Consider the following 57671-nt stretch of genomic DNA (forward strand, 5'->3'; position numbering starts at 1 on the left):
CAATTAACCCCACTCCAATTCGTACTTCTGGAAGAAAGTCTGGCTTTAAGTTGATAGGGAAAAGCTGATTTTTCATATTCTTCTTTAAAAATGATTTCAATACTCCCGTATTGCCCGGAATAAATTTGGGTAGTGAAAATATCTATTCCTTCTTGCTTGAGTAGAAAATTCTCAAAATCCTGCATAATAGTATTCATCTGCTCCAGCGTATTGCCATAAGGTAATTTTCCATTGATATAAAGCCGTGTTTTTTCATTTTGCCTGTAGCTGGAGCGCTCATAGACATTGCGGACAAAAAGTCGCAAACTACCCCCCAGCCATTTATCGGAAATCGGTCGGATATCATCCTGATAAATATCAGAACCAATGACTTTATTGTACCATTCGTGATCCTCCCATTTTGCTGGGAGCATAAAAACAGGCAAACCAAAAGCCAGTAAAAGCAAAATGAAAAAGGTCTTTCGGTATTTGGCCGACCAATGAATGGCATTGGAATATCGGTTAAACCAGCGCACTTTTCTGCGCAATTGCTTCATGGAATTACCCTTTCTGAATTGATTTTGAGCGGTAAACAGCAATGTATAAAGTGATGGAGTAAAAAATAAAGCAACCAATAAAGATACGCCCAATAACAAAGCCACTACTTTGGAAAAATCCACCAGATTCATTTTCTGTTCTTCCGGCAAAAGGAAAACCAATAATAAAGCAGCAATAGTCGTTAAAGAAGCCGCCAAAAGTGCCAAGAACAGATGTCTGTTTTTGTATTTATGGATATGGTCGATCATCACAATGGCATTATCGACTATTAAGCCAAAGGAAATGGTCAAACCTGCCAGTGAATAGAGGTGAATTTCAATATCCAAGGCCCAAACGCCAATGATGGATAAGGAAACATTAACCAAGATCCCAGCAAAAAGCACCAATAAATAGCGCCAATTTCGGTTGATCAGAAATATGAAAAGAATAAGAATGCTTATGGAGAGAATGGAGCGCTCGTAGAGTTTATCCAGTTCTTTTTCCAGATATTCGGTATCATCGTAAACTAAACGGAGCGCCACGCCTTCCGCCAAATTATCTTCGATTTGATTTAATCGAGATTTTACTTCTCTGGCTAAATTGATGCGGTTTACTCCCTTCCGAGCCTCCACTACAAGCGTTACAAAGTTTTTGCCATTGATTCTGTAGTACCTATTGGCTTCCTGCTCCTCTAAATTAATATTCGTCAAATCTTTCAGCCTATAACTCTTACCTGATTCTTTTAGGTTAATTTTCAATTCGCCTATTTGCTGAATATCATCAAACCTTTGATCTAGCACCAAAACATATTTTTCATTGCCCGCACTTTGTGCCAAACCGGGATAACGCAACTGACCGCTTTGTTGTAAAACCCTTCTTAAATCGCTGGGATTTAATCCATAGGCTTCCAGTTTATCGGGATGAAAATTGATACTGATTTGTAAATTATTGGCACCATAAACGGGCAAAGCTTCAATGCCTGCAATATTTTGCAAAGGCTTTACAATGGATTCCTGCGCAATTTCTTTAATTCTATAGGATGCGAAAGGCCCTCGAACCGTATATCGTAAAATGGTTTTGCTTTCTTCATCCTCCTCATCTCCCCCACTGCTTTGCAAAATGGGATAGCTCACTTTCTCATCCAATTGCGGATAAACCTGCCGAATTAAAGTGGCCACTTCAAAACGTTTATAGGCTAAATCTGCATTTTTAGAGAATCTAAGAGTGATATTTCCACTTCCATAGCGAGATTGGGAATTAAGCTCATCTAAATCCCTCAGCTGAGAAAGAATATTTTCCAATGGAGCGGTAGCAAGTTTCTCCACCTGCGTAGGGTCTGCATTTCGCACTCTAAATTGCAGACTGATCTCAGGCGTCTGATAAGTAGGGTTCAGGTTGACTGACAGTTTTGGAATAAGCGCCAATCCCATTAAACTGACGACTAAAAACGCAATTATAATTCGAAATGGGGTCATGCGGTAAAGATAGGAAATATTGGGGGATGAGGAAGAATAAAACTATATTTTTAGGTTGGTTATTGAAAATCCACCTCCCATTTTTCTGAAATTTTAAAACTACCTCATCCAAAAAATAAAGTGAATCAGATTATAATATTATTTGAAGAATTTATAATTAAGAATATGTTATCAACCTAGACAATAGGAATAAAATGTTTATAGTTCTTTCAATGCTTTCTTCAATGCTAATGGCAAATTATAAACCCCATAATAATGGTAAATAATCTTATTTTGATCATTATCGACCAGATAGATTGCAGGTTCAGAGATAAGCTTTCCTATCTGGAATTTTGCGAGTTCTCTTGAACGAACGGATGAAATAAAACTCCAATTGAAATTGGTTTCCTCTTTGAAGGAAGTCAATTCGTTTTCCGGTTCACTGAACATGCAAACAAACTGCACATTTTTATATTCATTTTTCAAACTATTCAGACTTTCAATCTGCCCCCTATCGATTAAGTCTTTTCTCCCAGTAAAATAAATAAGAGAATATTTCTTATCCGTATCGTCAGAAGATATTTTTTGGTCATCTAAAGTTTTATAAGAAAATGATTCAATAAATTTAATTTTATTTGGGTTGTAAGCTTTATAAATCACATAGAGTAGTTCTTTTGATTTACCCGCTGAGTTCTCAGCACTAATTTTAAAATCATAGGCTCCAACATCTTCAACATTGAACTCATAATGATTTTGTTTCTTTACCAGATCAATCTCCGATGGAGCATTTTTTAAATTAATATTACCACCAAAATTTAGACCCCCGGCAGGAAACAGCCAATATTTGCCTTCCACCAAAAAAACCTTAACATTTCTATCATTGTGATTAAAGGAAGAATGATGAAAATCCATGGAATACAAACCCATTACACTCTTATACTCAGATTCATCAAAATCCTTTACCTGAACAGATTGACTAAAAGAATAAAAACTAAATTTGATAATGCATAAAAGAACTAAAATACTAAAATTCATAATTCGGGTAATTCAAACTTTACAAAATTTCCATTTTCATCATCGGCTAAGGCATAGATTAAGCCTTCTTTTTCATTCACATGAGAATACCTTATAGGTACATCTAATTCCAGTTTTGCAATATGTTCTCCCTCCCATGAAATTACGTGGATTTCTTGAGCGTATTGAGTAGCATTAGGGTCACTATTTGCAAATTCCCCAATATAACTGGCATAAATGTAATCTTCAGTTGTTTGAGTCCATCTATAGGCTAAAAATTCATCCTTATTATCCCTGTAAGAAATTTTATCCGGGCCTTGAACTATGATAGTTTCTCCTGTCTCCCCGTCCACTATCTGAATAATATCATAACTAAAATAAGAAGCGACAAATCTATTTTGTGAGGGATGTTTGTTATTGATATAATAATATTGTTGAAATTTATCAAATAAAATGATAGGATCTTTATTATCAAACCATTTGCCTAACGTATCTAAGACTTTATTCTGATTAAATGTCACTAATAAATCATCCGTTTGATCCAACTGCCTTGTAATAAAAGTGCTGTCATTTAGGGGTTGAAAGAAAACTACTGACAAATCTTGAGGGTGATTAATGATAGCGGGTTTGTAAGCATCATTTTTCAAGGCTTTGTTTACTTCAAACTCTTTCAGATTAAGACTAACATAATCCGGAATAATAATTCTATTAGAATTCTTTTTCCAATAAAATGGGCCGGGCGAGCCAACTTGAAAAGGTGCATCACCAATATTTCCAAATTTACCGATTATCTTATTAGTTTTTAAGTCGTAAACATGAAACAAGGTATCGATTGCATATCCATCTAATATAATTAAAGTATCACTTGAAATATCAAATTGATATCCCTTACCGTAAAAATGGGGATTCAAGCTTATAATTTCACTTTTAAGCTTAGTTTTTATCGACCCACCTTGTTCATTTAGATTAGGGTTAGAGCATCCAAAGACTGCAAAATATATAAATATGATAAATAAATATTTCCTATTATAAACCATTGTATAGACCATTAAATATGCTGTACCAATAGACCATAACCTGCTAGTGGTTTAATGATACAGCAATAAAACATATTTATCCCTCTAATTCTTTTACTGGATCAGAGCTGGTAGAACATAAAGTAACTTGTTTGTGATTAAACAGATTTCCATTACACAATCTGCAAAAATACCCATCCCATTGATAACAAGTGCCACCCGTTTGTGCATATGATTTACTATAATCTGCACTGCTCACTGCTATTAAGGATAGCAGTGACAATCCGAAATAAAATACTTTCTTTTTCATAATAAATAAGTTTTAGTGTTTAAAATAAATTAAAAATCAAACTCAGCTATTACTAAATCATGGAAACAAACCTTCCTTGAACTACCAAAGGCCTAATAAGGTGGGACAAGTCAAATTTCTTCACTCTGTATGTTTTCCTCAAAACAGCTTGTGCTAGCGGGGGCTGTTCTGAATCAGTCACTACATTTTATAGTTTTACTGAGTTGATATTACAATGGTAATCATAAAAAGAAAAAAAAAACCAAACTTATTACATTAATTTTTTAGTTAAACTATTAATTTATTAAGAAGTTTATATTGACATTAAAATATTACAACTATAGTTCTATAAAATCATAAACACCTTATATTCATTAATTTACAAGTTAATAAGGTGACTTCTAGAAATATAAAGACCTTCTTTTCCTATAAAAATATTGTTTGGGATGTCAATAATTATCAAATATGACTTCATTCATTACATCCATAATCGCAAAGATTCTAATTATTAATAGAATAATGAAATGACTTAAACTCAAGCAAAATTTTTACTAGTTTTAATCTAATTTCTTTTGATATTAAACTACCAAAGTAGTAGTTTTATGTTTGAACCAAAATTAATATGTCAAAAAAAATATTTTTGCTCTTTATATCTATTGTTTACTGGGCTTGTAATAGCGGAGAAAAAATAGATGAAAAAACCGCAACTGAGAACATTAAAAACACGCCACCCAATACGATGGTGAAGGTGGATACAGCTGTTACAGCTCCCTTCTATTTATTGATTGAAAGCTCCGGAAAGGTAAAAGCCCATAAGGATGTACAAGTTTTAGCTGAAACTTCCGGTACTATTCAACATGCCAATGTCAAATCAGGACAGAAAGTTAAAGAGGGTGAAGTTTTGGTTCGCTTAAATCCTGAGGAAGCACAACTGCAATTGCAGTCTGCGGAAATCAACTATGAAAAAGCCAAACTTGAATTTGAAAATAGTTTAATAGGCTTTCCGAAATTATTGGCTCAGGAAAATCCTGAAAAAGATAGTCTTTATCAGAAACTGAAAATAGGGAGCGGTTTGCAAGAAAGCAATATTCAGCTGAAAGAAGCCAAAATAGCATTGCAAAAAACCATGATTCGAGCGCCTTTCTCAGGTACTTTATATGATGTAAAAGCTTTTAGAGGAAAACATATTAATTCAGGAGATGAATTATTTTCCGAGTTTAACCATCGCCTTCTGGTAGAAGTCAATTTATTGGAATCTGAAGCCTTAAACCTAAAAGAAGGCATGCCAGCCGAGATTCGCAACCCAGCTATGGACAGTAATTTTCAAGGGGAGGTTTTCAGTGTAAATCCCAATGTAGATGAAAACGGATTAGTGCAAACTCATATACTAATCAAAGGCGAACACGCCCTTTGGCCTGGCATGAACGTGGAAGTGGAAATCAAAATTCCAAAAGGGGAAAGATTGCAAGTGCCCAAAAGTAGTTTGGTATTACGATCAGGCAAACCTGTAGTTTTTTCCATAGAAAAAGATCTAGCCAAATGGAATTATGTGGAATTCGGATATGATAATGGCAAAATGGTGGAAATCACAGATGGCTTGAAAGCCGGAATGCTAGTGATTACCAATAACAATTTGCAATTGGCGCATGATGCCCCTATCAGTATTCAAAATTCGGATAACTAATGACCCGCTATTTCATCCAAAGGCCCATAGCTGTCATCATGACCTTTGTTGCGCTCATTGGATTGAGCGTATTGGCCTGGTTGAACCGACCTGTTTCCCTCCTACCGGATATCGATGTACCAGAAATGGCCATTCGAGTGGATTATGCCAATGCCTCACCCGAAGCCATAGAAAACAATATTCTCAAACCCATGCGAGAATCTTTGGCTACTATGCAAGGATTGTCTAATTTACAATCTACCGCTTCTAACGAAAATGGATTGTTGCGCTTGCGATTTAACTATGGACAAAGAATGGATTTGGCTTTTGTGGAAGTCAATGAGAAAATTGATAGGCTAACTGACCAATTTCCTGAAGATATGTCACGCCCGAGAGTGATAAGAGTGAATTATACTGATATTCCGATTGCAAAAATTCAGTTGATTCCCAAGGATGCTTCCAATATTGTGGAAAGCTCTCGATTGGCAGAAAATGTAATTAAAAAGCGAATCGAGCAAATAGAAGGCATTTCACTAGTCGATTTAAATGGGACCGTGGATGAACAAATCAAAATCATCCCAGACTTAAAAGCCTTAGAAAGAGCAGGACTTGAAATTGAAGCCATTTCTAAAGCGATTCAATCTGCCAATCAGGAATTAGGCGGAGTGGAAGTAAAAGATGGACAATATCAATATTATATGCGCATGGCGGGAAGGTTGAATAATGCAGAAGACATTGCGCAAATTCCTGTTAAAATTAATGAAGAAAAGTATATTCCGATTCATGATTTGGCAGAAGTAAAAACTGCTGAGGAAAAAGTGAGCGGTTTTCATTTTTTCAATCAGAATAGAGGCATAGTGATGAATATCCATAAGCAACCGCAAGCGGTGATGACTGAACTGATGCCTGAAATTGAAAAATCCATAGCACAATTTAAAAAAGATTACCCGACTTTGGATATCGCTATTACGCAGGATCAATCCATTTTCCTGAAAGCAGGAATTAACAATTTGCAAGGCAGTTTGCTTTTCGGTGGACTCTTTGCTTTTGCAGTGCTCTTCCTTTTTATGGGTTCTTTCCGTTTGCCCGTCATTATGGGAATTAGTTTGCCCCTATCGCTTATTTTATCTTTTCTTTTCTTTGAAATATTTGATTTAAGCATCAATATCATTTCTTTAAGTGGTTTGGCTTTAGGTTTAGGAATGTTGATAGACAATGCCATTATCGTTCTGGAAAACATCAGCCGAAAACGCATGGAAGGCCTTAATTTGATGGATGCTTGTGTGGCTGGAGTAACTGAAGTGCAGGGAGCTTTAATCAGTTCGGTTTTGACTACCTTGGCTGTATTTGTCCCTTTAATTTTCTTAAATGGCGTAAGTGGAGTGCTATTTTTCGACCAAGCCGTTTCGGTAGGCATTATTTTGTCAGTTTCTTTAGGGGTTTCTTTTGTACTGCTCCCCCTACTCTATCGTCTTTTCTTTGAAAAGAAAAAAGATTTTAAAAAAGAGGATAGTCGGTTTTTCAAAAGTATAGTGAGAGGTTTTGAAAAATCACATCATTGGTCCTTTAGGAATAAAGGCTTAAGCCTTTTCTTGATTATTATGATCATCCCTTTAGGCTTATGGGCTTTCTGGAATATGGAACAAAAAGGTTTGCCCAAAATCACCAGAACTGATGCAGTGGTCAAAATCAATTGGAATGAACCGATAGATGTTATAGAAAATGCAAATCGAATTCAGGAATTATTAGAAAATTTGAATTCGCAACTTCAATTTAGCGAAACCGATGCAGGTATTCCACAATATCTATTGAGTTTAGAAAATGCAGAGTTGCAAGAAAGCTTGATTTATCTGCAATTTAAAAATGAAGAAGCTATAGGAGAACAATTGAATTTTCTGGAGAATCTAGTGAGACAATCTTATCCAAAAGCTTCTTATGAAAAAGAAAATGCAAAAAATGCTTTTGATATGTTGTTTGCCAGCGAAGAGCCTTATTTCAGAGTGCAATGGCAAGACCCTAATTTGAAAAATGCTAGTCCAGCAGCTATAAAGCCAGTATTAGAATCATTTCCTGCTGAAAATTTTCAAGTAGCAACCATCTTTGGAGGAAGAAAGCAGCATGATTTTAACCATCAAGCAGCAAGAATTATTACGATATGGGATTAGTCCTTCTCAAATTATCAGTCAACTGGAAAGAGTATTAGGTAATTATAAGATTTCCGAATTAAAGCAATTTGCCATCATCACACCTATAGTTTTAGAAACCGACCAAAAAGCTTTTGCCGAATTGTTGAAAACGGCCAAAGTGCGAAACAGTGAAGGTAAAAGTTATGCTTTGCGAAATTTTGTAGAATATGAATGGGGCAATAGATTGAAAAAAATATCGGCTGATGTATCAGGTTCTTACTTCTCCATCAACCTAACAGAAGATGTAGTTCAGCCTAATTCTGAGGAATTGATTTCGGATATTGATCAGTGGGCAAATCAAAACAGTCTGATTCAGAAAATATCAGGAAGATATTTTTCAGACCAAGAAAATCTAAAAGAATTGGTCTTTATTCTGTTTATATCTGTAGTATTATTGTATTTCATCCTTTCCGCACAGTTTGAAAGCTTTTGGCAACCCTTAATTGTGATTTTCACCCTTCCATTCGGGATTATGGGCGCTATGATTGTGCTTTGGATTGGTGGAAGCAGTATCAATATCATGTCAGCAATTGGAATGGTCGTCATGCTGGGAATCATGGTAAATGATGCCATTTTAAAAGTGGATACCATGAACCGTAATTTAAAAGCCTTGGAAAAGAAAGATAAAGAAAGTGTTTATGAAGCCGTTTTTTCCGCTGGAAAAATCAGATTAAAGCCTATTCTGATGACTTCCATTACTACCCTTTTGGCATTAAGTCCAGTCTTGCTCTCTGGTGGCTTGGGAGCAGAATTGCAGAAGCCATTAGTATTAGCTGTAATGGGTGGTTTGACTATAGGGACTTTTACGGCTTTGTATTTTGTGCCTTTGGTATATTTTCAAGTGCAGAAGTTTTGAGGTTTTCAAGTGTTTAAGTGTTGATGAATTGGATACTGGAAAGTAGCAATTAGGTCAGTACCGAAGGTCAGACCGGGAATTACTATGAAAAGTCAGAAGCCTAAAGTTGGGAGTAGGAAATCAGCATAGTTAAGCTAGAGAAAAATAAATGAGTCTTTTGTTATTGAATGTGTATGAACAAAAGACTCATTAATTTTATACTTTAAAACTTATACTTTCCTTCATCAATAAGCTTTTGCGCCACTCTCCTTCTTACTTCCTTCAAGTTGAAAGATTCGATTTTAGTAAAACGTTTTAATGCCATTTGCATCATTTTTAATTCATCACCTTCTGAAAAAGACCATAAGGATTCTTCAGCTGAATTTTTGACTTCTTTTACGGCATCCAGCATAAATAATTGACAGATATCAATCTGAACAGCACTAGCTTCTTCACCTAGTGTATCTTGAATCCTTTTGGTTTTCACAATCACTGATTCTAGCATATAAATCTGAATCAACATATCGGCTACATTCATCAAAATCTCTTGCTCATCCTTTAATTTCATCATTAGCTTTTGGGCTGCTGCACCAGCTACTATTAAACTTATTTTCTTAAGATTTTCTAAAACCTCAGTTGCCTTTTCTATGGTGTCGGTATTTTCATTTGGTGTTAATGAAGGAATATTAGTTAATTCTTTCTGAACTGCTGTGGCGGCATTCATTAAATCCAACTCGCCATTCATCGCTTTTTTCAGAAGCATATCCACAATCAACATGCGGTTGATTTCATTGGTACCTTCAAATATTCTACTGATTCTTGAATCACGATACAATCTTGCCATCGGTGCTTCTTCAGAAAAACCCATTCCACCGTAAATCTGCAAGCCTTCATCCACTACAAAATCTTGTGCCTCTGTACCAAAAACTTTAATGATAGCGCATTCAATTCCATAGGCAGTAACTGCTTTTGGTTTAGTCTCTTCTAAAGACATTCCTGATTTCAGGTATTCCTCTTCTTTTTGGTCGATTAGTTCACCAGTTCGGTAAGCAGCCGCTTGAAGTGCATAAGTTTTGACCACCATCTTAGCCAATTTTTGCTGTATAGCGCCAAATGAGCTGATGGATTGTCCAAATTGCTTGCGGTTTACAGCATATTCAACAGCATAATCAATTGCTTTTTTAGAAACGCCTAATCCTCCGATTCCAAGTTTTATCCTGCCCGTACTCAATACATTTAGAGCCATTTTAAAGCCATCCCCTCTTTTGCCTAAAAGATTTTCTTCAGGTACTCTCACATCATTTAAAAATACTTGTCGAGTAGAAGAAGCTCTAATTCCCATTTTATCTTCCTCTTCTCCTAGAGTAAGCCCTTCATAACCTTTTTCCACTATAAATGCGGAAAGATTCTTATCATCTTCAATTTTGGCGAAGACCGTAAACACATCTGCAATACCTGCATTGGTAATCCACATTTTTTGTCCAGTCAGATAATAAGCTTTTTCCGTTTCATTATAAACCGCTTTGGTTTTTCCTGAATTGGCATCAGAACCCGCATCAGGTTCCGTCAAGCAATAGCAACCTTTCGATTTGCCAGAAACCATATCAGGGATATATTGAGCTTTCTGCTTTTCGTTTCCATATAATAAAATTGGAGCGATTCCAATACTGGTTTGTACACCAATAGCTGGTGAAAACTCAGTAGTTTTCGCCATTTCCTCAATTACACGAAGTGTAGTATTAAAACTCACTTCTATCCCACCGTATTTTTCAGAAACACCCAAACCTAAAAGCCCTAAATCACCTGCTTTATGCAGTAACTCAATAGTTTGAGATAAATCCTTTTTCTTCTCTAATTCATCTGCTAGAGGTAACACTTGCTGTTCTACAAAATCTTTGGCAGAAGCTACCATCATATTTTGCTCTTCTGAAAAATCAGATTCTATAAAAATTCTTTCTGGGATCTTATTGATTAAAAATGAACCACCAGTCTGTGAAGGGATTTGCTTTTCTTTAGTTTCCATAGTTTTTATTTAATGTGTAATTGGTTTCTTTCTGAAATTTGAGATTCTAGATGCGGGTAATTTTTAATCAATTCGTCTATAAAAAATTCATAAGGAATATCCTCAAAATGTCCGTATTGATGCAAATACTCCATGAACAAACCTCCATTTTGGTCAAATTGCTGAAAAACAGAATCGCCATCTGGATTAAATTCCAATGGATTTACATTCAATTTTTCACAAAGCTCTTTGTTGAAGACAGGCGTTACTTTAATCCATTTTCCAATGAGATAAATCTCCGCATATCCATGAAAAACCAATACATCGGTTTGCAGTACAGCTTCTAATTTAGCGGTGCCGATGTGGTTTCTGACATTAGCAAAACCCAAGCGGGATGGAACTCCAATCACTCTGCAAGCAGCAGCAAAAAGACAGCTTTTTTCTATACAGTAACCATAGTCTCTTTTCAGCAAACTGCTTGCCTTCATAGCTTCTTTGGAAAAATCTAATCTGTAGGGATCATAGCGAAATCCATCACGAACAGCGTAATATAATCGTTTCACCTTCTCAGTTAAGTCTGTAGCATCCATAATTGCATGCTGTGCAAATTCTTGAACTGAGGGATGATCAGCATTTATAAACTCATTTGATTTTAAATAAATAGCTAGATTTTCGTTCTTCATTTTTGAATATTAGGCATTAATGCCTAACAAATGTAATAAAGAAATTTAATAAATAGGCAATTTTGCCTAATATTTAATTTAGGAACTAAAAATGCTTAATATTGTGGAAGATTTCTATTCAATGAAGACGAAAGAAAAGATATTAGAAACCGCTCGCATATTGTTCAATACTCATGGGATTTCGGCTATTTCCAGCAAATCAATAGCCGAAGAAATGGGAATTAGCTATGGGAATTTATGCTATCATTACCCTAAGAAAGATGATATCATTCTGCAACTCTATCTTAATATGCAAAAGAATGTGGAGCAGCAGTTTAAAAACATCAAAGAGGAAGTCATCAACTTGGAATTTATGTTAAGCAGGTTGAAAATTCTATTTGAGGAAATTTACAAGTACAAATTCATCTATTTAGGCATCACCAAAGTAGTCCGTCATTTCGACCACATCAAGAAACATGCTCAAGACCAATTTGACCAAAGATGGAATATTTTGGATACCATTTCAGGATTCTTGATTGCTAATGGCTATATGAAAGCCTTTAAAGATAACGGTCAAAAAGATATGCTAATTCATGCGCTACTGATGGTAAGCAATTCATGGATTTCCGATGCTGAGGTTTTTTATAAAGGCAAAGACAGTGAGAAAATTGACTATTATATGCAAGTCTTCTTTAATCTGGTAAGACCCACTTTAACAGAAAAGGGTCTGGAAGGATTTAAGACGGTTTATGAGAAAAGTATTTCTTAATATTTTCTAATCAACAAAACACCCAGGACTAAAAATACAACTCCTAAAACACGCTGCCAATTAATTTCCTTAATCGAAAAACCCAACAATCCGAAATGATCTAAAATCAAGGAAATAATCATCTGACCACCTACAATTAATGAAAAGGTTAAAGCAGTTCCTAACTTGGGTGCTATAATAATTACCGAAGCTACATAAAATGCACCTAGAATTCCTGCCGTCCAGAATATTGGAGATACTGATTGAGTAGCTGAAATAGTATTAAAATTAAATTTTATTGCCACCAAATAAATAAAAAGTGCTATTGTACCTATCAAAAAAGAAGCAAAGGCCGCAAAAACAGGCTGCTGAACTGTTTTTCCTATTTGGATATTAAAGCCTGCCTGAATTGGTAAAATTGCCCCTGCTAAAAATACTAAGAGCATGAAGAATACAGTAGATTTTGCCATTGTTTTAACGGAAATTGAAAAGAATTTAAATCAAGTTTAATACATCTTATTTGGGTTTGCAGATTTTTCAGGAATCTGCTGAATACTATCCCAATGCTCTACAATTTTTCCGTTGTCATCGAAACGAAAGAAATCCATGGTAACATATTCAGCATCACCTTGCCATGTTTGATGGGTATGAAGCCCCACTAGATCATTTTCAGCAACTGCTCTCACAAATTCTACATTTTTATTAGGATACTCTTTTTGCATCCGTTCAAAATAATCTATAAATCCTTGAGTTCCATTAGCTACCACAGGATTATGTTGAATATACTCTTGTCCCACGTATAACTCCACAGCTTTTGCAGGATTCCCTTCAAAAGCTGTTTTGTAAAATTCGATGGCATTTTCTTTATTTTGCTCTAGTCTATTCATTGGAATTATTTCTCATAATCCATTAAACCCGCTTCAATTTTAGCTCTATGTGGTTCCTGCCAATCTGGTAATTTTAATGAGCTCCCTAATTCTTCATTAGTTTCATCTATCAAAAAGCCTGGACCTTCAGTTGCCACTTCAAAGAGAACACCACCTGGAATTCTGAAATAGATAGATTCAAAGTATTTTCTATCTTTCACTTCGGTTACTTTTAAACCTAACTCATTCACTAAGTAATCCCTTATTTTTAAGGAATCTTCCAGTTTCTCAACTCTGTGTGCAACATGATGCACTGTTCCAATGCCGTTTTTTCCTTTCGGTAACTCACCTGCATCCATTACAACTAATGAATTACCTGCCCCACCAATGCTGGTGTTCAACTGAACGAAATTTTCTTCTCTGGCTGTTTCTTCATATCCAAATACTTGAAGGAAATTTAAAGTCTCTTTCACATCCGCAATGGCTAAAACCACATGATGAATACCGATGATGTTTTCTTTTTCCGAAATATCATCTGTTTTCCAAACAGAACTTCTTTTATCATCAGCGTCTTCAATAATGGCCATATTTAAACCTGAAGGATCTTTAAATTGAAGCTTTTTTTTTCCAAAGATTTGAACCTTCGAAAAGTCTATTTCATGATCTTGTAATCTCTTTTCCCAAAAAGATAAGCTGTTTTCAGGTGCTGAAAATACGGTTTCAAAGACCTGACCAGCTCCGATTACTCCGTCTCTCACCCCTTGTCCTTTGTATGGAAAAGTTGTAAAAATGGTAGATGGAGATCCAATTTCATTTCCATAGTAAAAATGATAAACATTTTCATTATCGAAATTAACCGTCTCCTTAATCAAACGTTGACCTAATATTTTGGTATAAAAATCATAATCCTCCTGTGCATCGTTAACCGTTGCCGTGATATGATGTAATCCTTTTATAATTCCCTTAAAGTTCATTTTCTGATATTTTATAATGAGGTTAACATTTCATTGACTTTCTGAATTTCATCCTCGCAAATAATATGGTCCGATCCCCTTATAAACCCTTTTATCTACTTTAGCACCCATTGGGGCTACCACCTCTTCCGACTCATGTAGTCGGTGTTCTGGAATATGATGGTCAATGTTGCTACAGCCTATAAAAATCTCCGTGCCTTGAAAATCTCCGCTGTAGTTGCTTTTTTCAATATGCGGACCAATCAAACCTCCACTCAAAACCGCAATACCTGCATATTTTTGAGCATTTCTAGTTGTATATTCTAAATTGAGGCAGGCTCCTTGCGAAAATCCTAAAATAAATATTTTATCATTCGAAATACCATATTCATTCAAATGCTTGATAATAGTATCTAGGTTTTCCAAAGCAGAATCCAACCACGGTTGATTTTCGCTCCAATCTTCCATAAATCCTTTTGGATACCAGGTATTATTAGTGGCGATAGGATAAATTATAGCAGTATCATCTGCTATGTTCAGGCTCTTTACTATTTCCTGCATTTTTGAAGAATCATCTCCCCTACCATGCGTCATAATGATAGCACTTCTGGCAGCATCTAAAGAAGCTCCCTCATAAATAGTATTTTGAAAAAGGTGTAAATTCTCAGACATCATTCAATATTTAATACAACAACAATATATGTATATACAACTATTTTTACAAGGTAAGGTTTTGAATAATTAAAAAACTACTTGCAGAATATTAAAAAGAAAAAAGTTTCTTTTTGAATAAAATTAGTCAAGATATTCTTCTATTGATTTAATTAAATCAGTAACAGGTTGAAAATAAGGTGTTACTTTTTCTTCAGTAAAATCGAATAAATCAGAATAATCTCCCTTTTGTCTCCAAGTAAATAATTGAGAATATATTCTACCTATTTCAGTTGTGAATAGTCCCGTTTTAATGAAATGTTCCGAAAATTTACTTTTAGCTCCATTATGAGTAGTAGAATAATGATTATCTTTTAATAATAAAGCTGTGACTGCATAATAAGCTGAATAATAAAGCCTGTTAATAGCAGAATTCCATCTATTATTGCGAGCTAATAACCTCGCATCCTCTAGAGTTTCCTTAGCACGTTCCAGACGATATTTTATCAAATCTTGGTTTGAGCTACTCATTTAATTCTAATACCTTCATTTAAAATACTGTTGTAGAGAGGAGTGATTTTATATTTATCTTCCCATTCTCTTTTTGAATAAATTAAAGGGGAAATTATTTGACCGGTTTCTAATTCTATATCATAGAATTCATCCATCATCTTTGTTTCAGTGGTAAAAGGTACTTTATCAGAATTCATCAAAACTAGCAAATCCCAATCAGAGGAAATAGAAGCATTTCCTCTTGCTTGCGAACCAAACAAATAGATTTCTGCATCAGGATACTTCTTATCTGAAAGACGTTGAATTTTATTAATTATACTTTCCTTCTGAGTCATATTCTAATATACGATATTTTAACAATTAAATCTATATCATAAATCACCCTATTAACCAAATAAAAAAAAAAGGATGGTGAAGAATGTAAGAACACCTGTAAAGAAATTTCTAGGGATTACACTTTCATTTTTTTCATCCTTCAAATAAAACTGGTAACTCCTTTTAAATCCAAAAAGACTACAGCGAATCAAAGTACCTAGCATTTCTAATAAATGTATTCCTGCCATTTCTTCAAATACTTTTAAGATTGAATAGTGTTATAAAAGGCTCGAAATTTTTATGATTTTGCAATAGGCTAATATTATTTTCGATACAAAAGGTAGCAATAAAAACATCTACTGTTTTTCTAATAGTCACTCCCTTTTTTCGTAGAATTCTGTAGTTATTAGCAGAAGATAAGGCTATTTCCTTTCCACCTATATTTTTAAAAGGAAATACATTTAAGAGTTCTTTTGCTTTTATGTACGATTTATCATCAGAAAAGCCCTGTAAAACTTCAGCATAGATTAAATCACCAATAACAAACTCTTCTCTTCCTAAATTGGAATAAAGAAAATCTGTTTTCTGATTATAAACACCATTAAAATAATCAATCCAAACAGATGAGTCAATTAAAATCATTTATCAGTTCTCATTTGGTCTAAATCACCTTCCCACTTCAATTTACCTCTAAATGATTTTAATTTTTCCTGTTCCTTGAGACGTATCATTAGTTCCAAAGCCGCTTCAACTGTGGATTTTTTTGTAGTACAACCCGACAATTTCATGGCTCTCTGCATTATCTCATCATCTATTACAATATTTGTCCTCATAATGTGTATTATTTATTTAAATTTACACATTAATTTTAATAATAGTTCTAATTAAATAGAATTAACCTTCCAAACTCCCTTCATAAGCATGATGTAGCATATCTATTAATTTTGATTTCTCGAGTGGCGCTACATTCTCATAAGGTTTAGCCAAAACCGTTTCCACCGCTTTATCAATATCTTCTTTTTTAAAGCCTATGCTTTTTAAATCAGTTGGCCCTCCTGCTTTTGCTGAAAGTTCTTGCAATTTATGAGCAGGCTCAGTACCTAAAACTTGTACAAAATCGCTTTTTATTTCTTTGGAGAGGTACTCCCATTGGTAGTTTAACACAAATGACTGCAAAACGGTATGGACATAAGAATGCTCCAATTTAAATGAACCGCCTAACACATGAGCCATTTTATGATGTAATGACATGCTTACCTCACACAAACATTTCCCTGCCAAATAAGCTCCGAATTGAATATCAATATTCGCTTGTTCAGTCAGTTTTTGTTCACGAGCCACTTCCTCTAAACCTGATTTGATTTTTTCTACGCCAAGCAAAGCATGATGTCTGGTAACAGGATTTCCATTTGGTGCATAAATTGCTTCCATAAGGTGAGCCATAGCATTCATTCCACTAGTTACGGCTAGACTTAAAGGTAAGCCAGAAGTCAATTCTGAATCATACACCACAACCTTTGGCATTACATCCATAGATTTCCCTGTGGTTTTGCCTTCTTCTGAACTAATTCCCCAAATGTTGGTTTGCTCTGAACCAGAATAGGTAGTAGGGACTGCCACAATTGGCAATTTGGTTTCCAATGCTAATGCTTTGGCTAAACCTATAGCTGAACCTCCTCCGAATGCTAATAAAACATCTGGCTTTTCTTCCTTCAATTTCACCATGGCTTTATCTACCAAAGATTGAGGAACATGCTGGATGATTTCAGGAAAATAATAAAGTTTATCTTTTCCTAAAGCATCACTTACTGAATTGATTTGAGAAGCCCAACGCTCCTCTCCCATCGCCATTACTTTTTTGTAATCGGCTAAAATAGTAGGCAATTCAGCAGTTTTACCTTTTCCAAAAAATACTTGATTAGGATATGATGTATATGTAAAGTTCATGATTTTATAATTTATGTAATGCGCTTTCAATTTGTGCCACAGTGCTTTTCAAATGAGGTAAGTAGGTATCCAAAATTTCGTCCTTACTCACTCTGCTAGCATGTCCACTGATATTCAAAGCCGCTATTGTTTTTCCATTCTTATTTTTTAGTGGGCAGGCGATTGACCTTACCCCAATTTCTAATTCTTGGTCGGCCAGTGCCCAACCTCTATCTCTTACCAATTGTATTCTTTCAATTAATTTTTCCTTATCTGTAATCGTATTTTCAGTCAACTTTTCAATTTCTAATCCTCTTATGAAATCTTGCATTTCTGTATCTGGAAGGCCAGCCAATAATACTCTCCCCATAGAAGTTGCATAAACTGGAAGTCGTGTTCCAACACCCAAGGAAATGGTCATGATTCTATTTGTCTGAACCCTTGCGACATACACTATATCATAATTATCTAAAACTGACATAGAGCACGATTCATTGACTTTTTCAGCCAAACTTTGCAAATAAGGTTTTGCCAACTCTTGATAAGGTAATGCAGATAAATATGAATATCCTAAAGTTAATACCTTCGGACTCAGACTAAATTGCTTACCATCTATACATTGCACAAAACCCAAATATTGAAGCGTAAGTAGAATTCTCCTTGCATTTGCTCTTGTCAAATCTACTTTTTTAGACACTTCGGTTAAGGTCATTTGTGCGTTATCTGCATCAAAAGCACTAATTACTTTCAATCCTTTTTCTAGAGATTGAACAAAGTCTGATTTTTTTATAGTTGGCTCCATGATGCAAATATGCAGAATATTAGGCTTTTCTGGCTAATTTAAAATCATATTCCACATCACAAAAAGCAGATTTAAAGCCCCATTTTTCCGCATCCGCCTCATTTTCATTTAATGGGAAATCTAAAATTAAAGACTCTTTTACCCCGAAAACAGCATCAGAATCCAAATATTCATCACCTTCTACAAAAATATGGGTGATTAAAGTCTGATATCCTTCGGCTTCTATCCAGAAATGAATGTGAGCTGGTCGCATCGGATGCCTGCCCGAAGCCCGTAAAACTTCCCCCACAGGACCATCGGTTGGCACTGGATATGGAGAAGGTTTGATAGATTTAAACCAAAACTCTCCTGTTTCATCTGTTGTGAAAATCCCTCTTAAATTCATTTCAGGTTGACTAGCATCTTGAATATCATAAAACCCATCATCATTAGATTGCCAAACATCAATCTTTGCGTTTACTATTGGGTTTCCATTTGGATCTAATATTTTTCCTCTGAATAAAGCTGGCTCGCCTGTCTCCACCTCTTTTCCCCTTGCAATATTATCACCCATTTTCATTTCCATGGCAAGTGCATGAAATGGACCCGTTACGGTGGTTTCTGTCTCATCTTGTGATGTTCTGTGGTTGATAGCATCCACTAACATGGAAACGCCTAAAACATCAGATAATAAAATGAACTCCTGTCTTTTATCATCGCATTTTTTACCAGTCCTAGTTAGGAAATCTATGGCTTTGAACCATTCTTCTTCGGTAGGTTCCAAATCTTTAATGAATGCGTGAAGATGTTTAATCAATTTAGTCAATACCTCTTGACTTCTTTTATCTTCACTTTTTATTCGCTCTAAGACGATATCGGTTAGGTTTTCTTCAGTTAAATTCCTCATTATATTTTCTTTTGTAAACAATAATTTGGTAATATTGTTTTATTAATAAACAAATGTACGATATATAAACTTACATACAAAACAATTTATAATGCTAAATCCTAAATATGAAACCGATGTACTTATAGTAGGAAGCGGTCCAGCTGGCTCCACTACTTCTGCACTTTTAAGTAAATATGGCGTAAAGAATATGGTCGTCACCAAATATGGTTGGCTAGCCAATTCTCCCAGAGCTCATATTACCAACCAGCGTGCTATGGAAATATTTAGGGATTTGGGCATTGAAGATGAAGTAAAGGAGAAAGCCGTTCCGCAGGAATTAATGGGCAATAATGTATTCTGCACAAGTTTGGCCGGTGAGGAATTGGGGAGATTATATTCTTGGGGAAATCAACCCAACAGAATGGCTGACTATACACTTGCAAGTCCTACTAAAATATGCGATATACCCCAAAATTTGGTAGAACCCATCATAGTTGGAGCTGCAGCCCGCAATGGTTCTAAATATAAATTTGATACAGAATACCTAAGTCACGAACAAGATGAAGAAGGGGTGACAGTTCTTTGCAAAGACAGACTTTCCAATGAAGAATTTACCATCAGAGCGAAATATTTGGTAGGTGCAGATGGCGGAAATAGTAAAGTCGCTGAAAACTTGAATCTACCATACGAAGGTGAAATGGGAGTTGGTGGCAGTATGAATATCGTTTTCAAAATGGATTTGACCAAATATGTTTCGCATAGACCAAGTGCCCTTTATTGGGTGATTCAACCCGGTTCTAATGTAGGCGGTATCGGAATGGGCTTAGTCAGAATGGTAAGACCCTGGAATGAATGGCTGATTGTTTGGGGATATGATATTAATGATGGACCACCAGAAGTGAATGATGATTTAGCAAAAGACATTGCCATTAAATTAGTGGGGGATGACAGCATTCCAATTGAAATATTGCAAACCTCTACTTGGACTGTAAATCATTGCTATGCCACTAAAATCTCTGACGGAAAAGTATTTTGTATGGGAGATGCTATTCATAGACATCCGCCTTCGAATGGATTGGGTTCCAACACATCCATTCAGGATGCTTTTAACTTAGCCTGGAAATTAGCCATGGTGGTTAAAGGAGAAGCCAAACAAAGTCTTTTAGATTCTTATCAAATAGAACGCGCTCCTATTGCGAAACAAATTGTGGACAGAGCGAATAAAAGTATAGAAGAATTTGGCCATTTTTCAATCATTAGGTTTGGGAGACAATATCGAACCCGAGCAAATGAAAGCCAATATGGCTAAATTGAAGGATAACAATCCAACATCTGAACAACAGAGAGAAGATTTACGAAAAGCAATCGCTTTGAAATCCTATGAATTTAACTGCCATGGAGTGGAATTAAATCAAAGATATAATTCAGAGGCGATAGTTTCAGATGGAAGTGGTGAAGAAGAATATTTAAGAGATCAAGAATTATACTACCAAGCCTCCACCAGACCAGGCACACATTTACCACACGTTTGGCTAGGTGATAACGGACATAGAATTTCCACCTTGGACGTTTCCGGAAAGGGTAAAATGACTTTATTCACTGGAATTGGTGGGGAAGATTGGATAAAATCTGCTGAAGAATTAAGCAAAACATTAAATATAGAAATCGAAACTGTACAAATTGGCCCTGATAGAGACTATACCGATTTATACGGAGAATGGGCAGAAATCAGAAACATCAAAGATTCAGGTTGCTTACTGATAAGACCTGATTATCATATTGCTTATAGAGCAACAGAAGTGAGCAATAATTCAAAAGAAGCATTACAAAACGCACTTAACCAAGTCTTAGGACTATAAAAATATGAAAACTGTACCCATTATATCAGCACAAGAAGCTGCATCTAAAGTAAAAAATAATGATACCATTTTATGCGGAGGTTTCGGTATGACAGGCGCACCTGTTCACTTATTGCATGCTCTTGCAGAAACCAGCATAAAAGGTTTAACATACATTGGAAATAATGTGGGCGAACCCGGATTAGGTGGTGACCGATTATTAACCAATGGTCAGCTTAAGAAAATGATTGGCTCCTATTTTACCAGCAACCCCAATGCGGTGAAATGGGCACAAGATGGTAAAGTAGAATATGATTTATTGCCACAGGGCACCTTAGGTGAAGCCATTAGAGCTGGCGGAATGGGAATTGGTGGCTTTTTCACTCCCACTTCTGCTGGAACCGTTTTGGCTGAAAAAATGGAAACCAAAATCATTAATGGAATTGAGCAGGTTTTTGTAGAAGGAATTAGAGGAAATGTGGCTTTTATCAGAGCCTGGAAAGCGGATACTGCAGGAAATTTGACTTACCGAATGACTGAGCAAAACTTTAATCCAGCTATGGCTACCGCTGCTGATATTGTGATTGCAGAAGTAGAAGAAATTGTGGCAGTGGGTGAATTAGACCCGAATCAAATCCATACCCAAGCTTGTTTTGTGGATTTCTTGGTAGAAGCCAAATTACAAAAAGAGCATTTGGGTTCTTCTGCTTCAGTTGGAAGTAAAAAGGCCAGTGAAGATAGGTTGAATATTGCGAGAAGGGCATTGAAAGAATTGCAGAAAGGAGATATCGTCAATCTTGGAATTGGGATTCCTACTTTAGTGGCTGATTTGATTAAAGAAGAAGACGGCATCATTCTCCATACTGAAAACGGAATGTTAGGCGTTGGCCCCGAACCTGCCGATGGTAGCGGAGCCATGACAAATCCTGTAAATGCAGGGAAAATACCCGTTACAGCAGTAAAAGGTGCCAGTTATTTTGATACAGCTACCTCGTTTGGCATGATTAGAGGTAAACATGTAGATGTGGCCATTATGGGTGGATTGGAAGTAGATGAAAAAGGAAATTTAGCCAACTGGGCTGTTCCTGGAAAACCTCTACTAGGAGTAGGCGGAGCGATGGATTTAGCTTCCGGTTCAAAAAAACTCATTATTACGATGAACCACAACAATAAAGATGGTAGTCCGAAGTTGGTAAAATCATGCGAATTACCCATAACCGCTATGAATGCCGTGGATATGGTCATTACCGATAAAGCCGTTTTCAAAATAGGTGAATCTGGTTTTGAGTTGGTGGAGTTAATGCCTGGAGTAAGTTTAGAAGAAGTAGAAAAGAGTACTGGGGTTGAGTTTTTGAACAACTTAAACTAGAGATCAAATAAAAATCCCAAATAAATTCATTTGGGATTTTTAAAACTTTCTTATTCAAAAATTGTAATTATCAGTCCTTCAAATAATGAGGTACCGTAATTTTCTCCAAAGGCTTAATTAATTCCTCCCTTCTATCCTCGAAGAATGGAGGCAGTAATAATTCATGACCTAATAAATCTTCTGGCTCATCTACAGCAAATCCTATGTCAGAAGTCGCAAATTCAAATAACTGACCACCTGGAGTTCTGGTATAAATTGAGTGGAAATAGTTTCTATCCTTAATTTCAGTCACATCCGTATAACCTGTTCCTTCAATGTAGGCTTTTAATTCAGCACTTTGCTCATCATTGGCTGTGGCAAAAGCAATATGATGCGGAATTCCGACCCCGAAAGTCCAGCTTCCTTGCGGTAAATCTGGCTGATGATGTAATTCTATAACTTTCCTTGCTCCACCATCTTTGATATGGTAACGGTGATATTGACCTTCTTGCCCTACTTTGTTAAAGCCAAGCGTTTCAGTTAGGTACTTATCCATCATCTCTACTTCTCTGACAGATAAAACCGCACTGTGAAGTCCTCTGATTCCATTTTCTTTAGAGATTTCATCCGTTTCCCATGCATTTCTATTATCATTGGCATCACCAAAAACACCAATTCCAACTCCTGACGGGTCTTCAAAATGAATCATTTTTTGACCAAATCGCTCCAAGATTCCTGAGTTTTTCACTTTATGATTATCCAAATGCTTTTTCCAGAATGGTATTGCATCAGGATGAACAGAAAAGCCAGAAATTTCGATTTGGCCAGAACCTTTTTTACCGTAAACTCCTGCTTTTTTAAATGGGAAAGTAGTCCAAACTGAACCTACCTCTGCATCTGCATTGGCATAATATAAGTGATATACACTTGCTGAACCATCAAATAAAACTGTTTGCTTAATCATTCGCATCCCCATTACTTGGGTTACGAAATCAATGTCTTCTTGGGCACTTCCTACACTCACGGTTAAGTGGTGCAAACCCGTAATATATTCGTTCGGATTCATAGTAATAAAATTTTAATTTATAAGTATGAATATAACCAAAGAAGATCGAGGTTGTTCTACTATTTAAACAAATGTTTACTATATGAACATAAATCTTAAGTTAGTTTAAGATTGCGGTATTTGAGTTATTGGAAAACTTCATATTTTAAGTGTTTCTGCCATCAGTTCATCTGCTTGGTCCCAATCCATATTGACAATAGCTATAGAATATAAGGTAGGCATATCTTTACCATATTTTTCTTTTAGCAATAAATCGATATCATTAAAAAGAAGTCCTTTAGTCTTTCCAATAACCAACGTTTGCGGACGAGTTTCATAAGTTCCATCTTTTAATCGCTTACGCATCTTTGCTTTTTCAATCATTAATGCATTGAGGATTAATTTTCTTTCAATAAGCAAATCTGTTATTTCGATTGCTTGTTGTTCCGTGTTAGTTACTATATGAATTAAAACCATATTTTTGGAATTTAAGGCTAAAGATTATTTAAAAGAATTCTAAATAAAACGCCTTTTTCTATGATTGGTTCAAAATTCTAAGATTGTGCCAATTTTCGTTTGAGTTTGCTGAGAAATTCTGGAGTGATACCCATATAAGAAGCAATATACTTTTGAGGAACTATTAATTCAAGTCGTGGATGGAGCTTAACAAATTCCAAATACTTTTCTTCGGCAGTGTATGAAATATTTCTGATAATGCGCTTTTGATGGCTGATTAGGGCATTTTGAAAAAGCTTTCTAAAATAACTTTCAAAGACAGGGTGATGTTGATTAAGATCTTCAAAGTTTTCTTTATTCAATAGGTAAACTTCTGCAGGAGTTAAAGCTTTGATAGCATAATTAGATGGATGCTTATTAAAAATAGCATCCAAATCCCCTGTCCACCACATTTCTTGACCAAACTGAATAGCATGCACATGTTCACTTTGATCTTTAAAATACGTCATCAAACAACCTGATTGAATTAAAACGAAATGAACTTTTTGGTCCCCTGTTCGAATCAGATGCTCGTTCTTTTGAAGTGATGTAAATTCTGCCTTTTGAAAGAAATAGTCTAAATCAGCATTACTTAATTCTGCTTTTTCCTTAAAATCTTCAGCTATTTCTTCTTTTTTCATCTCTAAAAATAATGCCCTTTCTAACTATCTTTATTTAACTACAGTTATCATATAGTTAATTGTCAATTACTTTGAAGTATAATTTTGAATGCTCACTAGTTGTTAAACCAACAAGCAAATCCTTTAATTCTTCAGAATCAGACATTTTTTTTCCACATTAATTGGTTTGCCTTGTCTATGTAATCATCATATTCGATGCTATTCATTTCTGCTGAAACTTCAGGAATTTTTTGATTAAATGAGGCCCAAACTGTTTTCTCAGGATTAGAATATTTCTCTTCAAATACTGCTTGAAAACATAGTGCTTGAAGGGCAACGGACTCATAGCTTTTCGTCTGCCCATAAATTTCAGGAAACTTGCTTTTACCAGCACACAATTTCCAGCCAACATTTCCCTCTTCAGTAGCGGTAGCAAAAAACAATCTCGAACTCAAGCTTACTAAGCTGTCTATATTGATTTGATGTTTGTCTTTGAATTTTTCAGGATAGATAAATAATTGTATTGCTATAACTATATCCTTATCCTGCTGGGTGAAACTTATAAAATCCTTATGAACTTCTTCAGGACTTTTAGTAGAAAACTTAATAGAATCAGGAATCTTTTCATCTATCAAGTTCCACTGAAGAAACCCCAAAGCAAGTTCATTTTCATGCATAAATTGAAAATATGGGTTTTCTTCTGATAATCCACCATTTAAATCTACTTGCCAAGAATTATTTGCTTTTTGTTCAAGCATATAAACAGACTCTATAAATTTCCTTGTGGGTAATTCTTCTTGATCTGCAGTACATCCAGCAAAACTTAATATAAATAAGATTATAATTAAATTTTTCATGATAGTCTATTTCAATTTCTCATTACCCTTATGCCTGTCCTTATCCCGCTTAGTTTTCTTCTCAATATTTTTCTGTAAGGCATCAGTCAAGTCAACTCCTGTTTGATTAGCCAGGCAAATCAATACCCATAACACATCAGCCATTTCATCTCCTAAGTCAGCATCCTTATCGCTTTCTTTGAAGGACTGCTCACCATATTTTCGAGCCATAATTCGAGCCAATTCCCCTACTTCTTCAGTCAGTATGGTCATATTGGTAAGTTCATTGAAATATCGGACGCCTACGGTCTTTATCCATTCATCTACTTTTTCTTGAGCCTCTGCTATGGTAATCTCTTTTTTCATCATTTCAATTTAAAAACTTTCTCTCCAGCAGAATGCGTCTGAATTACTTTTGTATCTCTTAATTCCTCTACTGAGACTTCCATAATATCTCTATCCAAAATCACAAAATCAGCCCATTTTCCTTTTGCGATACTTCCTTTCTCTTTTTCTTCAAATTGTCCGAAAGCAGCCCATGAAGTCATTCCTTTTAAAGCTTCTTTTCTACTTAAGGCATTCTCAGGCTGAAAACCGTCTTCAGGCAAATTATCATCATCCTGACGGGCAACAGCTGCATGAAATCCATAAATTGGATTAATATCTTCTACGGGAAAATCAGATCCCAAGACCAGCTTTCCATTTTGCTTCAATAGTTCTTGATAAGCGTAGGCATTTTTCACTCTCTCCTCTCCCAGTCTTTCATCCGCCCAATCCATATCGGAAGTAGCATGAGTCGGTTGAACGGAGGGTAAAATATTATAATCCCCGAATTTACTAAAATCGTTATCATCCAAAACCTGAGCATGTTCTATTCTCCACCTTTTATCATTTTTACCTTTCAAATACTTTGCATAAATATTGGTAATGGCTCTGTTTGCAGAATCACCTATGCAATGCGTATTCATTTGAAAATCCTTAGCAAAAATCACTTTTGCCAGGCTGTCAAAAACTTCTGGTTCACTTCTTAAGAAACCGTAATTATCTTCATCATCAGCATAAGGCTCCAGTAAACTAGCACCTCTAGAACCCAAAGCACCATCACCATAAATTTTAAATGAGCGTACGTTTAAATAATCAGTTTTATAGTGCCCATTACTGAAATAGTATTCCATGTTTTCAGGAGTAGGATTTATCATAGCATAAATTCGCATTTTCAAAAGACTATCCTTCTGCATTTCATCCAATAAATCAATTTGAGATTTATCTAATCCCGCTTCTGCTAAAGAAGTAATGCCAACAGCAAAACAATTTGCTTCTGCTTGTTGGATCAACTCTTTCTTTTGCAATTCACTCATTTCAGGCATTTTATCGCTCAATAAGTTCATCGCATTATCGATCAAAACTCCGCTTGGTTTGCCATTTTCCAATAATATTTCACCACCTGAAATTTTTGTATTGGCAGTTATCCCCGCCAAATCCAATCCTTTTTGGTTGGTCAAAACGGCATGGGCATCTATCCTTCTTAACATCACTACCTTATCAGGAAACAAAATATCTAGAGTATCTTTAGTAGGGAATTTTTTACCCTCCCAATTATTTTGATCCCAACCTTGCCCTAGTAAAACGGGTTCATCCGGAAATTGCTCAGCATGTTTTTGCAATCTTTGAATCAATTCATCAAAAGAAGCAGTACCAAATAAATCTACATCACCTAAATCCTTGGCATAGCGCACGAAATGTGCATGTCCGTCAATAAATCCAGGAAATACGGGAGCTTCCATCAAATCAATTTCCTCATTAGCCTGATATTGATTACGAATGTCTTTGGAGCTTCCAATAGCTACAAACTTTCCATCTTTTATGGCAAAAGCTTCTGCCTTATCAAAATTTGCATTGACAGTATAAACCGTTCCATTAAAATAAATTGAATCTACTTTTTCTCGACTGGAACAAGAAGATATTATTAAGATAAGGGTTAAACTGAGTAAGAGTTTATTCATTTTTATGATTGGGTTTTAAACCTGTCAGGTTATGGAATTAAAATGGTTGGTGTGCCACTAACCATAGGGACACCTTCAATGCTATTAAGTTAAGAAAATTTCCTTAACGAGTTTTTCGCTACAGCGAAAAACCTTTTGTTTTCTTTTGTCTCTTATGTGGTGAAGTGTAAGGTTTACTTTCCAATTAACAGTTGCACATTACTACCACAAAAGTAACAAAAGAACATAAAAAAAATAACCAAGGTTATTTTTTTAGGATTACAGTTAACCACGTGCCATCAAAGCTTAACTTAATAGCATTCGGGAAACCTTCCCTGGTCGGTGTGCCACCGACCAATATTTAATCCAGACAAACCTGACAGGTTTCGATAATTAAGTAAATTAAAATCAATCCTGATCGAATAATGTTTCAGTAAACTTCAAATGTTTTACTGATTCACCCGAATTTTTTAATTCAATTAAGGAATCTATCCCAATTTGAAGGTGATAATTCACATAGCTACCCGTTACTTTTTGATCACTTTGAGCTGTTTTCACTCCCTCTGGAGTCATTGGATTATCAGAAACCAATAGCAAAGCACCTCTTGGAATACTATTAACAAAGCCAACTGAAAATATTGTAGCGGTTTCCATATCTACAGCCATCGCTCTAATTCTTCTTAAATAATCTTTGAATTCATCATCATGTTCCCAAACCCTACGGTTTGTGGTGAAAACTGTCCCTGTGTAATAATCCCTTTCATGCTTTTTAATCATAGAAGAAACTGCTCTTTGCAAGCGAAACGATGGTAAAGCAGGTACTTCAGGTGGCATATAGTCATTGCTCGTTCCTTCTCCTCTTATTCCCGCTAAGGGCAAAATCAAATCACCGATTTTTGATTTCTTTTTAATGCCTCCACATTTCCCTAAGAATAAAACTGCTTTGGGCATAATAGAAGAAAGTAAATCCATAACTGTAGCTGCAACGGAGCTTCCCATACCAAAATTTATAATAGTAATACCTTCAGCGGTAGCAGTTTGCATAGGCTTATCTCGACCTTTAATCTCGACATTGTATTGATCAGCAAACATTTCAACATAGTTAATGAAATTGGTCAATAAAATATAGTCACCAAATTCATCAAGGCCAGTTCCAGTATAACGTGGCAACCAATTGTCAACGATTTCTTTTTTTGTCTTCATTTATGAGTTTTGATTAAATAATTGTCAGTAATTTGCAATTCATTTGCCACAAAGTTAAGCGAAACTAATGCAAAAATTAAACCTTCCGCCTTATGATGTGAACTTGCGTAAAATGGATGGCAAGATACATATTTTTGATCCCATCAGGAAAAAGTTTTTGGTTTTAACACCTGAGGAGTGGGTTCGCCAGCACTTTATCCAGTTTTTGATTCACTATAAAAACTATCCTGCCAGCCTTATTAAATCAGAATCCGGATTAAAATATCATGAAAGGAAAAAACGAACGGATGTAACCGTTTTCAATAGAAAAATGGAACCGCTTCTTTTGATAGAATGCAAAGCACCTGAAGTAAAGATATCAAATAATACCTTTTCACAAATCGCAAATTACTATAGTCAGTTTCAAGCTAAATATATGATTATCACCAATGGAATGGAGCATTACTGTTTTAGACCTGATGCCAAAGAATTGGTTTTTGAGAAAGAGATTCCTAAGTTTTTGGATTTATAATCTAACTCCTCCCGTTTTTCACTGTAATAATAGAGTATTGAATTTTATTGATTTAAAGGCATTTTATCATTGCTTTTTGGTACCGCATAGAGCAGGGTTAATCATTATTCAATTAACAGTTATTGTAACTTAAGCTAGCCTATTGGCTCATACTTTTTCCATTGATGAAAAAGTATGTCGGCCAGAGGCTGACCAGCTATTGGCTGGCAATCCCGATACCTATCGGGAATAGGTGAAATGATGCTGCTTCCCACAAATGCCAACGCTGGCCCGCCATTTTACCCTCCAACCCGCCTTTTCGCTAAAGCGAAAATGGAGGAGTTAGCTATTAATAAACTCATCATGTTAATTCAATCTTATATTTCCTCTATTTAAATCAGGTATACCTTGTTCCTAAATCCTTTCAAATTATTTGTACTTTGGATAACTATGTTGTCCCAGTGAGTAAAGTAGGAAAGAATTGATTTTTGAGAAGGATATTCCTGATTTTTCGGATTTATAATCTACCACTTAAAAATCTCTTCCAATAACTTCAAACCTTCTGAGCCATCTCCCATTTTTGTCTTATAAATTTTCTGAATACTATTTACACCAGCTACATTAATGGTGAATATGGATAGTTTATTTGAAATTAATTCCTCAGGCAGCCACAGCACCTCTTTAATTTCCATATCAAACTTCTTTGCATTTTTAAATAAATACCTTCTACTTACTCCATTAATGCAACCAGTTTGCAAGGATGGGGTGTAGATTGTACGGTTCTCTAGATTTAAAAGATAAAGATTGGATGAAGATGCCTCTGCCACATAACCATCTTGATCTAATAAGATAATTTCTTCCAGTCCTCTTTTCTTCTTTTCAATACCTGCCATTACATAAGGTAAAGCTGAAATGGTTTTTAAATGGCTAAAAGCTGTTTTTTGCAAGAAAATTGTATCCGCTAACCCTACTTTATCAAATTTTCGAATTTTCTTTCTTTCAGCCTGATCAGCAGTCAACAAAAACTCAGCATCAAAATGATCGGGAGTGTATAAACCGCCAGCTTTTCTCCAGATATAGAGCTTCATTCTTGCAGACTGTCCCATTAACCCGTTCACTTCCAATAATTCCAAAAGTGTATTCTCCAGATCTTTTTTTGTAAAAGGGAAATTTAATTTTAAGTCATTTACACTTTCTGAAATCCTCTCCCAATGTTCATTTAAAAACATTATTTCTTTTTTTCGAAAAATTATAGTTTCGAAAATCCCATCTCCAAATTGAAATCCTCTATTTGAAACTTCCAAACTCGCTGATCCAGAGGGCGTTAAGTTACCATTGTAGTTAATCATACTTATTTCGCTTTTAAAACTTCCATTATCCACTCATCAATAATACTTTTGCCACTGCAAATAATTGTCTAATATTGGGTTTTATTTTGAATAATGGCAGAAAGAAGTAGCATTTTTGATATGATTGGTCCCGTAATGATAGGTCACTTCGAGTTCACATACCGCAGGAGTCGTAAGAATTGCCCGTGCAGCAGTAAAGGTTTTGGGAGGAATTCCTGATGAGGCTATTATCACTTTTTATAATTCTTTTGCTCGAACTTATGAAGGTCATGGCAGCGATAAAGCTATTGTTGCCGGATTATTAAATTATAAAACTGACGACATTAGGATAAAACAAGCTTTTGAATTAGCAGAGGAAGCTGGTTTACATTATACATTCAAATCAATTGGGAGTGCGGGGACTTACCATCCCAACACTATCAAATTAAATTTAACAAAAGGTGATCGAAAAGTTGAAGTAATAGGCGAAAGCTTAGGTGGTGGAGTAATCAATATTTCAAAGGTAAATGGATTTACTGCCAATATTTCAGCTGCATTACACACTTTAATTATTACTGCTGAAGATACACAAGGAAGTATCGCCTTTATTTCGAATATTATCAGTAACGATAAAGCCAATATTGCCACAATGAGTGTTTCCCGTAAAGGAAAACATGATATTGCTTGTTTGGCAATTGAAATGGACACAGGACTAAAAACAATTTCTCTTGAATACCTTAAAAACCTGGATTGGGTAATAGATGTTATCTATATCCCGGATATTGACATGTAAACTATTAATTAAAATTATGCTTAGAATTTTTATCATATTTATTTTCTTAACCATTGGACTAAATTTAAATGGTCAAGATAAATGGTCATTACAGAAATGTGTTGACTATGCATTGGAAAATAACCTGCAAGTAAAACAATCTAGCTTGGATGTTGAAAGTGCAGAAATCAATTTATTTGGCTCAAAAATGAATAACCTACCAAGTGTGAATGGTAGTTTAGGGGTAAACACATCTACTGGTAGATCTATTGATCCATTTACAAACACTATCATTGATAGAGGAATCAATTCTCAGAATGCTGGATTAAACGCAAGTTTGCCATTATTTGATGGTGGACAAAGATACAACAGCATTAAAAGAGATCAATATGGTCAGCTAGCATCGGAAAAAGACTTGGAAAGTGTTAAAAATGATGTCACTTTAAATGTGGTTACTTTTTATACTAATATTCTATTTAATAAAGAACTATTAGAGATTGCCAAACTTAGACTTGAAACTACTGAAATCCAAGAGAATAGAGTAGAAAAACAAGTTGAAATAGGTGCATTGGCACAGGCTGATTTACTGCAAATAAAACAACAAAAAGCTAATGATGAACTGGAAGTTGTGAGAGCTCAAAATAATTTAGATATATCTTATCTGCAATTAAAGCAAGCCTTACAGATACCAGCAGATCAACCCTTTGATATTGAAATCCCTGATTTACCTGAACCGAATCCTGAGGACTTGATGGAATCATCTTCCAATGTGTATCAATATGCATTGCAAAACCAACCTATTATTAAAGCAGCAGAATATAGAAAAGAAAGTGCAATAAGGGGAATTGGAGTGGCTAGAAGTGGTTACTATCCCTCTCTGAGCTTGAACGCAGGTATATCAACCAATTATTCTGATGCTGCACCAGAGCAATTTCCAGTTTTGGGATCTGAAAATATGACTGTCACTCGCCCTATCGGAGTAGTGGAAAACACTGGTGATCTTGTTGTTACTCAGCAAGAGGTTCCTTCTGAGTTTACTGAAAATACTTATTGGAATCAGTTGGATTTTAATCAAAGGCGGTTTGTTGGTCTTAGTTTGAACATCCCTATTTTTAATAAATTCCAAGTAAAAAATAATGTACAACAAGCAATTATCACACAGAAAAGAAGTGAATATCAATTAACATCTGTAAAGAACCAATTACAGCAAACCATCGAACAGGCTTATTTGGATGTGAAAGCTGCAGCTAAATCGTATGAAGCACTGAAAAACAGTTTTGAGGCTTCTGAACTTAGTTTTAAAAACGCAGAACAAAGACTAGAATTAGGAGCAACTGATGCTGTTGAATTCACTCAAATAAAAAATGATTTTGAAAGAGTAAAATCAGACCTCATCCGAGCAAAATACGACTATATATTTAAACTTAAAGTATTGGACTTTTATCAAGGGAAACCATTAAACTTTTAACCATGGCTAAGAAAAAATCATCTAAAAAAACACTTTATATCCTGATTGGGATTGTTGTTATCTTAATAATAGCAGCTATTATCGGTAAAAAATCAGGAGTGATTGGGCAACCCCCTTCTATTTCTGTTGAAGTGGAAGAAGTAAAGAAAAGGACTATAATTGAAAAAGTGAATGCCAGTGGAACAGTACAACCTGTGGTGGAAGTAAAACTCAGCCCTGATGTGGCTGGTGAAATTACAGAATTGGCTGTGGAAGAAGGTGATCCTGTGAAGAAAGATGACCTTTTAGTGAAAATCAGACCTGATAATTTTCAAAGTGCATTAGAAAGAGCAAGAGCTAATTTGAATCAGCAAAAAGCTTCATTGGCGCAAGCTGAAGCTTCTTTAGAACGTGCAAAAGCGCAACTAACTCAAGCGAAGCAAACTTTCGAACGTCAGAAGAAATTATATGAACAAAAGGTTATTTCAACAGCTGATTATGAAACAGCTTTAGCGAATTATCAAGTAGCAGAAAATGACAAAGTAGCTTCAGAAAAAAATGTATTGGCAGCAAGATATACTGTAAAAAGTAGTCAGGCGACAGTAGATGAAGCTAGCGAGAACTTGAGAAGAACTACCATTTATTCACCTGTAGACGGTACCGTTTCAAAACTAAGCGTTGAGCTTGGTGAGCGTGTTGTGGGTACACAGCAAATGGCAGGAACAGAAATGATGCGTATTGCCAATTTGAACAATATGGAAGTTCGAGTTGATGTAAATGAAAATGACATCATTAGAATTAATATTGGCGATACGGCAAACATTGAGGTCGATTCCTATACTTATATGGAGAAAGAATTTAAAGGTGTAGTGACTGCTATTGCAAATACAGCAAACGACAAGGCTTCGCAAGATGCTGTTACTGAGTTTGAAGTAAAAGTAAAAATACTCAATTCTTCTTATGAAGATTTAATTAAAGAAGATGGAGATTCTCCTTTTAGACCGGGCATGACGGCAAGTGTGGAAATCATGACAGAAACAAAAGAGGATATTTTAACTGTGCCATTAGCTTCAGTTACATTAAGATCTCCAGAAGTTGAGAAAGATTCTACTGCAAATGAAGAAGTTGATAAAAGAGAGCCGAAAAAAGAAAAGGAAGTTGTATTTGTTGTTCAGGATGACAATGCCGTTAAAATGACTGAGGTTGTTACTGGAATAAGTGATTTTGAATATATTCAAATTAAAGAAGGCTTATCAGCTGGACAAAAAGTGGTGAGAGGTCACTTTCTTAGCTATTTCTAAAACTTTAGAAGATGGGGATTTAGTGGAAGTAAAGAATAAAGGGAAGGTTAGAAAAGAAGAATAAAATAATTACATCTACAACAAAAAAGCAGTCATAATTGGCTGCTTTTTTTGTTTCTCATCTATTTGAATTTAATGATGCTGGAGTAAATTATTATTTAAGCGCTCCAACAATAATTATTCAAAAAAACCATTTAACAGCTATTATTATATAAGAAACGAACGTATATTTACGTTCGTAACGAACTAAATTAATTGCTAGATGAACAAAATAAACTATCCCATTAAAATAGGACTATCACTAATAGTCCTATTTAGTTCTTTGGCGTGTCAACCCGAAGAGGAATTAAACAAAAAGCCCACTTATATTTCTGAAGAATACTTAAAAGGCGAAAAGATCGTATTAGGTAAAAAATTGGAAAATCCGTATTCCATTGAAATATGAAAAAGGCTTTAAACAACTTACGCCAAAATGCCCGACTTGGTGAAGAGTTGGAAATTAACACCACACATCTTTACATTCGTTTTCTTCCAAGCGACACCATACAAACGATACAGTTAGAAGACGATAGCGCCTTGGTTTTATTTGACCATCCCTTGCTTTATGATATTGAAGTTATGGGACAATGGTATCACGATCCTGAACTTGAAGACCAAGCATTCACTTGGCTATATACAGTGGTGCCTGTGGACTATGAGTTTCCTGCCATTGAATATGAAGTGTTGGATGAACTATTTATGATGGATGGAGAAAATGATGATACACAAAATCGCATGCTTTATGATATATGGGACGCTTTAGAGTATGAGGCCCTAAAAATCACTAATAACTTGGATGAAGAGAGCAAGGCTAACGGCAGAAGTGCCTCAAAATGGAATCCATCTGGAAGAATTCAGGTTGAAGAGAGAACTGGATTTGGAACTGGTGTAGATAGAGGAGATGTTCCTGTACGTTATTGTAAAGTGAGGGCAAGAAAATTGCTTAAATGGGGGTCGGCTAACACAAGTGTTACAGACGGACGGTTTAGAATCTCTAAAAGTTTTAGAGGGGAAGTAAATTACTCTATTGAGGTAGAAACTGCTGGTCATAAAGTGACCGATTGGAAAGGTTTTTCCATAAATCTGAACGGGCCTAAAAGAAAAGGAGCCTGGAACCGGAACATTCCCTTTGGTAACGAATCAGTAGCTTGGAATAGCACCACCATTTTAAATGCTATATACCATTTTAGAACGCAAGCGTCTAGACATCGATTAAAATTACCTGGGGTTTTGGTGACAGCTAAAATAAGGCCCGTACTAAGAAGCGGGAGATCAAATGCTTTGGGTGTTGCGCGGCATATCCCCATCTCCCCCACCTTTAATGTCTTGAGAAATGATGTGAAAATTTATACTAGATTTGATAATGGTAATCGGCTTTTAACAGACGACTTGTATGAGGTAACCATGCATGAACTCGCACATGTTTCTCACTTTTTAAAATCACCCACAAATGCGATATTGAGTATAGGCATTGAAGGAGAAAGTTGGGCTACGGCTGTGGAGTATTATTTTACTTTACCGTATTATCCTGCTCAAGTGAATGGTTTGATTGACGAAGATAGAACAGGTATTGAGTGTTGTGGTGATGATAGTTGGAAATACACACCATACTTTATTGACCTGATTGATAATTCTAACCAAAGAAATGATAATAATGGTAATTTAGACTTTGCGGATGACGATGTTGAGGGTTATACTTTAGAACAAATTCAAGATGCATTGGACAGAAGAACCACTCTCTCGGGCGTTGCCACCCATTTACGCAATAATTATGTCAATTCAACTGAGAGTAGATTAACAGCTGTTACCAGTTTTTACAATGATATTAGAGAGGATAATTAATGAAGGCTATGAAGAATATAATAAGAATAGTTTGGTTTTTGTGTTTCTGTCTATCTATAAATGCATGTCATCAGGAATCTACGATAATGGTTACTAGGATAATTAATAATCAAACTGATAAACCTGTAGAGATAAATATATGGGTGTCCAATAACTTATTTGAGAAAATTAAGATTGCCGAAAATAGTGCAGACACTTTGAAAAGTATATGTGACATTGAAAGGGGTCAAGTACAAAATTGTAATCCTGTTGCTAGATGGTCCGAAGGAGCTGATTCAGTTCAAGTTATTTTTGAAAATGAAAGTGTACTTACATACTGCATATCTGATACTTATTGCAGGGAGATCAACAAAAAGAACATCATGGATTTCAATATTTTCAATACTCCAGGCGTAGCCAACAATGGTTATGAGGAAATAGAAGATAAGGTTTTTGTTTTCACTATCGAAGAATCTGATTATGAGTTGGCAAATAAGTTTTAAGTAAAAAAGGTTAATAAAAAGTATTAGGTAAGATCCTATGCTTATGCTTTTGTTTTTCTCATATAAAATGAAATGCCGCACTTTCAAACAAATTAAACTGGCACTGTACAGACGAACTACACTCTCTGGAGTTGGCACCTATTTGCGCAAGCATTACAGCAACTAAACAGAACATAGTTTAACCGTAGGTACTAGTTTTTATAACCAAATTAGGGAGGATAATTGGTAGGAAAAATCTAATATTACTTTTATTCCTATTATCAGCATTTCATAAAGTAAATTAGCAGAAAGCAACTAGAAGAATCATTAATGAAACCGATTATAGGGTGGAAATCAAAATTTATGGAGATGAACTTGCTGAAAGCTTTCATTATGAAATTTAGTCTTATGATTCTCTCGATATTGAGGGTAGTTGTTTTTTTGGAGCGAGTGAATATTGTTCCTTAGACTGGAATACAAGTTTAAAATTGGTGAAATTATATTTCAAGACTCTCTAAGATTACTTTACGAAGATTTACCTTCTGACTGTATGGAAAATTCTATAAATGGTGACCCTGTGGGAGAATGTTATGGTTATAAACGTAGGACAGAAAATGGAATATTAATTTATTCTTACAGTATAATCTGCTCGGATATTAAGCAGGCAAAACCAATTGAATGAGCCAAATCGTTTAATGTTTTTAGCGAATTCTTTGAAAAAATCGGATCCTTATGATGTATAACAGTTTTACCAGGCCAGTCAGATTTAAATAATCTGATTGGTCTTTTTCTGAAAAAAGAAAAATAAATAAATGCTTTAAAGGCAGATGATAAGGTGAGAATTTAGGGGTTTAAAATATTCGAATATCACTCTAAGTCCTAGCTTAGCATTTGTGCAATAATTATAGTAATCCCTCAGAACTGATTTTATTGTATTCCTAAAACGATTCCTGGAAAGAAATTTCCCATTGAGAATAAAGAAGGCTCTTGACTTTCTACTGTTTTTATTTGGTAATTTATAGCTAAACCAATTTCTAGAAACCGAATTTTATTAAATTTATAGCCATAAATAAATTCAGACCTCAATATTTTGGGTCCTTTTAACAGTTTTATATCCTTTGCTTTTTGTTGCCATAAAGCAGTACTAAAAGAAATAAATTTTGTCTTCTCGGGATTCATCCAATCCTTTTCTAATCCATAAGACATTCCCCAAACTGGTAAGCCATTGATGGAGAAATTATAGCCAAATTGTAGCATATTGCTAAAAAACCGACTTCCTGTGGCTATGGAGACATTAGATAAAAACAAATCAGTTGATCTGAAGCTTAGGCGACCTTCACTTGCATCAATATTCAACAAGCCTAAAGGCACTCCATTATTTTTTCCGCTGATGTTAATCAAACCTATCTGATTTCCATTATTCACTTTGCTAAAATTTATTAATCCAATCTGCCACGTATCGCTTAAAAGACTACTAAATTCATGACCAAAACCTACAGTGCGTGCATAATTGAACAATCCTAATTGCAAGCCATTGGTTTGCCCGTCTGAGTAATTGAAAATAGTAGCAATCTGAAAGCCTACCATCCCGACTTTAGATGAATTGATTAAGCCTGCTATTTGAGCTCCTTGTAAATATCTAGCCTTATTTGTCATGAATCCCAATTGAAAGCCCGTAAACCCTGATGCTGCCGTATTAAAAGTTGAAATTTGAACCCATGCCCATTCCCAATAGTTTTATTGGCTATTGAAGCAAATTGAAAGCCCATAATAATGTATTCTCTAATTTCTATTTTGGATTTAGCTTATCATTAACTCCCGAAATATTGGCAAAACCAGCCAATTGAATTCCCTTTAACTTTTCATAATTGGAAATAGCCTATCTCAATACTACTAACACTTCCCGTAATGCCTGAGGTGAGGTTTAAAGACAATTTTTAATGATTGGAGATTTGATCTACTGTATGATTACTAAAACCTGGAAATGCAGAAATATGAACTTTCGATTATTTGGATTAGGATTGAGGGAAAAATTCTATAGTAGCAAAAAACAGAAAAATTATAAATTCAAAAATTGATAAGGTGCATATTGATTTATTTTTTCTATTTATAATATATTGCATACTTTATGGTTATAGTTCAAATTTAACTAAATAATAACTGATTTAAACTATTCTTATTGCCAATGTATAGAGTTCTACTTGCATCCATTATTACTTTTCTGATAAGCTCGTGTCAAGGAAATGATGATAAAAAATTTGGTTTTACAATAATTGAAAATAAGAAAATAAAGCTGGATTTCGAGACGAATGAAATGGCTTCAAACTCACAATTCAAAAATATAGATGGCACAGATTATCTTTTTCGCTTTAGGGATTATCAATCCCCACAAAACCCTCAACAACTGGAAGTAATCAATTTAACAGAAGAAAAAGTTAAAAAAATTATTGATTTTCCAATGGAAGGGGCTAATGCTTTTAATGAATTGGTGAATTTTCATGTACATAATTTCGATTCCATATTTTTCCATAATGAAGCATTTCCGTTAACTTTTTATTTGACCGACACCAGCAAAAACTTAAAGCAAAAGTGGGAAATTGAAGATATGGAAATTGGTGCGGGTTGGTCGTCAAATGCCTCTCCATTTTTGATAAAAGATAAACTTTACTTTTGCAGCATTTCAACGCAATCTTTTTACCCTGATGATCAAGATTTTATTGACTATAAATTTTTAAGTTACTTTAATTTAAATAATGGGAAAATCAAAGAAATCTCATCCATTGACTACCCAAAAATATTCAAGGAAAATTTTAAAAATGGAAAATGGTATCCTTGGAGTGGAAAACCCTATTTTCACCATTACAATGAAAATATCTTTGTAGGATTCAATATGAGTCCTGAAATAAGTTCTATTAGGCAAGGCAAAGCTGTGATTACTGAACTAGAAGTTTCTTCTAAAAAAATAGCAGAAGCTGTAAGTATAGATATAAATGATTTCGCATCTAATCAATTGCGTTTAATCGGTAGCCCACAATTAGGAAAAATGGTTTATGACTACTATCGAGATAAATTAATAAGACTTTACAAACATCCTATTGAAATTGACGAGAATGAAGATAGGTCAAATTTCTATTATCGCTCCAAATTCAGTTTACTATTTTTCAAACTGAACGGAGAACTAGCTGCAGAAATAGAACTCCCTAAAAACACTTTTAATCCGTCAATTATAATCCCAACAGAAAAAGGTTTATTAATTAATACTGACAACCCATTTAACCCTAAAAACCATGAAGACTATCTTGAGTTTGCCCATGTTGCTTTTGATAATATGCCATAGTTCTTCAATTAATGCACAATCTGATCCTGCAGGAAATCTATTCTTTTGCAGAGCCAATGCAGATATGGGGAATATTATTCCTATAGATAAAAAAGTGATCATAAGACCTAAAAAAGCTAGTTTTTTGGTGCTGGCAAACCCAAATGGTTTAATTGAAGATACTATTAAAATGAAGAAAGAATGGGGCTCTATAATGGGTGTGGTCCCCATATCTGATTCCACCTTCTCGGTAGCCTTAGGAGGTCATGGTCTGAATGTTTTAATTAAGAATAATCAGTTTTCAATTCAAGAAGAAATCCCAGCTAAATTTTTTATTGAAGAGTATCAAACAGGAATGAAACTACCTATTAGAGATTATATTATAGGGGTCACCCCAAATACAAATGCACCAAGAAAGCACAGCATTTATCAATATGCCTTAATCCATAAGAAAGACTCTCAACTTATAATCTTGAATGAGCCACTTCCTTTAAAATCAAGATATTACCAGGGAATGAGTCATCTAGTAGATTATTATGTTGCCAATAATAAACTGATCATCAATCATTCAGAAGCTAACGCTCTTATTATTCAAGATTTTGAAAATGCCAAAACCTCAATCAAAAAATTCCCTAAAATTGAAAATAAAAAGAAAGAGATTTGGTATGCCATTGTTGATAATGCCAATGATGATTTCTATTTAGTAAGAAACAGAAAAAAAGAATTAAATGAGGTTTATTCCTATAATTTAGCTTCTAATGAACTTCGATTTATTTTATCTACAGCACAGCATATTTCCAGTATTAATAAATCAAGGGCTTTCTATAGAGAAAAAGATAAAGAGGGTGATATCTGTTTCTACTTTATTGATCTGAAGCAAAAAGAGGGCTCTAAATCCGAAATATTAAAGCTTGACGAAGTAGTTATCAAAAAGAAATAACTATTTTAAAAAGCAGTGGTCTTATTTACGTTTCTATCAATACTGTGAAATATCGACATATTTGTCAATATATACTATTATTGACAAATATGTATATATTTTTATATATTGACAAATATATCTATATTCACAAAAGATATTAAGTAATCTAATGATAGCAATAATAACAGGAGACATTATTAATTCAACTGAAAAGGCATCTGTAAATTGGTTAAAAGAACTGAAATCAGTTTTAAATCAATATGGAAGTAGCCCTGAAAAATGGGAGATTTATAGAGGGGACAGCTTTCAATTAAAGCTCCCTGTTGAAAAAGCTATTTTAGCCGCTTTCCATATTAAAGCCACAATCAAACAGATTAAAAACAAAGATGTCAGAATGGGGATTGGAATTGGCATGGAACATTATGTGTCCGAAAAAATATCAGAATCGAACGGTACTGCCTATCAAAATTCAGGTCTATGCTTTGAGTCCCTTAAAAAGAGTAATTTGGCTATTAAATCAAATGATACTGAATGGGACGAACCTATTAATATAATGCTTGAATTGGTACTTTTTATTGCTGACAAATGGACTGAAAGTCAGGCTGAAGTTATAAAAGCAATAATTGAGAATCCAAAGAAAAACCAAAACCAACTTGCCGAACTATTAGAAAAAACTCAAAGCACCATAAGTATTTCTCTGGACAGAAGTGGATACGACAGCCTGCAAAGAATATTCGGATATTATAAGAAGCAAACCCAACTAATATGATTTCATTTTTACTAAAAGCTTTAATCGCTCATCTGCTTGGTGATTTTGTATTTCAACCAGACCAATGGATAAAAGACAAACAATTAAAAAAGGCTAAATCAAAATTCCTTTATTTTCATATTGCTATTCATGCTGGTTTACTGGTGATACTTTTCCAATTCAATTTTAAGTTTTGGTTAGCCTTCCTCATCATTTCTATTAGCCACTATATAATTGACCTCATTAAAATCCATCTTGAAAAAAGAATCAATTCTCGATATCTGTTTACATACGATCAACTTGCTCACACAGCAGTCATTCTAGGTTTAAGTTGCTATTATTATCCCCAAGAATTGACCTTTAATTTTCAACTTTCCAATACTGCACTGCTTTTATCTTTAAGTATTATTTTGCTTACCTATGGAGTAGCAGTCTTCATAAAAATCATTATGTCAAAATGGGATTTACCGGAAGATTCGGATAAGGACTCCTTATCAAAAGCCGGACAATACATTGGCATTTTAGAACGACTGTTTGTTTTTTCATTTGTAATAATGCAAGAATGGCAAGCCATAGGATTTTTGATCGCTGCCAAATCAGTTTTTAGATTTGGAGACTTATCCCGCGCAAAAGATCGAAAGCTCACTGAATATATTTTGATTGGAACATTGCTTAGCTTTGGCTTTGCTATTCTGATTGGACTAATTTATCAAGCATGTATCAATGAGTTTTAAATCTCCTCAAACAACACACTCAAAAAATAAATTTCTGAACTTTCTTTTTATCATTCGAGTTTTTATGCTTTACTTTGAAACACTTATCCAGAAAGACTGAGGGATTGCCTTCTGACGTCTTAGCAACCCTTCCAATGCATTTGCAAAAGGAAACGGTGCTAACTCCCATCTTGACAATTTTTCATAGTCAAGAAAAGATAAGAAGAAGCCTTTCTCATGGCACTTTCTGGATGCAAAATTATAAATATTCAGAATGAGCCGATTTTCAAAATCAATTCTTAAAGATAAAATTTTAGTGCTGGATGGCGCCATGGGCACCATGATTCAAAACTATAAACTCTCGGAAGCAGACTACCGTGGAGAACGTTTTGTTAATTATCCTTCAGATTTAAAAGGCAATAATGACCTTTTATCCTTAACACAGCCAAAAATAATCAAAGATATTCATAGAGCATATCTTGATGCAGGTGCTGATATAATCGAAACCAATACCTTTAGTGGCACCACTATCGCTATGGCAGATTATGATATGCAAGATTTGGTTTGGGAACTTAATGAGAAGTCTGCCCGACTTGCAAGAGAGGTAACAGAGGAATACACTGATAAACCTCGTTTTGTAGCAGGATCTATAGGCCCTACCAATAGAACTGCCTCCCTATCCCCAGATGTAAACAGACCTGGATATAGGGCAACTTCTTTTGATGAATTAAAAATTGCTTATAAAGAACAATCTGAAGCTTTAGCTGCTGGCGGAGTAGATATATTTTTGGTGGAAACCGTATTTGATACCCTCAATTGTAAAGCCGCTTTAATGGCCATTCAGGAATTGAAAGAGGAAAAAGGAATCGATATTCCAGTGATGGTTTCTGGAACTATAACCGATGCCAGTGGTAGAACGCTTTCTGGGCAAACGGTAGAGGCATTTTGGAATAGTATTCGTCATTTTCCTTTGCTAAGCGTAGGCTTCAATTGTGCGCTGGGTGCCGACCAATTAAAAGTCTATTTGCAACAATTGGCCAGAATTGCGGATGTGGCCATTTCCTGCCATCCTAATGCTGGTCTGCCCAATGAATTTGGTGAGTATGATGAAACACCCGGTCAAATGAGCGGGATTATCAAAAGCTACTTCGATGAGGGATTGGTCAATATTATTGGCGGATGTTGCGGTACTCAACCCGAGCATATAAAAGCTATAGCTGATTACGCAAAAAATTCAAAGCCGCATAAAATTTCTGGTCAGAAAAAATTAATGCGATTAAGCGGACTAGAACCATTATCCATCACTCCCGAACTGAATTTTGTGAATATTGGTGAAAGAACCAATGTTTCAGGTTCCAAAAAATTTGCCAGACTTATTCGTGATGAAAAATTTGAAGAGGCTGTTGACATTGCCATTGACCAAGTTGAAGGTGGGGCTCAAATTATTGACATCAATATGGATGATGGTATGTTGGACGCGGTAAATGTTCTACCAAATTTCGTCAATCTTATCTCTTCCGAACCGGATATAGCACGGCTTCCTTTTATGATTGATTCATCCAAATGGGAAGTGATTGAGGCAGGCCTAAAATGCTTACAAGGTAAAGGAATTGTCAACTCCATCAGTCTTAAAGAAGGAGAAGAAGATTTTATTGCCAAAGCCAAAAAAATCAAAAGTTATGGTGCGGCTGTAGTGGTAATGGCTTTTGATGAAGTGGGTCAAGCGGATACATTTGAAAGAAAAATCGATGTTTGTAAGCGTTGCTATGATTTACTGGTTAATGAGGCAGAATTCCCCCCTGAAGACATCATCTTTGACCCCAACATCCTTACTATTGGAACAGGAATGGAGGAGCATGATAATTATGCAGTGGATTTTATCAATGCGGTTAAATGGATAAAAGAAAATTTAACACATGCCAAAACTAGTGGTGGAGTCAGCAATATCTCTTTTTCATTTAGAGGAAATAATGTGGTAAGAGAAGCCATGCATTCGGCTTTTCTATATCACGCTATCAAGGCGGGATTGGACATGGGGATAGTCAATCCGGGTATGTTGGAGGTTTATGATGAAATCGATAAAGAATTACTCGATTATGTAGAGGATTTATTGTTCAACCGCAGATCAGATGCAACCGAACGATTAATGGCCTATGCTGAAAATTTAAAGCCGGGTGAGAAAGCCGAAAAAGCAGCCCAAGAATGGAGGAGTTTAGAAGTTAATAAAAGATTAGAACATTCCTTAGTGAAAGGAATCACGGAATTTATTGATTCAGACACTGAAGAGGCTAGACAAAAAGCAGCAAAACCTTTAGATGTTATTGAAGGTTGCCGATTAATGGACGGAATGAATGTGGTGGGTGATTTATTTGGTGCTGGTAAAATGTTTTTACCTCAAGTGGTCAAAAGTGCTAGGGTAATGAAAAAGGCTGTGGCTTACCTTTTACCCTACATTGAAGCAGAAAAGAAAGCAAACCCATCGGGAGATCAGAAGGCTGGAAAAGGCAAAATTCTAATGGCTACAGTAAAAGGCGATGTACATGATATAGGTAAGAATATAGTAGGTGTAGTTTTGGCCTGCAATAATTATGAGATTATTGATTTGGGGGTGATGGTGCCTTTAAATAGAATATTGGAAGAAGCCGAAAAGCACCAAGTTGACATTATCGGTTTAAGCGGACTGATCACGCCTTCTTTAGATGAGATGATTTATGTGGTGGAAGAAATGGAAAAAAGAGGCTTAAAAACGCCTGTCATGATTGGTGGAGCAACCACTTCCCGAATACATACTGCCGTTAAAATTAAGCCTAATTATACAGGGCCAGTTATTCATGTGAATGATGCATCCAGATCTGTTACGGTTGCCGGTAAACTATTAGGCAAGGATAAAGAAGAGTTTTATAAAGAAATAGAGAGGGAATATGCTGAAGCAAAAGCCGGACATAGTAGAAGAGGTGAAAGCAAGAACTATGTAAGCATAGATGAAGCCCGTGCTAACAAATATCAAGTTGATTGGGACAGTTATCAACCGCATGCTCCGAAGAAAATTGGCAGTCAAGTCTTAAAGGATTATGACCTTAAAGAAATAGCTGAATACATCGACTGGACCCCATTCTTCCAAACCTGGGAAATGAATGGCCGCTACCCTAAAATATTGGATGATGCTGAGAAAGGGGTTGAAGCAAGAAAACTCTTTGCTGATGCGCAGCAGATGTTGCAAGAAATTATTGAAAATAAATTACTGTCCGCAAATGCCATTTTCGGACTTTATCCTGCGCATACTAAAAACCATGATAGCATAGAAGTATTTGGAGATGCAGATAAAAACCAAAAATTAACTGAATTCCATACGCTTCGTCAGCAAAACAAGAAAGGTGAGAAGAATCCTAATTATGCTTTTTCTGATTTTCTTGCTCCATCAGAAGTCAAATACACTGATTACATGGGCTGTTTTGCAGTGACTACAGGAATTGGCCTGGATAAACTAACAGCAAAATATGAAGCTGATCACGATGACTATAACAGCATCATGGCAAAAGCTTTGGCTGATCGATTAGCCGAAGCCTTTGCTGAGTTGTTGCACAAAAAAGTTAGAACTGAATACTGGGGTTATGCAGAAAATGAAACTTTAGAAAATGAGGACTTAATCAAAGAGCAATACAAAGGCATCAGACCAGCACCAGGCTATCCAGGTTGCCCTGATCATACAGAGAAAATTACATTGTTTGATTTATTGGATGTGGAAAAGAAAACGGGAATCACTTTAACAGAAAACTTAGCCATGTTGCCAACTGCATCAGTAAGTGGATTCTATTTCGGACATCCTGAAAGCAGATACTTCGGACTAGGTAAAATCGGAAAGGATCAGGTGGAAGATATAGCCAAACGCAAAAATCAAGAATTTAAAGAAATAGAAAGATGGTTGAAGCCTAATTTGAATTATTAAATTAGGTTGGCAAGTTGACAGGTTTACAAGTTGGCAAGTTATGGGCTATTCCATTTATGATATCCACTGGAAGATGAATTAATCAATGTAAAAAAAATAAAAATAAAAACAGTTTAGAAATGGCTACTATTAAAAGATTCGAAGATTTAGAAAGTTGGAAAAACGCTAGAGTTTTTGTGAAAGAAATTTATCAAGCGACCAGTAATGTTGCATTACAAAATAATTTTGGTTTTCAAGATCAGATTAGAAGAGCATCTATTTCAGTGATGAATAACATAGCCGAAGGTTTTGGTCGATTTAATAATAAAGAATTTAGAAGGTTTTTGGACATTTCAGTTGGATCTCTACTTGAAGTAAAGAGTATGTTGTATTTAGCAGAAGATTTGAAATATGCTACTCCTGAACATGCGGAAAAACTCAGAAATGATGCGGAGAAAATTTATTTTCAACTTTTAGCTTTTATCGCATATCTACGAAAAAATGTCAAATCATAATTTGGTACAATTAATTTTACGGGGCGATTAGATTTGCTTAAACCTTCCCTCCCCAACTTGCAAACATGCAAACTTGTAAAACTTGATCTATGAAAGTAACAGAACACATAAATAACGCAAAAAGCACTGTATTCTCTTTTGAGATATTACCACCATTAAAAGGGCAAAATATAAAAGCTCTATTTGAAAATATTGAGCCATTAATGGAATTCAAACCTCCTTTTATTGATGTCACCTATCATAGGGAGGAGTATATTTACAGAGATAAAGGCAATGGCTTATTGGAGAAACGTACCACCCGAAAACGACCAGGTACAGTAGGTATTTGTGCGGCCATCAAAAACCGATTTGACATTGACACAGTCCCACATATTATTTGCGGTGGTTTCAGCAAAGAAGAAACAGAAAACGCCCTTATAGATCTTGATTTCTTAGGAATTGATTCTGTTTTAGTCTTAAGGGGTGATCCTATTAAATCGGAAAATAAATTTGTTCCAGACCCAAATGGACATGCTTATGCCATTGAGTTAATGGAGCAAGTGGTCAATATGAATCAAGGAAAATATATTGATGAAGAACTACAATCAGCTGCACCATCTGATTTTTGTATAGGAGTTGCAGGATACCCTGAAAAGCATTTTGAAGCGCCTAGCATGAAATCCGATTTGAAAATTCTAAAGCAGAAAGTTGAAAAAGGAGCTGAATACGTAGTGACTCAGATGTTCTTCGATAATCAAAAATACTTTGAATTTGTAAAATTATGTAGAGCTGAAGGAATAACTGTTCCTATCATACCTGGATTAAAACCAATTACTTCCTTAAAACAGATGACAGCTTTACCAAGAACCTTCTACTTGGATTTACCAGATAATTTGGTTGATGAATTAGAAAAATGCAAAGATAATGCTGCTGCTAAAGAGGTCGGGATAGAATGGTGCATTCAACAGTCAAAAGAATTGATCGAATTTGGAGCACCTTGTTTACATTATTATTCAATGGGTAAATCCGACCCGATTTATAGGATTGCTGAAGGTATCTTTTAAAAATCAACTTTTCCAAAGCTCAAAGCTCTGGAAAAGTTGATTTCTTACTAATTTGAATTATCCGATTGAGCCCATTCTATAGCCAATCGCCCAACTGATTCACCAGATTTTCTACCTGCAATATTATCTATATTATAATGAATTCCGCCATATACTCTAGAAATACCAGCTTCAATATACATTTTCTCTAACTCTTGTTTTTTAGCAGGAAACAAATATCCAAGCACTGTTCCAGCAGAAGATGAAAATGAAGAATGTCCTGATGTATAGGAAGGGAAATTAGGAATACCTGTAGCTGTTTTTATCTCAGGTTCAAGCTGTGAAGGCCGCGGTAAATAATAAAAGAATTTTGACCACCAACAAACGATCCCTGCATCCATTATTGCACGGTTCATGATTGAATAAGCACGCGCAGTTCTTACTTCGCTCCATTTCACATCAACTATTAATCCTTCTGCAATTTGATTCCAATGTCCAGGAGGAGTATAGGTTCCTCCCCCATCAGCCCAAAAATCCGAAATCCTCCACTGCTCTCTTGTTCTGTTATCACTTATCTTTCTCACATTTTTCAAATCTTGTTGGAATTCCTCGCTATCAATAGCTGGTGGAGGTTCGGGTGCATCTTGAAAAATCCTAGTGGAATCGTACCAAGTTTTAACCAATCCATAAAAAGGCAACATTGGTTTTCTTAATGGAAGTTGAAGACATTCCCAAGGCGTTTCAATTCTAGAAGGAATATTAAAATATGTCAAATGTTCATCATTAGGGTCAGCTGATTGATTCATCCTATCATTTGCAGCATATTCTTTTACTGCATCTGAAACTACTCCAGCAATTTCTTTTCCTGCTAAATTATCAAGATTACCGGCTTTTCCAGCCCAAATTGTGCTTTTTATATGCTCATTCATTTTTTCTTCCAAATATTCCTTTTCCTTTGGAAACAAATGAGATAATATTTCGAATGAAACCTCAGCAATAACTGCTTGCTCAGAAGGATATGAGGGCAAATCTGAAGCTGAAAATAATGAATTAAGACCTTCAATTCTATTTCCAGGAGCATCGCGCATAAATTCATACTTGTAATGCCATGCTGCTATTAGTGCATCATGCTGAGCTACGGATAATAAAGCATATGCCCTTGCTGCAAAAGGTGGATTGGCAAATGGATGTGTTGGATCTGGGGTAGCTCCAACATTAGGAGCAACATTATATTTTATTACCAAATCCCTTGCTATTTGGTTCCATCGTAATACACCTCCAGCTGACCAAAATTTTGCTTTTTCTTCCTGTGATGAAGTTCTATTTTGAGTTAAATTAATTATCTCATCATTCTCATCATTGAGCTCCTGATCAGTAAATTCATTAGGATTTTTTATTGTGATAGCTGAAAAATAATCAACATCTAATACAGTTTGCCAATTCCCTGCATCTGCATCCTCACTTTCAGGTTGCAATACTGGTAATTGATTAATCTCTGGTATTTCATTGTCACATCCAATCAAAGCGACAAAAATGAATAGGCTTATATATTTAAAGTAAGTTTTCATAATAGTCTAGTTTTTGGATAAATAAGATAATCGATAAATTAAGGAAGTGCTGATTCGAGTTGATTTACCAACATTTTCACCGTTTAAAGTAAATCCCATTCCAGCACTTAAACCCAAGTTTGAAATAAAGGGTAAATCTCCATACAAATTAAACCCAGTTCGTAAAAACGATACAGCATTGGTTGGGAATGGCGTGCCTGGTCCAATATCTGTACCACTTAAAGCATTTTGTTGGCTAACCCAGATATCGGTATAGAGAAAACCAATATTCATTCCCGACCTAATTGTCCAATCGAAAGAATTCGGGACTTCTACTTCAAATCCTCTATCGGTTTCAACATTTGAGGTATGTAAATATCCACCCTGAACCATAATAAAAAAACTATTTTCAAAATAGTATTGAGAAATCAATCGGAATTCAAATCTATCTGCTTGATGACCAATTGAAATTGGTGCATCCGCTATATAATTGGATGTGGGTAAAGTATAACCCAATCCTCCTAATATATTTAAATTTCCATTTCCCAATTGATCGGTTTGAAATAATCTCCCTTTTAGAAAGATAGATAGATCTTGGAAACCTTGTTGGGGAGACCAGAAACCAGCTGTAGGTTTTGCTGTTACATAAGGTAAATTCACTGTTAAGTTTAGAAAATCAGTAATTCCTGCTGTTAAAAATAAATTAACACTGTTGGTCTTTATAGTTCCCAGATTGGGATTTTGTGTTGCTACATTTCCTACATAGTAAGTGTCATAAAATTCATGGCTAAACCCTATGGCAGAAACTATCTCACCTTTAGGTTGCATAAAGCCATCTAATAATAATCCTTGGGAAAACAAATGATGTCCAAGGGATATATATAATATAATTAGTAATATCTTTTTCATGATAGTTAGATTTTAGAATGGATGAAAAATTGAAGGCTATAAATTCTTCCCAATCTTAAACAGATTAAATTAACAACCAGTCAAGATGGTATACTCATAAAACAATTCAATAGAATTGATCTTTTGGAATCAATAAAAGTCAGTCTAATTTTAGACTAAGAAAATACTTAGACTATTGAATAGTATGAACAACACAATTAAAATTAAGTGTGTGCTAACTGGTAATTGGGAAGAATCAAATGAAAAATTGAGGGGGTGGAGTTGGAATATCGAATGAAAAATTCGGACTAAAATTCTTAATAAAATTTTGATTTAGTTGATCTGGAAACTTATATGAAAAGAAATTAAAGCTTTCTTGAGATTCAAGATAGGTTAAAAATATATGAGAAATTATATATCCGATTTTTTTAGAGCTTTCTTTATTAAAATCACTGAGCTTGATTTTATTGACTTGATAATCAGTTATAACTTCATTTTCAGCAATCTTAAAATGAAGTTGCTCGCCATCGACCTCATGCGAAACCATAAACGGAGCTCCATATCCAAGTCTTAAATATTGGGAAGGATTGATTTCCTCAAATTTTATATCATCTGAAACACCTATATCAGACGATACTTTATCGGATAATTTGAGTTTATGTTCTGAGATCTTTTGCTCAACCCATATTTCTTCCACTAGCTTAACGGTAATTAAGCCAAAAATCCACTGAGTAGATATTAATAGAATTAAAAATATGGATAAAACTCTTTTCAATAGATACAATTTCATATAAATCTATTGAAAAGAGTTTAAAAATCAAATATCAATCAGTATAAAACGGGAAATTGCTCCGGATCAAATTCATGCATCATTGCATAAACTCTTTCAAAAACATCCTCTATTTGTGGCTTACTGAAATAATCTCCATCTGATGCATAAGCAGGTCTGTGCTCGTTTGAAGAAATCGTAATTGGTTGAGCATCTAAGTATTTATAAGCTTTCTGCTCTTCTAGTACTTTTTGCATCATAAAACCAGTTGCTCCTCCAGGAACATCCTCATCAGCAAAAACCACACGATTCGTTTTCTTAACTGACTCCACTATGCTATGATCTACATCAAATGGCAATAAAGTCTGAACATCAATTATCTCACAAGAAATACCCTGATCCGCTAATTGATTAGCTGCATCCATTACCACTCTGCACATAGAACCATAAGTTACGATAGTCACATCACTTCCTTCTCTAATCACTTCTGGTTGACCTAATGGAACTGTGAATTCACCTACATTTTCTGGTAATGATTCTTTTAATCTATAGCCATTTAAGCATTCTATGATCAATGCAGTATCATCGGATTGCAGCATGGTATTGTAAAACCCTGCTGCTTGCGTCATATTTCTTGGAACCAATACATAAATCCCTCGGATGGCATTTAAAATCATACCCATAGGCGAGCCTGAATGCCAAACACCTTCTAATCTATGCCCTCTGGTACGGATAATTAATGGCGCTTTTTGTCCACCCTTAGTTCTATATTGAAGACTAGCCAAATCATCAGACATAATCTGAATGGCATATAATAAATAATCTAAATATTGAATCTCAGCAATTGGTCTTAAGCCTCTTAAAGCTGTGCCAATACCTTGTCCTAAAATGGTGCACTCACGAATACCGGTATCCATCACACGCAAATCACCATATTTTTCCTGTAAACCTGCAAATGCTTGGTTAACATCACCGATTTTTCCAACATCCTCACCAAAAGCAAAAACCCTTTGGTCACGAGCTAAAGCAGCGTCAAAGCAAGCTTGTAGCACTTCTCTACCATCTACTTTTTTAGGATCATTAGAGTACTCTGGATTTATTACCTCAACCTTTAAAGCAGATTCATCGGATTCGCTATATAAATGAGAACTGTAGCGGTCATGCCCTTCTTCATTTACAGCTTTTAACCAATTAATAAGCTTTTGTTTTGCTTCTCCTTCGTGTTTGATAACTAATCGCAATACCTTTTTAACAGCCTTTATATTATCCAATCTTAATGGATTCATGGCTGCTTTTAGTTCTGAAGCTATTTCAGAAATCTCATTTTGACCTGTTTCTTCAGCTAAATTATTTAATAAGCCTATAGCTTCTTTCTGCTGATCTTTAATTTCTCCAATAAAAGCTTTCCAAGCTGCGTCTTTTGCATCCTTTGCAGTCTTTTTTGCTTCATTTTCTATCTCATCTAACTCCTTTTCCGAAGCAATTTTATTGTCAAGAATATATTTCCTGAATTGGTTTAAGCAATCATATTCTGCTTCCCACTCCAGTCTTTCTTTCGATTTATATCGCTCATGAGAACCAGAAGTGGAGTGACCTTGTGGCTGGGTCATATCATAAACATGCACCAAAGATGGAACATGTTCCTCGCGTGAAATTTTTGCAGCTTTTTGATAAGTTTCTACCAAAGCTTCATAATCCCAACCTTTAACCGTTAAGATTTCATATCCCTTTTTATCTTTTGTTCTTTGGAAACCTGCTAAAGCTTCTGAAATACTACTTTTAGTGGTATGGAATTCCTGTGGGACACTAATACCATAATGATCATCCCATACAGAAACCAACATAGGGATTTGCAAAACCCCAGCAGCATTTATGGATTCATAGAACATACCTTCCGAAGTAGAAGCATTTCCTATGGTTCCGAAAGCAACTTCATTTCCATTAATAGAATATTGCTCGAATTCCTTTTTATTTAATTCTTTATTGTTTCTGAATAATTTTGAGGCAAATGCTAAACCTACCAATCTTGGCATTTGAGCTGCCGTAGGTGAAACATCTGAAGAGCTGTTTTTACTTTCTGTAAGTTTTGTGTATTTACCTGCTTCATCCAACATTCTAGTGGCGAAGTGTCCATTCATTAATCGACCAGCAGAAGCAGGATCGGCATTAACGTCTGTATGGGCATAAAGCTGAGCAAAATATTCTTGTATGCCTAACTCACCAATGGCAAACATAAAAGTTTGATCACGATAGTAGCCAGAACGGAAATCACCATTTTTAAAGGCTTTAGCCATAGCTAATTGTGCCAATTCTTTTCCGTCACCGAAAATTCCAAATTTGGCTTTACCCATGAAAACCTCTTTCCGACCCATCAAACTAGCATGCCTACTCTCCCATCCTAAACGAAAATCATTTAAAACTTCCTCTTTAGAAATACTAGATTTATTCTTTTTATTGCTTTTGGCAGTTGTCATCAGCTTTGTGTTTTATTAAGAAAATACAGCTCACTTGAAAAGTAAGTTCAACAAAAATAACCAAAATGATGAGGCTTTCAAATCCTAATTTGACAGTTAAGCCTAACAAGCGTTTGGAAACCATAGGTCAGTTAATATTTTGGGCTTTTTTCATTCTGTCAAAATAATATTCCACCAAACAAACACTAAGTATAAAGAATCAAAATAAAATATTAATTTGATTTTGAAATTATAAAATAAAGTACCTTAAAAAAGTATACACAAAGTCTGTAATTTCTATTGTTTGCTTTATATTTGCCCCCATTAGGAAACATTAAAATTATTTTGTTATGATCATTGGGGTACCAAAAGAAATCAAAAACAACGAGAACCGTGTCGCCTTGACACCGGCCGGTACACAAGAGTTGGTCAAAAGAGGCCACCAAGTATTTGTACAGGCAACTGCCGGAGAAGGAAGTGGTTTTTTGGATGAGGATTATGTAGCATCAGGTGCTCAAATTTTACCTGACATTCAAAGCACTTATGCGAAAGCTGAGATGATTATGAAGGTAAAAGAGCCTATCGAAGAAGAGTATGAATTGATTAAAGAAGATCAATTAGTATTTACTTATTTCCATTTTGCCGCTTACGAGGATTTGACAAAAGCAATGATCAAAAACAAATCAATTTGTTTGGCCTATGAAACGGTTGAAAAAACGGATAGAAGTTTACCGCTTTTGGTGCCTATGTCGGAAGTAGCGGGTAGAATGTCCATTCAAGAAGGTGCTAAGTACTTAGAAAAACCATTAAAAGGGAGAGGTATTTTATTAGGCGGTGTTCCTGGTGTTAGACCAGCTAAAGTTTTGATTTTAGGTGGCGGAGTTGTTGGAACCAATGCTGCTAAAATGGCCGCTGGAATGGGGGCTGACGTTACCATCATGGATGTCAATTTACAACGTCTTCGTTACTTAGACGATGTGATGCCAGCTAATGTTAATACTTTTATGTCAAGCGAATACAATATTCGCGAGATGTTGCATAGAGTTGATTTAATTGTTGGAGCAGTTTTAATTCCTGGAGGAAAAGCACCACATTTGGTAACTCGTGATATGCTCAAAGAAATGCGTCCGGGAACTGTATTGGTGGATGTCGCAGTGGATCAAGGAGGTTGTATTGAAACTTGTAAGCCAACCACTCACCAAGACCCTACCTATATTATTGATGATGTGGTACATTATTGCGTGGCCAACATGCCAGGAGCAGTACCTTACACTTCTACTTTGGCTCTAACTAATGCAACTCTTCCGTATGCGATCCAATTAGCTGAAAAAGGATGGGTGAAAGCTTGCCAAGACAATAGAGAATTGGCATTAGGCTTAAATATTATCAAAGGAGATGTTGTTTACGATGCAGTGGCTGAAGCTTTTGATTTAGAACACGTACCTTTTGAAAAATACCTAGGTAATGTTTGGGATAAAATCTAAATAACTAGATATAAAAACCATTTAGGAATCCTACTTTGTATCGTTCAAAGTAGGATTTTTTTATTACTGAACCTCAATTTACAAGTGAAGGAAAATCTATTATGAAATAGAGGTATATTTGTACTTTTCCAATAATATTATTTAACGAATAATTAATGACATTAGTCGAATAATTACGATATTCAATCCAATATTAGGTATTACACCTAATAAAAATACTATTTTTGCGAATTCAATAAAATGGAGAATCACCTATGAAAAGAATTCTACTATTACCAATTTTATTTTTTATTGCACTTTTCAAATATTCTGGAGTTGAAGCACAGGATATAGCAGACTATCAATTTGAAGCCAGTATTGAACCTTATCAAGAAATTGCTGGCGGAACGGTCATTACGAATAACAGGAACCATGATAATCAATTTTTCAATAATATTAATTTTGGATTTGATTTTGAATATCTAGAAAATTCTTACAATACCATCGGTGTCTCCATAAACGGTTATTTAGTTTTAGGGTCAGGAGGATCAAACAGCATTGCTCCTTTGACAGAGAGAACTTTAGTGGTAAGCCCCATGGGAGCTGATTTGGAAGCTCAAAATGGATCCAGCATCAGAAGGCAAGTTATTGGTTCAGCTCCTAACAGAGTACTCGTAATACAATGGGACAATTATAAAATTCAGCCTAGAAATAGTGAGCTAAACTTTCAGGTTCGATTGTATGAAAATAATGGCTCGATTGAATTTCATTATGGTAACAATGAAATAGATTACAATTTATTTGATTTTTTCCGTGATTTCACAGCAAATGTCGGTATTAATGGTTCTAATATCTCAAATTTTTCTAATCGATCTTACGATGATTATGATGAATGGAATGTTACCAATACGCTATTTGGTAACAGCGCAAATAGCACTGTCAAGCTTTGGTATACTTCGGTTCCAACTAATGGATTGAAATTCACATATACACCTCAAGTAAACGACCTAGGCATCAACATATTCCCAAATGTAGCAGAGCTTTGTGCAAACCAGGAATTTATCTATTCTTTAGAGATAGTGAATTCCTCTGCATCAGACAACTCTAACATTGAAGCAGAATTCAATCTTCCTTCAGGCTTATCGTTCATTTCAGCTAATGCCACAAATGGAATCTATAATGAAAATACAGGAATCTACAGTATTCCAACTTTAGCAGCCAACGAAACGGCTAATTTGGAAGTAATTGTTTCTGTAGATGCAGGTATGGAAGGAAGTAATATTAATGCTAGTGCCGAAATACTGAGCGCTTCAGCTTCCGATCCAAATCTTTCAAATAATAATGCTTCCGTAAGTTTAGCAGTAGGCTCCAATTCAAGCCCGCAATTATCTACAATTGCTGATCAAACCGCTCCTTATAATGGTATTTCGGCTCCAATTCCTTTTACAGTAGAAGATGCAGAAACTGCAGCGGATGATTTAATAATTTCGATAAGTTCCTCTAATCAGACTCTTTTACCTAATGCTAACATAACAGTAGGAGGAAGCGGAGAAAATAGGGAATTAAGTTTGCAACCCGCATTAAATCAATTTGGTACCACTACGGTAACCATAGAGCTTTCGGATGGAAATTGCCCTATCATCAAAACTTTTGAAGTAGAAGTATTCCGCCAGATATTTAATAATTTTGAAGCGGCAAAAATAGTCGTGGGTCAACCTGATTTTACTTCGGGGTCAACAGATCCTTCTGATATTGTAGCTCCAGGTTCTAACAGTTCAGCAGTTAGTGTAAAAGGAGTTTTAGCAGTAGGTTCTCAAACAACTAACCGTGTTTTAATATGGAATTCAGTACCCTCTTCCGATGGGGAGCCAGCAAATATAGTACTGGGGCAGACTAGTTTTACTGCCACTAATACTGGAACTAATAGAAGCAGATTAAGGGCACCAGATGGTGTAGCCTTTACTCCTGATGGAAATAAACTAATTGTTGCTGATGCTGGAAATCATAGATTGCTCATCTGGAACTCTATTCCAACTTCAAATAACCAACCAGCTGATATTGTAGTAGGGCAAAATGATTTTGGTACTAGAACATCGGGAACAGCTATAAATAAGTTTGACAGACCTACTGACATTCAGTTTACAGCTTCGGGTAAGATGATTGTTACTGACAGAAATAATGACAGAGTTTTAGTTTATAATAAAATACCTACACAAAATAACGCTTCTGCTGATTTAGTAATTGGTCAATCGGATTTTACATCAGGTTTCCAAGGTATTGGTCCAAATAGATTAAGAGCTCCATGGAATACATCTGTTGCACCTGACGGAAAACTTTTGATTGCTGACGATGGTAATAATAGGGTATTGGTTTACAATACCATTCCAACAACCAATGGGGCATCGGCTGATTTAGTTATAGGTCAAAATGGTTTTTTTAACAATGCTACTGGATCTTCTAATTCCGGCTTTTCAAGCCCAGGTGTTACAGTATCTCCAAATGGAATTGTAGCAGTTGCTGATTTCAATAATCATCGAGCTCTAATTTTCAATGAAATTCCAACTACCAATGGCGCTAATGCTGATGTGGTACTAGGTCAAAGAAATTTTAACGAAGCAGTAAACTTCAATGATGGAGATGGAAATACTGGTCAACCATCAAGTAAAAATATGAGTCAACCTTACGGTATCAATTTCGATCTAAATGAGCGTTTATACATAAACGGTAGAGGCATGAACCGAATGATGATTTTTGGTGAAACTCCCTCCCAAGTATCTGATTTATCTATTGCTTTTACTTCTGATTCAAATACTCCTTGTGTTAATAGTTTGGTAACCTATAATGTTGAAATATCAAACAATGGTCCAAATAACGCCACCAATGTGATCGTGACTTCCGCCTTACCTTCTGGCTTCACACCTACTGGGTTTGATGCGCAAAGAGGTACTTACAATCAGGAAAGTGGATTCTGGAGAATACCAATTATAGGAAATGGAGAAACTGTGACTTTGGAAATGATGGGAACCGTGAATGTCGGTGAAAATGACAATACAATCACAGCTTA

52 protein-coding genes, 1 pseudogene and 1 riboswitch (2 of these 54 running past the window's edge) are annotated in these 57671 nt (G+C 35.3%); of the genes and pseudogenes, 23 read left to right on the plus strand and 30 right to left on the minus strand.

All coding sequences use genetic code 11. The features are described from left to right. From ABWH96_RS14340 to ABWH96_RS14355, 4 genes are all read right to left on the minus strand, one after another. Positions 1-1991: the 5' portion of an efflux RND transporter permease subunit gene (locus tag ABWH96_RS14340; RefSeq protein WP_375578205.1), read on the minus strand. Its footprint begins 1111 nt before the window's first position; only the first 1991 of its 3102 coding nucleotides appear in the window; the start codon lies at positions 1989-1991; its stop codon lies off the left edge, out of view. Positions 1992-2189: 198 nt separating this feature from the next. Next, the gene (locus ABWH96_RS14345; RefSeq protein WP_375578206.1) at positions 2190-3005 is read right to left on the minus strand and encodes a TlpA family protein disulfide reductase; all 816 of its coding nucleotides are present in this window, start codon (positions 3003-3005) and stop codon (positions 2190-2192) included. After that, positions 3002-3895 (minus strand): BF3164 family lipoprotein, encoded by an 894-nt coding sequence (locus tag ABWH96_RS14350; protein ID WP_375578207.1) that lies wholly within the window; start codon positions 3893-3895, stop codon positions 3002-3004. The genes ABWH96_RS14345 and ABWH96_RS14350 overlap by 4 nt, the downstream gene beginning before the upstream one ends. Positions 3896-4097: 202 nt before the next feature. Then, on the minus strand, positions 4098-4310 hold the full coding sequence (locus ABWH96_RS14355) for a hypothetical protein (protein ID WP_375578208.1): 213 nt from the start codon (positions 4308-4310) through the stop codon (positions 4098-4100). A 601-nt stretch (positions 4311-4911) separates the two neighbouring features. On the opposite strand from ABWH96_RS14355, the gene ABWH96_RS14360 reads away from it, so the two are divergent. The 3 genes from ABWH96_RS14360 to ABWH96_RS14370 are packed head-to-tail and all read left to right on the plus strand — an operon-like array spanning position 4912 to position 8994. Further along, complete coding sequence (locus ABWH96_RS14360) at positions 4912-5973, plus strand: efflux RND transporter periplasmic adaptor subunit (RefSeq protein ID WP_375578209.1); 1062 nt, start codon at positions 4912-4914, stop codon at positions 5971-5973. Then, positions 5973-8117: an efflux RND transporter permease subunit gene (locus ABWH96_RS14365; RefSeq protein WP_375578210.1), complete on the plus strand. Its 2145-nt coding sequence runs from the start codon at positions 5973-5975 to the stop codon at positions 8115-8117. The genes ABWH96_RS14360 and ABWH96_RS14365 overlap by 1 nt, the downstream gene beginning before the upstream one ends. Further along, a complete protein-coding gene (locus ABWH96_RS14370; protein ID WP_375578211.1) occupies positions 8053-8994 on the plus strand; it encodes an efflux RND transporter permease subunit in 942 nt (313 codons plus the stop codon). Before ABWH96_RS14365 ends, ABWH96_RS14370 begins: the two co-directional genes overlap by 65 nt. Positions 8995-9196: 202 nt before the next feature. On the opposite strand, the gene ABWH96_RS14375 is transcribed toward ABWH96_RS14370, so the two are convergent. Further along, positions 9197-10996, minus strand: a complete 1800-nt coding sequence (locus tag ABWH96_RS14375; RefSeq protein ID WP_375578212.1) for an acyl-CoA dehydrogenase family protein — start codon at positions 10994-10996, stop codon at positions 9197-9199. Positions 10997-11001: 5 nt separating this feature from the next. Further along, entirely contained in the window at positions 11002-11658 is a 657-nt protein-coding gene (locus tag ABWH96_RS14380; RefSeq protein ID WP_375578213.1) for a transglutaminase family protein, read from the minus strand. Positions 11659-11779: 121 nt separating this feature from the next. On the opposite strand from ABWH96_RS14380, the gene ABWH96_RS14385 reads away from it, so the two are divergent. Then, positions 11780-12406, plus strand: coding sequence for a TetR/AcrR family transcriptional regulator (locus ABWH96_RS14385; RefSeq protein WP_375578214.1), 627 nt, complete (start codon positions 11780-11782; stop codon positions 12404-12406). Here the strand turns inward: ABWH96_RS14385 and ABWH96_RS14390 are convergent. The 11 genes from ABWH96_RS14390 to ABWH96_RS14440 all read right to left on the minus strand — a co-directional run bounded on the left by ABWH96_RS14390 (position 12403) and on the right by ABWH96_RS14440 (position 19297). Then, positions 12403-12855 carry a DMT family transporter gene (locus ABWH96_RS14390; RefSeq protein WP_375578215.1) on the minus strand — a complete coding sequence of 151 codons (453 nt, stop codon included), beginning with the start codon at positions 12853-12855 and terminating at the stop codon, positions 12403-12405. The two genes, ABWH96_RS14385 and ABWH96_RS14390, sit on opposite strands and share 4 nt — an antisense overlap. A gap of 36 nt (positions 12856-12891) precedes the next feature. Then, positions 12892-13272, minus strand: a complete 381-nt coding sequence (locus ABWH96_RS14395) for an ester cyclase (RefSeq protein WP_375578216.1) — start codon at positions 13270-13272, stop codon at positions 12892-12894. A gap of 5 nt (positions 13273-13277) precedes the next feature. After that, positions 13278-14225, minus strand: a complete 948-nt coding sequence (locus ABWH96_RS14400; protein WP_375578217.1) for a ring-cleaving dioxygenase — start codon at positions 14223-14225, stop codon at positions 13278-13280. Positions 14226-14273: 48 nt separating this feature from the next. Beyond that, the gene (locus tag ABWH96_RS14405) at positions 14274-14876 is read right to left on the minus strand and encodes an alpha/beta hydrolase (RefSeq protein WP_375578218.1); all 603 of its coding nucleotides are present in this window, start codon (positions 14874-14876) and stop codon (positions 14274-14276) included. Between the two features lie 123 nt (positions 14877-14999). Beyond that, on the minus strand, positions 15000-15386 hold the full coding sequence (locus ABWH96_RS14410) for a HEPN domain-containing protein (RefSeq protein WP_375578219.1): 387 nt from the start codon (positions 15384-15386) through the stop codon (positions 15000-15002). After that, on the minus strand, positions 15383-15703 hold the full coding sequence (locus ABWH96_RS14415; RefSeq protein WP_375578220.1) for a nucleotidyltransferase domain-containing protein: 321 nt from the start codon (positions 15701-15703) through the stop codon (positions 15383-15385). Before ABWH96_RS14415 ends, ABWH96_RS14410 begins: the two co-directional genes overlap by 4 nt. A 232-nt stretch (positions 15704-15935) precedes the next feature. After that, positions 15936-16325 carry a PIN domain nuclease gene (locus ABWH96_RS14420; protein ID WP_375578221.1) on the minus strand — a complete coding sequence of 130 codons (390 nt, stop codon included), beginning with the start codon at positions 16323-16325 and terminating at the stop codon, positions 15936-15938. Next, entirely contained in the window at positions 16322-16516 is a 195-nt protein-coding gene (locus tag ABWH96_RS14425; RefSeq protein WP_375578222.1) for a type II toxin-antitoxin system VapB family antitoxin, read from the minus strand. The genes ABWH96_RS14420 and ABWH96_RS14425 overlap by 4 nt, the downstream gene beginning before the upstream one ends. 61 nt (positions 16517-16577) lie before the next feature. Continuing rightward, a complete protein-coding gene (locus tag ABWH96_RS14430) occupies positions 16578-17630 on the minus strand; it encodes a maleylacetate reductase (RefSeq protein WP_375578223.1) in 1053 nt (350 codons plus the stop codon). A gap of 4 nt (positions 17631-17634) precedes the next feature. Beyond that, on the minus strand, positions 17635-18411 hold the full coding sequence (locus ABWH96_RS14435) for an IclR family transcriptional regulator C-terminal domain-containing protein (protein WP_375578224.1): 777 nt from the start codon (positions 18409-18411) through the stop codon (positions 17635-17637). A 19-nt stretch (positions 18412-18430) separates the two neighbouring features. Continuing rightward, complete coding sequence (locus ABWH96_RS14440; protein ID WP_375578225.1) at positions 18431-19297, minus strand: intradiol ring-cleavage dioxygenase; 867 nt, start codon at positions 19295-19297, stop codon at positions 18431-18433. A gap of 91 nt (positions 19298-19388) precedes the next feature. On the opposite strand from ABWH96_RS14440, the gene ABWH96_RS14445 reads away from it, so the two are divergent. From ABWH96_RS14445 to ABWH96_RS14455, 3 genes are read left to right on the plus strand one after another with little or no spacing between them, the layout of a single operon-like run. Next, positions 19389-20588 carry an FAD-dependent oxidoreductase gene (locus ABWH96_RS14445; protein ID WP_375578226.1) on the plus strand — a complete coding sequence of 400 codons (1200 nt, stop codon included), beginning with the start codon at positions 19389-19391 and terminating at the stop codon, positions 20586-20588. Continuing rightward, positions 20581-21138: a hypothetical protein gene (locus ABWH96_RS14450; protein ID WP_375578227.1), complete on the plus strand. Its 558-nt coding sequence runs from the start codon at positions 20581-20583 to the stop codon at positions 21136-21138. The genes ABWH96_RS14445 and ABWH96_RS14450 overlap by 8 nt, the downstream gene beginning before the upstream one ends. A 4-nt stretch (positions 21139-21142) precedes the next feature. Beyond that, on the plus strand, positions 21143-22486 hold the full coding sequence (locus tag ABWH96_RS14455; protein WP_375578228.1) for a 3-oxoacid CoA-transferase: 1344 nt from the start codon (positions 21143-21145) through the stop codon (positions 22484-22486). A 70-nt stretch (positions 22487-22556) separates the two neighbouring features. On the opposite strand, the gene ABWH96_RS14460 is transcribed toward ABWH96_RS14455, so the two are convergent. The 7 genes from ABWH96_RS14460 to ABWH96_RS14490 form a co-directional block, all read right to left on the minus strand. Further along, positions 22557-23531: a ring-cleaving dioxygenase gene (locus tag ABWH96_RS14460; RefSeq protein ID WP_375578229.1), complete on the minus strand. Its 975-nt coding sequence runs from the start codon at positions 23529-23531 to the stop codon at positions 22557-22559. A 138-nt stretch (positions 23532-23669) separates the two neighbouring features. Continuing rightward, positions 23670-23987 carry a hypothetical protein gene (locus ABWH96_RS14465; protein WP_375578230.1) on the minus strand — a complete coding sequence of 106 codons (318 nt, stop codon included), beginning with the start codon at positions 23985-23987 and terminating at the stop codon, positions 23670-23672. A gap of 77 nt (positions 23988-24064) precedes the next feature. After that, positions 24065-24646 (minus strand): Crp/Fnr family transcriptional regulator, encoded by a 582-nt coding sequence (locus ABWH96_RS14470; protein WP_375578231.1) that lies wholly within the window; start codon positions 24644-24646, stop codon positions 24065-24067. A 137-nt stretch (positions 24647-24783) separates the two neighbouring features. After that, the gene (locus ABWH96_RS14475) at positions 24784-25482 is read right to left on the minus strand and encodes a hypothetical protein (RefSeq protein ID WP_375578232.1); all 699 of its coding nucleotides are present in this window, start codon (positions 25480-25482) and stop codon (positions 24784-24786) included. Between the two features lie 6 nt (positions 25483-25488). Further along, positions 25489-25827, minus strand: a complete 339-nt coding sequence (locus tag ABWH96_RS14480) for a nucleotide pyrophosphohydrolase (protein WP_375581490.1) — start codon at positions 25825-25827, stop codon at positions 25489-25491. Continuing rightward, the gene (locus ABWH96_RS14485; RefSeq protein ID WP_375578233.1) at positions 25827-27464 is read right to left on the minus strand and encodes an amidohydrolase; all 1638 of its coding nucleotides are present in this window, start codon (positions 27462-27464) and stop codon (positions 25827-25829) included. Before ABWH96_RS14485 ends, ABWH96_RS14480 begins: the two co-directional genes overlap by 1 nt. Positions 27465-27851: 387 nt before the next feature. Then, the gene (locus tag ABWH96_RS14490) at positions 27852-28646 is read right to left on the minus strand and encodes an AMP nucleosidase (RefSeq protein WP_375578234.1); all 795 of its coding nucleotides are present in this window, start codon (positions 28644-28646) and stop codon (positions 27852-27854) included. A gap of 67 nt (positions 28647-28713) precedes the next feature. On the opposite strand from ABWH96_RS14490, the gene ABWH96_RS14495 reads away from it, so the two are divergent. After that, positions 28714-29157, plus strand: coding sequence for a type I restriction enzyme HsdR N-terminal domain-containing protein (locus tag ABWH96_RS14495; RefSeq protein ID WP_375578235.1), 444 nt, complete (start codon positions 28714-28716; stop codon positions 29155-29157). 503 nt (positions 29158-29660) lie between these two features. Here ABWH96_RS14495 and ABWH96_RS14500 read toward each other — a convergent pair. Next, positions 29661-30485 (minus strand): aminotransferase class IV, encoded by an 825-nt coding sequence (locus tag ABWH96_RS14500; protein WP_375578236.1) that lies wholly within the window; start codon positions 30483-30485, stop codon positions 29661-29663. A gap of 93 nt (positions 30486-30578) precedes the next feature. Here ABWH96_RS14500 and sdaAB point away from each other — a divergent pair. The 6 genes and pseudogenes from sdaAB to ABWH96_RS14530 all read left to right on the plus strand — a co-directional run bounded on the left by sdaAB (position 30579) and on the right by ABWH96_RS14530 (position 36347). Continuing rightward, positions 30579-31257 (plus strand): annotated as a pseudogene (gene sdaAB / locus ABWH96_RS14505) (L-serine ammonia-lyase, iron-sulfur-dependent subunit beta). Positions 31258-31273: 16 nt separating this feature from the next. Further along, on the plus strand, positions 31274-32704 hold the full coding sequence (locus tag ABWH96_RS14510; RefSeq protein ID WP_375578237.1) for a TolC family protein: 1431 nt from the start codon (positions 31274-31276) through the stop codon (positions 32702-32704). Between the two features lie 2 nt (positions 32705-32706). Beyond that, a complete protein-coding gene (locus tag ABWH96_RS14515; protein ID WP_375578238.1) occupies positions 32707-33984 on the plus strand; it encodes an efflux RND transporter periplasmic adaptor subunit in 1278 nt (425 codons plus the stop codon). Positions 33985-34246: 262 nt separating this feature from the next. Beyond that, entirely contained in the window at positions 34247-34429 is a 183-nt protein-coding gene (locus ABWH96_RS14520) for a hypothetical protein (protein WP_375578239.1), read from the plus strand. Next, positions 34426-35865 carry a hypothetical protein gene (locus ABWH96_RS14525; RefSeq protein WP_375578240.1) on the plus strand — a complete coding sequence of 480 codons (1440 nt, stop codon included), beginning with the start codon at positions 34426-34428 and terminating at the stop codon, positions 35863-35865. Before ABWH96_RS14520 ends, ABWH96_RS14525 begins: the two co-directional genes overlap by 4 nt. An 8-nt stretch (positions 35866-35873) precedes the next feature. Beyond that, the gene (locus tag ABWH96_RS14530) at positions 35874-36347 is read left to right on the plus strand and encodes a hypothetical protein (protein WP_375578241.1); all 474 of its coding nucleotides are present in this window, start codon (positions 35874-35876) and stop codon (positions 36345-36347) included. A gap of 906 nt (positions 36348-37253) precedes the next feature. On the opposite strand, the gene ABWH96_RS14535 is transcribed toward ABWH96_RS14530, so the two are convergent. Further along, complete coding sequence (locus ABWH96_RS14535; RefSeq protein WP_375578242.1) at positions 37254-37982, minus strand: hypothetical protein; 729 nt, start codon at positions 37980-37982, stop codon at positions 37254-37256. 529 nt (positions 37983-38511) lie between these two features. Between ABWH96_RS14535 and ABWH96_RS14540 the strand changes: the two genes are divergently transcribed. From ABWH96_RS14540 to metF, 7 genes are all read left to right on the plus strand, one after another. After that, positions 38512-39663, plus strand: coding sequence for a DUF4221 family protein (locus ABWH96_RS14540; protein ID WP_375578243.1), 1152 nt, complete (start codon positions 38512-38514; stop codon positions 39661-39663). Continuing rightward, positions 39614-40582 (plus strand): hypothetical protein, encoded by a 969-nt coding sequence (locus ABWH96_RS14545; protein WP_375578244.1) that lies wholly within the window; start codon positions 39614-39616, stop codon positions 40580-40582. Before ABWH96_RS14540 ends, ABWH96_RS14545 begins: the two co-directional genes overlap by 50 nt. A 151-nt stretch (positions 40583-40733) precedes the next feature. Then, positions 40734-41333, plus strand: a complete 600-nt coding sequence (locus ABWH96_RS14550) for a SatD family protein (RefSeq protein ID WP_375578245.1) — start codon at positions 40734-40736, stop codon at positions 41331-41333. Further along, complete coding sequence (locus ABWH96_RS14555) at positions 41330-42046, plus strand: DUF3307 domain-containing protein (protein WP_375578246.1); 717 nt, start codon at positions 41330-41332, stop codon at positions 42044-42046. The genes ABWH96_RS14550 and ABWH96_RS14555 overlap by 4 nt, the downstream gene beginning before the upstream one ends. Before the next feature lie 80 nt (positions 42047-42126). Further along, a riboswitch (SAM riboswitch) is annotated at positions 42127-42250 on the plus strand. Positions 42251-42299: 49 nt separating this feature from the next. After that, positions 42300-45971, plus strand: a complete 3672-nt coding sequence (metH, locus tag ABWH96_RS14560; protein WP_375578247.1) for a methionine synthase — start codon at positions 42300-42302, stop codon at positions 45969-45971. 119 nt (positions 45972-46090) lie between these two features. Further along, positions 46091-46465 (plus strand): four helix bundle protein, encoded by a 375-nt coding sequence (locus ABWH96_RS14565; protein WP_375578248.1) that lies wholly within the window; start codon positions 46091-46093, stop codon positions 46463-46465. An 89-nt stretch (positions 46466-46554) separates the two neighbouring features. Further along, entirely contained in the window at positions 46555-47508 is a 954-nt protein-coding gene (gene metF / locus ABWH96_RS14570) for a methylenetetrahydrofolate reductase [NAD(P)H] (protein WP_375578249.1), read from the plus strand. 47 nt (positions 47509-47555) lie between these two features. On the opposite strand, the gene ABWH96_RS14575 is transcribed toward metF, so the two are convergent. The 4 genes from ABWH96_RS14575 to ABWH96_RS14590 form a co-directional block, all read right to left on the minus strand. Continuing rightward, positions 47556-49055 carry a phosphatase PAP2 family protein gene (locus tag ABWH96_RS14575; protein WP_375578250.1) on the minus strand — a complete coding sequence of 500 codons (1500 nt, stop codon included), beginning with the start codon at positions 49053-49055 and terminating at the stop codon, positions 47556-47558. Positions 49056-49061: 6 nt separating this feature from the next. After that, positions 49062-49943 (minus strand): hypothetical protein, encoded by an 882-nt coding sequence (locus ABWH96_RS14580; RefSeq protein ID WP_375578251.1) that lies wholly within the window; start codon positions 49941-49943, stop codon positions 49062-49064. A gap of 235 nt (positions 49944-50178) precedes the next feature. Further along, the gene (locus ABWH96_RS14585; RefSeq protein ID WP_375578252.1) at positions 50179-50712 is read right to left on the minus strand and encodes a hypothetical protein; all 534 of its coding nucleotides are present in this window, start codon (positions 50710-50712) and stop codon (positions 50179-50181) included. A gap of 38 nt (positions 50713-50750) precedes the next feature. Further along, the gene (locus tag ABWH96_RS14590; protein WP_375578253.1) at positions 50751-53165 is read right to left on the minus strand and encodes a thiamine pyrophosphate-dependent enzyme; all 2415 of its coding nucleotides are present in this window, start codon (positions 53163-53165) and stop codon (positions 50751-50753) included. Positions 53166-53494: 329 nt separating this feature from the next. On the opposite strand from ABWH96_RS14590, the gene ald reads away from it, so the two are divergent. Further along, the gene (gene ald / locus ABWH96_RS14595; RefSeq protein WP_375578254.1) at positions 53495-54628 is read left to right on the plus strand and encodes an alanine dehydrogenase; all 1134 of its coding nucleotides are present in this window, start codon (positions 53495-53497) and stop codon (positions 54626-54628) included. A gap of 254 nt (positions 54629-54882) precedes the next feature. Continuing rightward, positions 54883-57671 carry the 5' portion of a T9SS type A sorting domain-containing protein gene (locus tag ABWH96_RS14600; RefSeq protein WP_375578255.1) on the plus strand. 2335 nt of this gene lie beyond the right edge of the window, so only the first 2789 of its 5124 coding nucleotides appear in the window; it begins with the start codon at positions 54883-54885; its stop codon lies off the right edge, out of view.

Source organism: Marivirga tractuosa (genome assembly GCF_042140215.1).
In the GTDB taxonomy this organism is placed as follows: Bacteria; Bacteroidota; Bacteroidia; order Cytophagales; family Cyclobacteriaceae; genus Marivirga; species Marivirga tractuosa_A.

Excerpts from the sequence above, each read along its gene's own strand:
- metH (WP_375578247.1), top strand. The coding sequence starts at position 42,300 with ATGAGCCGATTTTCAAAATCAATTCTTAAAGATAAAATTTTAGTGCTG.
- ABWH96_RS14465 (WP_375578230.1), bottom strand. The coding sequence starts at position 23,987 with ATGGTTTTAATTCATATAGTAACTAACACGGAACAACAAGCAATCGAA.
- ABWH96_RS14395 (WP_375578216.1), bottom strand. The coding sequence starts at position 13,272 with ATGAATAGACTAGAGCAAAATAAAGAAAATGCCATCGAATTTTACAAA.
- ABWH96_RS14445 (WP_375578226.1), top strand. The coding sequence starts at position 19,389 with ATGCTAAATCCTAAATATGAAACCGATGTACTTATAGTAGGAAGCGGT.
- ABWH96_RS14510 (WP_375578237.1), top strand. The coding sequence starts at position 31,274 with ATGCTTAGAATTTTTATCATATTTATTTTCTTAACCATTGGACTAAAT.
- ABWH96_RS14575 (WP_375578250.1), bottom strand. The coding sequence starts at position 49,055 with ATGAAAACTTACTTTAAATATATAAGCCTATTCATTTTTGTCGCTTTG.
- ABWH96_RS14545 (WP_375578244.1), top strand. The coding sequence starts at position 39,614 with ATGAAGACTATCTTGAGTTTGCCCATGTTGCTTTTGATAATATGCCAT.
- ABWH96_RS14475 (WP_375578232.1), bottom strand. The coding sequence starts at position 25,482 with ATGAAAAATTTAATTATAATCTTATTTATATTAAGTTTTGCTGGATGT.
- ABWH96_RS14520 (WP_375578239.1), top strand. The coding sequence starts at position 34,247 with ATGAACAAAATAAACTATCCCATTAAAATAGGACTATCACTAATAGTC.
- ABWH96_RS14420 (WP_375578221.1), bottom strand. The coding sequence starts at position 16,325 with ATGATTTTAATTGACTCATCTGTTTGGATTGATTATTTTAATGGTGTT.
- ABWH96_RS14485 (WP_375578233.1), bottom strand. The coding sequence starts at position 27,464 with ATGAATAAACTCTTACTCAGTTTAACCCTTATCTTAATAATATCTTCT.
- ABWH96_RS14430 (WP_375578223.1), bottom strand. The coding sequence starts at position 17,630 with ATGAACTTTACATATACATCATATCCTAATCAAGTATTTTTTGGAAAA.
- ABWH96_RS14425 (WP_375578222.1), bottom strand. The coding sequence starts at position 16,516 with ATGAGGACAAATATTGTAATAGATGATGAGATAATGCAGAGAGCCATG.
- ABWH96_RS14555 (WP_375578246.1), top strand. The coding sequence starts at position 41,330 with ATGATTTCATTTTTACTAAAAGCTTTAATCGCTCATCTGCTTGGTGAT.
- ABWH96_RS14490 (WP_375578234.1), bottom strand. The coding sequence starts at position 28,646 with ATGAAGACAAAAAAAGAAATCGTTGACAATTGGTTGCCACGTTATACT.
- ABWH96_RS14355 (WP_375578208.1), bottom strand. The coding sequence starts at position 4,310 with ATGAAAAAGAAAGTATTTTATTTCGGATTGTCACTGCTATCCTTAATA.
- ABWH96_RS14375 (WP_375578212.1), bottom strand. The coding sequence starts at position 10,996 with ATGGAAACTAAAGAAAAGCAAATCCCTTCACAGACTGGTGGTTCATTT.
- ABWH96_RS14580 (WP_375578251.1), bottom strand. The coding sequence starts at position 49,943 with ATGAAAAAGATATTACTAATTATATTATATATATCCCTTGGACATCAT.
- ABWH96_RS14535 (WP_375578242.1), bottom strand. The coding sequence starts at position 37,982 with ATGACAAATAAGGCTAGATATTTACAAGGAGCTCAAATAGCAGGCTTA.
- ABWH96_RS14365 (WP_375578210.1), top strand. The coding sequence starts at position 5,973 with ATGACCCGCTATTTCATCCAAAGGCCCATAGCTGTCATCATGACCTTT.
- ABWH96_RS14460 (WP_375578229.1), bottom strand. The coding sequence starts at position 23,531 with ATGAATCCGAACGAATATATTACGGGTTTGCACCACTTAACCGTGAGT.
- ABWH96_RS14515 (WP_375578238.1), top strand. The coding sequence starts at position 32,707 with ATGGCTAAGAAAAAATCATCTAAAAAAACACTTTATATCCTGATTGGG.
- ABWH96_RS14500 (WP_375578236.1), bottom strand. The coding sequence starts at position 30,485 with ATGATTAACTACAATGGTAACTTAACGCCCTCTGGATCAGCGAGTTTG.
- ABWH96_RS14470 (WP_375578231.1), bottom strand. The coding sequence starts at position 24,646 with ATGAAAAAAGAAGAAATAGCTGAAGATTTTAAGGAAAAAGCAGAATTA.
- ABWH96_RS14585 (WP_375578252.1), bottom strand. The coding sequence starts at position 50,712 with ATGAAATTGTATCTATTGAAAAGAGTTTTATCCATATTTTTAATTCTA.
- ABWH96_RS14455 (WP_375578228.1), top strand. The coding sequence starts at position 21,143 with ATGAAAACTGTACCCATTATATCAGCACAAGAAGCTGCATCTAAAGTA.
- ABWH96_RS14450 (WP_375578227.1), top strand. The coding sequence starts at position 20,581 with ATGGCTAAATTGAAGGATAACAATCCAACATCTGAACAACAGAGAGAA.
- ABWH96_RS14435 (WP_375578224.1), bottom strand. The coding sequence starts at position 18,411 with ATGGAGCCAACTATAAAAAAATCAGACTTTGTTCAATCTCTAGAAAAA.
- ABWH96_RS14405 (WP_375578218.1), bottom strand. The coding sequence starts at position 14,876 with ATGTCTGAGAATTTACACCTTTTTCAAAATACTATTTATGAGGGAGCT.
- ald (WP_375578254.1), top strand. The coding sequence starts at position 53,495 with ATGATCATTGGGGTACCAAAAGAAATCAAAAACAACGAGAACCGTGTC.
- ABWH96_RS14390 (WP_375578215.1), bottom strand. The coding sequence starts at position 12,855 with ATGGCAAAATCTACTGTATTCTTCATGCTCTTAGTATTTTTAGCAGGG.
- ABWH96_RS14380 (WP_375578213.1), bottom strand. The coding sequence starts at position 11,658 with ATGAAGAACGAAAATCTAGCTATTTATTTAAAATCAAATGAGTTTATA.
- ABWH96_RS14540 (WP_375578243.1), top strand. The coding sequence starts at position 38,512 with ATGTATAGAGTTCTACTTGCATCCATTATTACTTTTCTGATAAGCTCG.
- ABWH96_RS14590 (WP_375578253.1), bottom strand. The coding sequence starts at position 53,165 with ATGACAACTGCCAAAAGCAATAAAAAGAATAAATCTAGTATTTCTAAA.
- ABWH96_RS14495 (WP_375578235.1), top strand. The coding sequence starts at position 28,714 with ATGCAAAAATTAAACCTTCCGCCTTATGATGTGAACTTGCGTAAAATG.
- ABWH96_RS14415 (WP_375578220.1), bottom strand. The coding sequence starts at position 15,703 with ATGACTCAGAAGGAAAGTATAATTAATAAAATTCAACGTCTTTCAGAT.
- ABWH96_RS14440 (WP_375578225.1), bottom strand. The coding sequence starts at position 19,297 with ATGAGGAATTTAACTGAAGAAAACCTAACCGATATCGTCTTAGAGCGA.
- ABWH96_RS14385 (WP_375578214.1), top strand. The coding sequence starts at position 11,780 with ATGAAGACGAAAGAAAAGATATTAGAAACCGCTCGCATATTGTTCAAT.
- ABWH96_RS14480 (WP_375581490.1), bottom strand. The coding sequence starts at position 25,827 with ATGAAAAAAGAGATTACCATAGCAGAGGCTCAAGAAAAAGTAGATGAA.
- ABWH96_RS14550 (WP_375578245.1), top strand. The coding sequence starts at position 40,734 with ATGATAGCAATAATAACAGGAGACATTATTAATTCAACTGAAAAGGCA.
- ABWH96_RS14360 (WP_375578209.1), top strand. The coding sequence starts at position 4,912 with ATGTCAAAAAAAATATTTTTGCTCTTTATATCTATTGTTTACTGGGCT.
- ABWH96_RS14410 (WP_375578219.1), bottom strand. The coding sequence starts at position 15,386 with ATGAGTAGCTCAAACCAAGATTTGATAAAATATCGTCTGGAACGTGCT.
- ABWH96_RS14530 (WP_375578241.1), top strand. The coding sequence starts at position 35,874 with ATGAAGAATATAATAAGAATAGTTTGGTTTTTGTGTTTCTGTCTATCT.
- ABWH96_RS14565 (WP_375578248.1), top strand. The coding sequence starts at position 46,091 with ATGGCTACTATTAAAAGATTCGAAGATTTAGAAAGTTGGAAAAACGCT.
- ABWH96_RS14400 (WP_375578217.1), bottom strand. The coding sequence starts at position 14,225 with ATGAACTTTAAGGGAATTATAAAAGGATTACATCATATCACGGCAACG.
- metF (WP_375578249.1), top strand. The coding sequence starts at position 46,555 with ATGAAAGTAACAGAACACATAAATAACGCAAAAAGCACTGTATTCTCT.
- ABWH96_RS14345 (WP_375578206.1), bottom strand. The coding sequence starts at position 3,005 with ATGAATTTTAGTATTTTAGTTCTTTTATGCATTATCAAATTTAGTTTT.
- ABWH96_RS14525 (WP_375578240.1), top strand. The coding sequence starts at position 34,426 with ATGAAAAAGGCTTTAAACAACTTACGCCAAAATGCCCGACTTGGTGAA.